Consider the following 56,918-nt stretch of genomic DNA (forward strand, 5'->3'; position numbering starts at 1 on the left):
GCGTCTCAACCGTCTTTCCAGTCCGTCAGGCCGTCTCTCCGACCCGTCAGCACCGCCTCAGCAGCGCCGGTGAAGGGGTATTTACGGATTAGGTCCGGGACCTGCAACCCCCATTTTGAAAAAACTTCGCAATTCTCGGCGGAATCTTTCCTGTGTTAATAAAAACAATAGGTTAGCTTAATAATTCCCACGATATTCCCTATTTATGCGGTTTGCGTCGGCCATTTTTCAGGGTCCCTCTACGCGGTGCGGATGGAATCGTGGCCGCGCGTCTTGGCAAGACCAAGACTCGGACACGACAAACGCCGCCACGGTTTCCCGTGGCGGCGCTGATCATGGGAGCTGGTCCGCCCTCAAGTCAGGTCGAAGCGGTCCGCGTTCATCACCTTGGTCCACGCCGAGACAAAGTCACCAACGAATTTGGCGTCGGCGTCTTTCTGGCCGTAAACCTCGGCCAGTGCCCGGAGTTGTGAGTTGGAACCGAATACCAGGTCCACCCGGGTTCCGGTCCACTTCACCTCACCCGAAGCCCGATCCCGGCCTTCATACACTCCATTGGCGTCTGCCGCCGGTTTCCATTCGGTGCCCATGTCCAGCAGGTTGACAAAGAAGTCATTGCTCAGAACCCCGACCCGGCCTGTCAGGACGCCATGCGCCGTACCACCGAAGTTCGCACCCAGAACGCGCATACCGCCGACCAGGACGGTCATCTCGGGTGCCGACAGGGTCAACAGTTGCGCCTTGTCCACCAGCAACTCTTCAGGAGAAACGCTGTACTCCTTGCGCTGGTAATTCCGGAACCCATCCGCGATCGGTTCAAGCGGGGCGAAGGATTCGGCATCGGTCTGGTCCTGCGTGGCATCCGTACGGCCGGGTGCAAAGGGAACATCGATGTCATGCCCGGCAGCCTTGGCGGCCTTTTCGATCGCCGCAACGCCGCCCAGCACGATTACATCCGCAAGCGAAACCTTCTTGTTGCCGGACTGCGCGGCATTGAACTCGGCTTGCACCGCCGCCATAGCATCCAGCGCCTTGGACAGTTTCTCGGGCTCGTTGACGTCCCAGTCCTTCTGGGGCGCAAGCCGGATGCGGGCACCGTTGGCACCACCGCGCTTGTCCGAGCCGCGGAAGGTCGAAGCCGAGGCCCATGCCGTCGCGACCAGTTCCGACACCGACAGGCCACAAGCCAGCAGCCGGGCTTTCAGGTCGGCCACGTCCGCGGCATCGATCAGATCATGGTCCACTGCCGGAACGTTGTCCTGCCAGATGAGCTCTTCGGCTGGCGCCTCGGGGCCGATGTAGCGCGCCTTTGGCCCCATATCGCGATGGGTCAGCTTGAACCACGCGCGAGCGAAGGCGTCGGCGAACTCATCGGGGTTGTCGTGGAACCGCTTCGAGATCGGCCCATAGATCGGATCCATGCGCATCGCCATGTCGGCGGTGGTCATCATCGTCTTGACCTTTTTCGACGGGTCATGCGCAGCTGGTGCCATGTCCTCTTCCTTGACGCCGACCGGCTCCCAGATCCAGGCTCCGGCCGGGCTTTTGGTCAGGTTCCAGTCATAACCGAACAGAAGGTCGAAATAGCCGTTGTCCCACTTGATCGGGTTCGCGGTCCAGGCGCCCTCGATTCCGCTGGTCGTAGTATCGTCACCCTTGCCTGTGCCGAACTTGTTGATCCAGCCAAAGCCCATCTCTTCGATCGGCGCGGCCTCGGGTTCGGGTCCGACCAGCGCCGGGTCCCCGGCACCATGCGCCTTGCCGAATGTGTGGCCACCGGCAACCAATGCGACGGTCTCTTCATCGTTCATTGCCATCCGGGCAAAGGTGTCGCGGATGTCGCGGCCCGAGGCCAGCACGTCTGGCTCTCCGTCCGGGCCTTCGGGGTTCACATAGATCAGGCCCATCTGCACGGCGGCCAGCGGATCTTCCAGATCGCGCTCGCCCGAGTAGCGGCTGTGCGGGTTTTCGGTCGGGGCCAGCCATTCGGTCTCAGCTCCCCAATAGATGTCTTCCTCGGGCGCCCAGATGTCTTCCCGGCCGCCGGCAAAGCCGAAGGTCTTGCCGCCCATCGATTCGATGGCGCAGTTGCCGGCCAGGATTATCAGGTCGGCCCACGAAATCTGGTTGCCGTATTTCTGCTTGATCGGCCACAGCAGACGACGGGCCTTGTCGAGGTTGCCGTTGTCCGGCCAGCTGTTGAGCGGCGCGAACCGCTGGTTCCCGGTCGAGGCGCCGCCCCGCCCGTCAGCCGTCCGGTAGGTGCCGGCGCTGTGCCAGGCCATGCGGATGAACAGACCGCCATAATGGCCGTAATCCGCCGGCCACCAGTCCTGCGAATCCGTCATCAGGTCATACAAGTCCTGTTTCAACGCGTCATAGTCGATCTTCTTGAACGCGTCGGCGTAGTTGAACTCGGCCCCCAGCGGATTGCCGGCCGGTTGGTTCTGGTGCAGTATCGCCAGGTTCAGCTGGTTGGGCCACCAGTCCCGGTTCGATCGGGTTCCGGCGCCGTGCATGATGGGGCATTTGCCCGTGTTGGGGTTGTCGCTTCCGTCCATCTCAATCTCCGATCCTGGCTGGTGTCAGTCTGTTTGCGAGGCAACCGTGCGTATGGCACGTCAAAAAGGGGCGGACCGCAGCCCGCTGGAATACCCAGAGTCATAGCAAATCCCAGTCATGAGAAAAAATTTTGTTTTCGGATTGATTTGATAGATATTGGTTATGGCTCAACCGGGTTCTTTCCAACCGATCCCTATCCACATGACGCCGCGTTCCCCAACGCCCAGATTGCCTTTTGCGGCCGGTGCTTCAAACTGCGGGCCGTGACGCGCGACACCGCGCGGGCCACAGGGGAGGATCGCCATGCAATTCGACTACGTCATCGTCGGCGGAGGGTCCGCGGGCTGTGTGCTGGCCAACCGTCTGAGCGCCAATCCGGGCACGCGGGTCTGCCTGCTTGAGGCGGGCGGAGGCGGGAACAGCATTCTGGTGCGGATGCCTGCCGCTGTGGTCGCCATGCTGCCGGGGCGACCCAAGATCAACAACTGGGCCTTCGAGACGGTGCCGCAACCGGGGTTGAACGGCCGCAACGGCTATCAGCCGCGCGGCCGGGCCCTGGGCGGGTCCAGCGCGATCAACGCAATGCTCTATGTGCGCGGGCAGCGGCAGGATTATGACGGCTGGGCCGATCTGGGCTGCGAGGGCTGGGACTGGGACAGCGTTCTGCCCTATTTTAAACGGTCCGAGAACAACGAACGCGGCGCGGATAACCTGCATGGTGCCGACGGCCCGCTTCAGGTGTCCGATCAGAAAGAAGAACGCCCGATCACGCGCGCCTTCGTCGAGGCCGCCGCCCAGTTGCAACACAAGGTGACCGACGATTTCAATCGCGGCGACAACGAAGGCGCGGGGCTGTACCAGGTCACCCAGTTCCATGACCCCGCCAAAAACGGCGAGCGGTGCTCGGCCGCCGCGGCCTATCTGTTTCCAGTCATGGACCGGCCCAACCTGACGGTCATCACCGGGGCGCAGGCGCGCGAGATCACCTTTGACGGCCACCGCGCCACGGGCGTGATCTATCGCCAGGGCGGCAAGGGCGCCGACCTCACCGTCACCGCCGCGCGCGAGGTTCTGGTTTGCTCGGGCGCACTGAAATCGCCGCAACTGCTGCAGCTGTCGGGCATCGGCGACCCCGAGGACCTGAGCCCACATGGAATCGCCGTCCGCCACACGCTGCCGGGCGTGGGCAAGAACCTGCAGGATCACCTGGATTTCATACTGGCCTACAAGACAAAGGACACCGACAATTTCGGCATCGGCGCCGCCGGTACGGTGGGGCTGATCAAACACCTTATGCGGTGGCGCAAGACCGGAGTGTCGATGGCTGCCACCCCCTTTGCGGAAGGCGCAGCCTTTCTGAAGACCTCTCCCGATCTGGACCGCCCCGACATCCAGCTGCATTTCACCATCGCGCTGGTGGACGACCACGCGCGCAAGCTGCATCTGGGTTATGGGTTCAGCTGCCATATCTGCAAACTGCGCCCCGAAAGCCGCGGCACCGTTTCGCTGCACAGCGCCGACCCCTTTGCCGCCCCGGCGATCGACCCGGCCTATCTGTCCGACCCGCGCGATCTGGACACGATGATCAAGGGCGCGCGGATGACGCGCGAAATCCTCGAGGCTCCGGCCCTCGCCAAATACCGCCACAAGGAGATGTTCGGCACCGACACCGCCCGGACCGACACGGATTGGGAAGGCCACATCCGCGCGCGGGCCGATACGATCTATCACCCCGTGGGCAGCTGCAAGATGGGGGTGGATGACATGGCGGTGGTCGATCCGCAGCTGCGAGTGCGCGGGCTGCAGGGCTTGCGGGTGGTCGATGCTTCGGTCATGCCGACGCTGGTCTCGGGCAACACCAACGCGCCCACGATCATGATCGCGGAAAAGGCCGCCGACATGATCCTGGCGGATGTGGTCTGATCAACTGCCCTTCAACGCCTGATCCGCGTGCAGCGCCTCAAGGCCCACGCGGTAGTTGGGGTACTTCAACGTCACGCCCAGATCGGTCTTGATCCGGTCGTTCCGAACGCGCTTGTTCTCGTTGTAGAAACTGCGGGCCATCGGCGTTAGGTCGGCCGTGTCGAAATCCACCGCAGGCGGCAGCGGCAGGCCCTGAAGCTGCGCGGCATAGCCGATCACATCCTGCGGCGGTACCGGTTCGTCATCGCAGACATTGTAGATCGCGCCCGGATCGGGACGGCGCATCGACGCCTCGAGCACCTGAGCGATGTCTTCGACATGAATGCGCGAAAACACCTGCCCCGGCTTGATGATCCGCCGCAGCCCGCCTTTCTTCAGCTTGGAAAACGGCCCCCGCCCCGGCCCGTAGATGCCCGCAAGGCGAAAGATGTGCAGCGGCAGGCCGGGGATCGCGGCCCAGTCCTGCTCGGCCTGCAACCGCCAGCGCCCGCGCTCGGCCGTCGGAGTCGCCGGCGTGGTTTCATCGACCCAGCCCCCCTGATGGTCGCCATAGACGGCGGTGGTCGACAGGTACCCGACCCAGTCGAACTGCCCGGCGCGGGCGGCGATCTCATCCCGCAGGGCGGCCAAAACCGGATCTCCCTTGGCCGTGGGCGCGGTCGAAATCAGCAGATGCGTGACCCCGTCCAGATCGGGGGCTTCGCCCGGCCAGACCAACGGTTCGGCCCCGGCGGCACGGATGGCGTCCTTCTCGGCGGCATCGCGGGTGGTTCCGACGATGCGCCAACCCTTGGGGGCCAGCCGGCGCGACAGGGCGCGGGCGGAATAGCCGTGCCCGAATGAAAAAAGCGTTCCAGTCATGGCCCCTTGATGATCGCGCCGCGGGCGGGATGCAAGCGCCGGATGGCCGCACTTGATTCGAATCCCCGCCTGCGCCTTCATGGTGTCATGAGTGATGACAAACCCAGCCTGCACGCGGCCTATGCGCTGAAAACTCCGGCAGACAACAAACGGCTCTATGCCGAATGGGCCGGAGATTACGATCGCGGATTCGCTGCGCGCGAGGATTACCAGCTGCATATCCACACCGCCCGCGCATTTGTCGGCGCCGGGGGCCAGGGTCCGGTGCTGGATGTGGGCGCGGGCACCGGCCTGTGCGGCGCGGTTCTGGCCGATCTGGGCGTGGGGCCGATCGATGCCACCGACATCAGTGCCGAAATGCTGGACAAGGCCATGCGCAAGGACATCTACCGCGACGCGATCGAGGCCGACCTGAACGAGGGCATCCCCGTTCCGCGCGACAGCTATTCGGGCATCGTGTCGTCGGGCACTTTCACCCACGGCCATCTTGGCCCCGAGGTTCTGCCCGCCCTGCTGCGGGCGGCCCGGCCCGGGGCGCAATTCGCCCTGTCGATCAACGCCAAACACTTCGAGGCGCTGGGATTTGCAACCGCCTTCGACAAGCTGCAGGCCGAGGGCCGGATCGAACATCTGACCCTAGCCCCGGTTCGTATCTACGGCGATCTGGCGGCCGGCCCCAACAAGGACGACACCGCGCTGATCGCCCTGTTCGAGAAATCCTGATCCGGCTCAGCGGCCCTTCCAGACCGGGTCACGCTTTTCGGCAAAGGCGCGGGCGCCTTCCAGATTGTCCTCGGAGCCATAGAGAACATCAACCGTCCGCAGCTGTCGTTTGGTGATGCGGTTCATGATGTCCTGAAACTTGGAATCCTCGGCCTCGCGCACGATCTCCTTGATCGCGGCGTAGACCAGCGGCGGGCCGCTCGCCAGCAGGCGCGCCAGCTCCCACGCGCGGTCCATCAGCTGATTGGCCGGGACGATCTCGTTCACCAAGCCCCAGCGATGCGCTTCTTCGGCGTCGAACCAGCGACCGGTCAGCAGAAGTTCCATCGCGATGTGATAGGGAATGCGCTTGGGCAACTTGACGCTGGCCGCGTCCGCCACCGTGCCCGAACGGATTTCCGGCAGGGCAAAGGTGGCGTGATCGGCGGCCAGGATCATGTCGGCGCTCAAAGCCAGCTCCAGCCCGCCGCCGCAGGCGATGCCGTTCACGGCCGCAATCACCGGCTTGTTCATATCCCGCAGCTCCTGCAGACCACCGAAACCGCCGACGCCGTAGTCTCCATCCACCGCATCGCCCTCGGCCGCGGCCTTCAGGTCCCAGCCGGGGCAGAAGAATTTTTCGCCGCCCCCCGTCAGGATCGCCACGCGCAGGTCGGGATCATCGCGGAAGTCGCGGAAGACCTCGCCCATGACGCGGCTGGTGGCCAGATCGATGGCATTCGCCTTGGGCCGGTCCAACGTGACCTGAAGGATTGCACCATCGCGGTGGGTTTTGATCGGGTTCATGGTCATGCCTTTCGGATCAGGGCATCAACGGCGACCACACCGTCGGCCGCGCAGATGAGAGGGTTGATTTCAACTTCGTCCACGACCGCCGCGTTGGCAATGACGTAGTTCTGCACCGCCATGACCACCCGCACGACAGCATCAATATCCACGCCGGGCTTGCCCCGATATCCGCTCAACACGGGCGCACAGGCCAGCTTGCCCAGCGCGCCACGGACTGCAAACGGCGTGGACGGGATCAGGATCGAGGTGGAGTCGCGCAGGATCTCGGTCAGAACCCCACCCGCCCCAAGGGTCAGGACGTAACCATGCGCCGGGTCGCGTGTGACGCCGATCAACAGCTCGACCACCCCGGCCGGGGCCATTTCCTCGATCAGGATCTCATCGGTGCCGATTGATCTCGCGATCTCGGCCAGCTCTTGTGCATAAACGCCCAGTCGCACCGCGCCATGTTCGGATTTGTGCGCCAAGCCAACGCCTTTCACCGCAAAGGGTCCGCTCAGACCGTCCACCGCCTTTTCAGCCCGATCCGCCTGCGCGACGACCGAGCAGGGAACCGGCACGTCGTGGGCGGCCAGTTCGGCCTTGGCCTGAGCCTCGGTAAGTATGGTTGTGGCCTCAACGGGGGCGGGCAGCAGAACCGGCTCCTGCGGCTCGGGACGCGGGCGGGCCGCAGCGCGTGTCGCCGCCAGCGCCTCGCGCAGCCCGGCAAAGGGCACGACACCGCCCGCCATCAACCGCTCGGCCACGTCCTCGGGCATCAGTTCCGGCAAGGTCGCGGCCACGGCAAAGGGACGGCCGGTTTCGCGGGCGCAAGTCAACGCCGCGCGGGTGGCGCAGTCCCAATCGGTGGCATCGGTGTGAGGGTAGTCAACGATCGAGATCGTCATCGCTACATGCGGCCCCGTCATCGCCGACCAAGCCCGCGCCATCGCGTCAGCGTCGCGCCAGATATATGTGTGGTAATCCAGCGGATTGGCCAGCGCCACCATCGGCCCCAGCGCCGCGCGCAGGCCCGAAACCTGATCCGCGGTCAGCGGCGGAAAGTGCAGGCCGGTTCCTTCGGCCATGTCGGCGGCCAGGCTGGCCTCGCCACCGGAACAGCTGATCGTTGCCACTCCGGTCCCGTCCAACGGCCCGGTGACATGCAACAGTTTCAGTGTTTCCAGAAACTCGGGCACGTCGTTCAGCCGCGCGATTCCCAGCCGGTCCAGAAACGCCTGCGCCCCGGCATCGCCCCCCGCCAGCGAGGCGGTGTGCGAAATGGTCGCCGCCTGCGCCTGTTCCGACCGGCCGACCTTGAGCGCCACGACTGGAATGCCGCGTTCTCGCGCCTTTGTCGCCAGCGCCTCCCATTTGCGCAGATCGCCGAAGCCTTCGACATGCACGCCAATCGCAGTGATCCGGTCATCATCCAACAGCGCCATGGCGATCTCGGCCTGATGGGTTTGCGCCTGATTCCCGCAGGTCAGCATGAAGGCCAGCGGCAGCGCCCGGCGCTGCATGGTCATGTTGATGGCGATGTTCGAGCTTTGCGTCAGGATCGCAACGCCCTTTTCCACCGGGCGCATCCCGTGCTGGTCGGGCCAGATCGCCACCCGGTCCAGACCGTTAACGAAGCCGTAACAGTTGGGGCCGAGGATCGGCATGTCCCCCGCCCCAGCGACCATTTGCGCCTGCAGATTGGCCCCATCGACGTCCTCGGCCCGCGCCTCGGTAAAGCCCGAGGCGAAACATACCGCCCCGCCCGCGCCAATGCGGGCCAGAACCTCGACCGCCTCGATGGTGGCGCGGCGGTTGATGCCGACAAAGGCTGCGTCGGGCGCTTGGGGCAGGTCTTCGATCGTGGCAAAGACGCGCTCGCCTGCCACCTCATCGGCCTTGGGATGCACCGGCCAGACAGGGCCGGAGAATCCCAGTTTTCGCACCTGGTGGATGACCTCGGCGCACCATGCCCCCCCGCCGATCACGGCGACCGAGGTCGGGTTCAACAACCGGTGCAACCGCGACGCGGCGCTCATGCGGTCACGCCCCCAACGCGCGCAGCAGGTCGCGGCTGATGATGTGGCGCTGAATTTCGCTGGTGCCGTCCCAGATCCTCTCCACCCGGGCATCGCGCCAGAACCGTTCCAGCGGATAGTCATCCATCAGACCCATCCCGCCATGCACCTGGATCGCCGCATCGGTCACCCGCGCCAGCATCTCCGAGGCATAGAGCTTGGCCGAGGCGATCTCGCGGTTGGCGGGCAGGCACTTGTCCAGCCGGTCGGCGGCGGCTAGCGTCAGCAGGTCGGCGGCGTCGATCTCGGTGATCATGTCGGCGATCTGAAAGCTGACGCCCTGGAACTTGCCGATCTTCTGGCCGAACTGTTCGCGCGTGGCGGCATAGTCCAGCGCATAGTCGAAAGCCCGCCGCGCGCGGCCCACGCACATGGCCGCCACAGTGATGCGGGTGGCATAGAGCCATGTGTTCATCACCTCGAACCCGCCATCGACCTCGCCCAGCACCTGCGCATCGGGCAGGCGGCAGTCGTCGAATTCCAGCACCATGTTCTTGTAGCCGCGATGACTGACCGACTTGTAGCCGTCGCGGATGGTGAAGCCCGGCGTGCCGCGATCGACCAGAAAGGCGGTGATGCGCTTTTTGGGGCCTTTCGGCGTCTGATCCTCGCCCGTGGCGATGAAGACGATGACGAAATCGGCATGTTCCGCGCCCGAGATGAAATGCTTGGTACCGTTCACCACCCAGTCGCCGCCATCACGTACGGCCGAACATTTCATGCCCCGCACATCCGAGCCCGCGCCCGGTTCGGTCATCGCCAGCGCATCCATCTTCTCGCCGCGCACGGCGGGCATCAGATAGCGTTCGATCTGATCGCCCTGACAGGCCATCAGGATGTTCTGCGGCCGCCCGAAGAAATGGTTCAGCGCCATCGAGCCGCGGCCCAGTTCCCGTTCGACCAGCGCGAATTCCAGATGGTTCAGCCCCGCGCAGCCGACGCTTTCAGGGAAGTTGCAGGCATAGAATCCCAGCTCGATCGTCTTGCGCTTGATCTCGTCGGCGATCTCTTTCGGCACCTCGCCGGTGCGTTCGACCAGCTCTTCGTGGGGATAGATCTCTTTTTCCACAAAGCTGCGGACGGTCGAGACGATCATCTCCTGCTCGTCGGTCAGGCCATATTGCATCGCGGGTCTCCGGTTTCTGGGCGTGCGATAATCCTGACGCAGCTTGAGGTATCAATAGTGCAGAACTAGACTTCAATCATGCAGAAATGGACCAAATCACCCGCCGCACTGCAGCGATTCGGGGTACTTCTGTTCGACGGGTTCTCGAACCATTGCCTGGCCAACACGGTCGAGCCGCTGCGCGCGGCCAACACGTTGTCGGGGCAGCGACTGTATGACTGGCAATTCCTGTCACTGGATCCGAGGCCGGTCACGTCATCCTCAGGGTTGCAGGTGGCACCCCATGCGGCACTTACGGATGCGGATGGGGATATGCTGCTGGTGATGCCCTCCTACGGGTTTCAGGCACATGGTGGTTGGCGCACCCAGGCGGGGTTGCGTGCGGCGACGCGGCGCTTTCGCACCTTTGTTGGGCTGGACACCGGCAGTTGGCTGTTGGCCCAGGCCGGATTGCTGAACGGCCACCGCGCCACGATCCATTGGGAGGAGTTGACTGCGTTCACCGAGCGATTCCCCGAAGTCGAGACCTGCCGCGAGCGCTATGTCATCGACGGTGACCGCATCACTTGCTCGGGCGCCATGGCTGCCTTTGATCTGGTGATGCACCTGATCGGCCAGGATCACGGTCAGGCGCTGGCACTGGAAGTCGCGCAGCTTTTCATGACGCGCGACTCCGCCCGGTCACATTCCGGCGGCGCAGGCTCGGCCAGCTCGCATGTCAACAAGGCGCTGGCGCTGATGCAGGAAAATCTCGAGACCCCTCTGACGATCCCCGAGATCGCCCGGCGCGTGGGACGGTCGCAAAAAGCGCTGGAATCCCGGATGCGGACGGACCTGGGGGCCGGGCCGGCCAAGGTCTATCGTCGGATGCGTCTGAACCTTGCGCGCAAGCTGGCCGCGGAAACCGACCTGAGTATCGCCGAAATCGCTCTGCGCGCGGGCTATGAGGACCCCAGCGCGCTGACCCGTGCCTTTCGGGCCGAGTTCGGTCTCAGTCCGCGTGCCCTGCGCAGCCGGGCCCGCTAGGTATACATTTGTTTCTTGTAGGCCCGCGTCCGCGTCGTCGCCTCGGCCGATCCGTCATGGTAGGTGCCGAACCACTTGTCGAAGGGGATCTCGGACGTGCCGTAGTTGCACTCGAAATACCGGTGGTGCAGCTGGTGAAAGAAATCGCCGGCCCGTGCGGCGTCCGTATCCCCCGCTTTCAGCTTCTCGAACCCCGAATGGGACAGGACCGGGCTGATCTGCTGGAAATAGACATGGAACAGCAGGTGCAGCGGGTTTGAGGGCACGATCAGGTGGATGAAATAGGTCGTGAAGTACAGCAGGTTCTCGTACCAGTGGTTCGAGATGCCCGACCACGGCCCAACATTGACGTTGCGGTGATGTACCGCGTGCACATGCTTGTACAGTTTCGGATGATGCTCCAGCCGATGCACCCAATAGAAATGCAGACCCGACCACATCGGGATGAACAGCATCCAGACCACGCACCAGACCGGCGCGCTGGCCCAAGTGACCGTTGGCGCATACCCGTTGGCCATCGCCCAGTAGATCACCCATTGATAGACCGTCGCCACCGTCATGGCGCTGCCCAGGGTCCACCAGATGTTGTCCCAAACCTGATTGCGGAAGGTGAAGGTTCCGTTGTCGCGGGTCAGGTCGCGGCGATCGAACTTTTTGTACATACCCTGCCCCTTGCGCATGTAGAGCCACCAATGCAGCCCACCTGCAACAAGGATCTGAGGCACCATGTTCAGCAGCCAGATGCGGAACATCCAGCCCAGTGCAAAGCTCTGCATCGCTTCGAGCGGCGGCAGGAACAGCACATAAGCCGTCAGCGCCAACCCCATGCACAGGGTCAGCGCTGTGATCTGCAACCACGCACCGCTGTACCATTTCACAACCGCCATTGGTCTGGGCGGCCAGCTGAACAAAGGGTTCAACGCCACAGGGTCAGACGGCCGGTAGTGCCAGCGGGCGGCTTCGGGATCATGCGAGGCATCGGTCATGGCAAAACCCTCTAGGTGGCGTAGTCCGAGCCTTCGGCATCCAAAACGGCCTTGATCTCGCGCAGATGGGCAGCGGCCTGATCGGGATAGTCATCCAGCTCCTGCGCGGTCTTTTCGGCGATCTCGTCTGACAGCACCCGCAATGGCTGGCCCGTCTGAAGAGCGCGGATATAGGTCTCGGCGGCGCGCTCGAAATAATAGAGTCTATTGAAGGCATCTGCCGCATCGCTGCCGATCACCAGCACACCGTGGTTGCCCATGATCATGACTTTCTTGGCCGGGTCCTGCAGCATTGTCGCGCAACGCTCGCCCTCGCTTTCAAAGGCCAAACCGCCGAATTCGTCATCAATGACATATCGGTTGTAAAAGGTCGCAGTGTTCTGGTCGATCGGCGGCAAGTTACTGTCGGCCAAGGAGGCCAGAACGGTGGCAAAGATCGAATGCACATGCATCACGCAACGCGCGTGCGGGCATTTCCGGTGAATCGAACCATGCAGACCCCATGCGGTGGGGTCCGGTGCGCCGGGCTTGTTCATCGTGTCGGGATCGTTGGCGTCCAGCAGCAGCAGGTCCGAGGCGCGGATGCGCGCGAAATGCATCTGGTTCGGATTCATCAGGAACTGCGTGCCATCCTCGTTCACGGCAAGGCTGAAGTGGTTGGCCACCCCTTCATGCATGTTCAACCGCTCGGTCCAACGGAAGGCGGCGGCCATGTCCACGCGCTCCTGCCAATGGTCGATATTCGGTTTCTGACTGGTGACGGTCATCCGGGGGCTCCATTCGGCTTGGGCAGGTGGCTGGTGAAAACCGTGCCGGGCCGCGGCGCAATTGACCAACGAAAAAATTGGCGGTTTGGCATAAGCCCAGCTTATGGCAGGGTTATGCGATGAGAAACCCGCTTCCCCCCCTCGGTTGGCTGCGCACGTTCGAGGCCGCGGCCCGCCACCTGTCGTTCACCGGCGCAGCGCGTGATCTGAACATGACGCAAAGCGCCGTCAGCCAGCAGATCAAATCGCTCGAAGGCTATCTGGGCCAACCTCTGTTTCACCGGCGCCCCCGCGCATTGGAGCTGACCGAGGCCGGAATCACCTATCTGCCCGTCGTACGCGAGGCGTTCCGGACGCTGGTGCGTGGCACCCAGGCCGTGACCGGGCAGCAGGAAAATACCGTTCAGGTGCAGTGCAACATCACCTTCTCGGTGAACTGGCTGGCCCCCCGCCTGCCCGCCTTCCGCGTACTGCACCCCGATGTCCGCCTGAACATCTTCACCGAGTTGTGGGAGCCGCGCGAGATGGCCGAAGGCGCGGCGGTGGAAATCCGTTATTCCCTGCGCCCGGCCGACACGGTCCGAACCGAGCTTTTGCGCAGCGATCACTATTACCCGGTCTGCGCCCCCGGTTTCCCGGTCACGCTGGAGACCCTTCAGCGGCAACCGCTCTACGATTGCTCAAACCTGCTGTCGAACTGGGCCAGTTGGGCCGAAGATCAGGGTCTAAACTGGGAGAATCCGCCGATTACCTATGCCACGACCTATATGGTCGGCCTGTCCGTCGCGATGGCCGGAGGCGGGCTGTGTCTGGCCCATGACACAATCGCCAGACGCCTTCTGGACGATGGCCGCCTGATCGCGCCGTTCGAGCATCGCGCACCGATGCCCGAGGCCTATTACCTGCTGCTGTCGCCCCAGGCCGAGGAGACCCCGGGTGCCGTGGCCATTGCCGAGTGGATCAGGGCGGAAATCGCGGCCGAGCAACACCGCGCCTGACTTTCAACCGTCCATGGGGCGGCTGGCGACCCAGGCATAGCCGTTCTCGCACAGGATATAGGTCTCGCGCAGACCATGGGGCTTGTCGGTCGGCTCCTGCAGGACGACTGCACCAGCGGACCTGGCGCGCTCCGCCGCCTCGTCCGGGTCGGTGTCGTACAGGTGGATCTCGATCCCGCCACCGCGTGGGGGCGTTTCGGGAACCAGCCCCAGCAGCGGGTTGGAATGATAGGTGCCGTCCGAATGCAACTGAAACACCTGATCGCCATAGGTGACGATGGCAAAATCCGCCGTCACCTGATGGGATTTCAGGCCAAAAACAGTCTCTAAAAACGCGCATTCCGCTGGAACGTCGCGCACCAGCAGGTTCAGCCCGATCCCGCGCAGGCTGCGGCCGAAACTGTCCGCATCTATGGTTTCATAATCCATGTCTCTACCAGACCCCGCATCGCGGCGCGGATCAAGCATTTGCTGCCCCGCAATCGGTCGGATGACGGTTTCATGAAGGTGGCACAGCAGGGGTTGCACCTTCCGGTGCATTCAGGAAAGTTGTGCCATGGAATACGCACCCTTCCCCTCTTGGCCCGACGTCGCCCCCCGCCTGATCGCCGTTGCCGCCGGCCGCGAAGCCGCCGACATGGTCATTCGCGGCGGGATCTGGATCAACGTGCACAGCCGCGAGGCGCTGCCCGATCACTCCATCGCCATCGCCGCCGGACGCGTGGCTTATGTCGGCCCCGATGCCACCCATTGCATCGGCCCCGACACCCAAATCATCGAGGCCGATGGCCGCTACATGATCCCCGGCCTGTGCGACGCGCATATGCACATCGAATCCGGCATGCTGACCCCGGCCGAGTTCGCCCGCGCGGTGATCCCGCATGGCACCACGTCGATGTTCACCGATCCGCATGAGATCGCCAACGTGCTGGGGCTGGACGGCGTGCGGATGATGCATGACGAGGCGCTGATGCAGCCGGTCAACATCTTCGCCCAGATGCCGTCCTGCGCGCCCTCCGCGCCGGGGCTGGAAACCACGGGCTACGAGATCACCGCCGAAGACGTGGCCGAGGCGATGACCTGGCCCGGCATCATCGGGCTGGGCGAGATGATGAACTTTCCCGGTGTGATCCATGCCGACCCCAAGATGCTGGCCGAAATCGCCGCCACCCAGCGCGCGGGCAAGACCGTGGGCGGGCACTATGCATCCCCTGATTTAGGGCCTGATTTTGCCGCCTATGTCGCCGGCGGCCCGGCGGATGACCACGAAGGCACCTGCGAGGCCGACGCCATTGCCCGCGTGCGGCAGGGGATGCGGTCGATGATGCGGCTGGGCTCGGCTTGGTACGACGTTGAAAGCCAGATCACCGCCGTCACCGAAAAGGGGCTGGACCCGCGCAATTTCATCCTGTGCACCGATGACTGCCACTCGGGCACGCTGGTGAACGAGGGTCACATGAACCGCGTCGTGCGCCATGCCATCGCCTGTGGCTGCGACCCGCTGATCGCCCTGCAGATGGCCACGATCAACACCGCCACCCATTTCGGGCTTGAGCGCGAGATCGGCTCGATCACGCCGGGCCGCCGGGCGGACGTGATCCTCAGTTCGGACCTGACCGAACTGCCGATCGAGATGGTCATCGCGCGCGGACAGGTGGTGGCCGAGAACGGCGCGATCAAGGTGGATTGCCCGCATTACGACTGGCCCGACCGGGCGCGCAACACGGTGCATCTGGGCCATGCCCTGACCGCCGCCGATTTCGAGATCCCCGCGCCCAACGGCGCCAACCGCGTGCGCGCCAACGTGATCGGCGTGGTCGAGAACCAGGCCCCCACCCAGGCGCTGAAGGCCGAGCTGCCGATCATCGGCGGGCTGGTCGAGGGCGAAGGCGATGTCTGCCAGATCGCGCTGGTCGAGCGGCACCGGGCCACGGGCGGCGTCACCAACGCTTTTGTCGCGGGCTTCGGCTATCAGGGCCGGATGGCCATGGCTTCGACTGTGGCACATGACAGCCACCACATGATCGTGGTCGGTACCGACCGCGATCAGATGGCGCTGGCCGCCAATCGTCTGGCCGAAGTAGGCGGCGGCATAACCATCTTCCGTGATGGCGAAGAGCTGGCGCTGGTCGAACTACCCATCGCCGGCCTGATGTCCGACAGCCCGGCCTCCGACGTCGCGGCCAAGGCGCAGAAGATGGTCGAGGCGATGCAGGCCTGCGGCTGTCAGTTGAACAACGCCTACATGCAGCACTCGCTGCTGGCCCTTGTCGTCATCCCCGAACTGCGGATATCCGATCTGGGACTGGTGGATGTCCGCACATTCGAAAAAATTGACCTTCTGGAACCCCTCGCATGACAAAAATAACAACGCCCGACCCACGGGACCCCGAGATTTTCACCGATGCCGCCGCGGCCGTTGCCCGGCTGGAAGAGCTGTACAATGAGGCCACCGCCTTTCTGTGCGACAGCTTTGCCGAGGCCATGGAAAGCGGCACGCCCAAGGTCCGTTACAGAGCCTATTACCCGGAAATTCGTATCCGTACGGCGTCTTACGCGCATGTGGACAGCCGCCTGAGCTTTGGTCACGTGTCCGAGCCGGGGGTACATGCCACTACCGTGACCCGGCCGGATCTGTTCCGGTCCTACCTCACGCAGCAGATCGCGCTGCTGATCAAGAACCACAACCAGCCGGTGACCATCGGCCCCTCGACCACGCCGATGCCGGTGCATTTCGCCGTGGCCGGCAACCCCGATCTGGTGGTCCCTCATCAGGGTGCTGCCGGGTTCACCCTGCGCGACGTGTTCGACGTGCCCGATCTGACCACAACCAATGACGACATTGTCAACGGTGTGCACGAACCGCAGGATGGCGTCGGCCCACTGGCCTTGTTCACCGCCCAGCGCATCGACTATTCTCTGGCCCGGCTGGCCCACTATACCGCCACCGACCCGGACCATTTTCAGAACCACGTTCTGTTCACCAACTACCAGTTCTACGTCTCGGAATTCGAGAACTATGCCCGCGCGCAACTGGCCGACTCCGACAGCGGCTATACCAGTTTCGTCTCGACCGGGAATGTCGAAATCACCGACCCCGACGCGCCGCTGCAACAACCGCTGAAACTGCCACAGATGCCGACCTATCACCTGAAACGCTCAGACGGGTCGGGGATCACGCTGGTCAATATCGGCGTCGGGCCATCCAACGCCAAAACCGCCACCGATCACATCGCGGTGCTGCGCCCACATGCCTGGCTGATGGTCGGCCACTGCGCGGGGCTGCGCAACACGCAGGCTCTGGGGGACTTCGTGCTGGCCCATGCCTATCTGCGCGAAGACAAGGTGCTGGACGACGATCTGCCCGTCTGGGTGCCGATCCCGCCGCTGGCCGAAGTTCAGGTTGCGCTGGAACGCGCCGTCGCCGAAGTGACCGAGCTGGAAGGCTATGAGCTGAAACGGATTATGCGCACCGGCACGGTGGCCTCGGTCGACAACCGCAACTGGGAACTGCGCGACCAATCCGGCCCGGTGCAGCGCCTCAGCCAGTCGCGCGCCATCGCGCTGGATATGGAAAGCGCCACGATCGCCGCCAACGGCTATCGGTTCCGCGTACCCTACGGCACCTTGCTGTGCGTATCCGACAAACCGCTGCATGGCGAATTGAAGTTGCCGGGCATGGCGTCCGAGTTCTATACGACCCAGGTCAGCCGCCATCTGGCGATCGGAATCCGGGCGATGGAACACCTGCGAGGGATGCCGCTGGAACGTTTGCACAGCCGGAAATTGCGCTCGTTCGACGAAACGGCCTTCCTCTGACGCAAAAAAGCAACGAAATCCCCATATTTTTTGGGGTTTCAGTGCTACTATTCGTTGTGTTCGCCCACAATATCCCGTTACAGTTACGCGGTGAGGCCCAATAGATCGGGCACGTTAAGGAGACCAAGAAATGGCAAAGCCTATGACGAAGACTCAGCTGGTTGCTGCTCTCGCTGAGGAAATGGGAACCGACAAGAAATCCGCGAACGCGGCGCTGGAGGCGATCACTGGCCTGATCACCCGCGAAGTTTCGGCCGGTGGCGCTGTGACCCTGCCGGGCGTCGGCAAGATCTACTGCCGCGAGCGCCCCGAGCGTCAGGTGCGCAACCCGGCCACTGGTGAGACCTTCACCAAAGAAGCCGACAAGGTTGTGAAGATGACCATCGCCAAGGCCCTGAAGGACAGCGTCAACAGCTGATCCGCGCCTTAGTGAAAACGATCAAGGGCCGCGATTTCGCGGCCCTTTTTCTATGGTATATGTTTACCGGGTCCGTTGGGCCGGACCCGGTTTTGTCGTTGGCCGAGGTCAGTGAACAGTCTCGACCTTGTGGAAATCCAGATCCCGACCTTCGGGCATGGAGTCGATGCTCATCACCTCTTTGCGCTTGGCGATCAGGATATAGACCACGCAGGCGAGGTAGAGGCCAACCACCACGGCGCCGATCCACTGAATCTGCAGCCACTGGCTTTGGAACAGAAGCGTCAGCACAAACAGAAGCCCCACGTTGCCGGCAACATAGGCCGTCTTGCCGAAGCGTTCGACCGTCATGTTCAGGTTGTCGGTATAGAGCCTGATCAACGAGTCCAGTGAGTTGATCACGAAGGTCACGCCGACGATCACCATCGCGATGTTGGTGATTCCTGCGGTGCTGATGCCGTTCAGGTGATAGTAGTAAAGCACGCTGAACCAGATCGCCAAGGGGATCGACGGAAAGATCAGCAGCGCCGCCAGCAATTGCCAGGTGGTCAGCCCTCCGACAAAGCGCGAGGTGAACTGACCGATCATGATCGACCAGGCAAACCACCAGAACAGGTAGAAGGCGTGATAGTCGGTTAGAGGCAGTATGAACTTGTGGATATTGGCGAAATACGCCCCGATATTGCTGCTGGTTTCCACGAAACCCGCAACGCCCATACCGGCCGCGGCCCACATGCCAAGGATCAGCGCCAGAAACAGAAACGTCGAGCCGACGGAAAGAATCCGCACGTATTTCAGGTCAGTCGAGGAATAGGCCGCGGCCAGAATGACGACAAATACGATGATGTAAAACGTGGTCACCACGGACTCGCCATCACCAACTTCGGGCAGGTATCCGGGCAGGTAGATCAGGAACAGGCTGGCGGTGAAAGCGCAGGTCCCGATGATCACCACGTTGTTGATCAGCTTGACCACCGGGATTTCAAAGAACTGCACTCGGGGCTCGATGACGCAGAAATAGAAGGCCGTCAGGAAATAGAAGGCCCAGATCAGGAATCCCCAGAACCCGAACTCGATCGCCAGCGGGTTTGCGAACGCATAGGCCGGATCTTCGGCATAGCCTCCGAATTCGGTGAGCGGGAACATGATCAGCCCGACATCCAGGCCGGATGTGAACAGGATCGCGATGAAAGTGAACAGATGTACAGGTGTCACGCCCACGCACCGCAGGTTCCACCATTTCACGACGAAGAACGCTACCAGCCCAAGAGCAAGCAAGACCCCGAATGACAGGATGTATTCCAATAGCACCGACAAACCTCCCTTTAGATTTCAGATTACCGAGCGGATATCTTTAATTGGCTGGTCAATCAATAAAACCGCCATCTAGGGAAAACTTGCGTGCACCATGTGTCTTTTTTGACGCTCGGGCGCTTGTGGCCTGCGGGAAAATCGGAAACAGTCGCCGCACATTCAAACAGGAGCGGTCATGGATCTGCGCGCCATCGCCATGGGGCTGGCCTTTGCCTTCATCTGGTCGTCGGCCTTTACCTCGGCGCGGATCATCGTCGCGGATGCTTCGCCGCTGTTTTCACTGGCGGTTCGCTTCCTGATTTCCGGCATCCTTGGTGTCGCAATCGCCCGGGCCATGGGCCAGAGCTGGCGCCTGACGCGGTCGCAATGGTACGCGACCATCCTGTTCGGAATCTGCCAGAATGCCCTGTATTTGGGTCTGAATTTCTATGCGATGCAAACGGTCGAGGCCTCGGTCGCGGCGATCATCGCCTCGACCATGCCGCTCTTGGTGGCGCTGGCCGGTTGGCTGCTGTTCGGGGAACGCTTACGCCCGCTGGGTGTTCTGGGTCTGCTGGCCGGGTTCGCCGGCGTGGCCCTGATCATGAGCAGCCGGATCAGCGCCGGGATCGACCTGTTCGGCGTTGCCCTCTGCGGGCTGGGCGCGCTGGCGCTGACCTTCGCCACGCTGGCCGTGCGCGGGGCGACCTCGGGCGGGAATTTCATGATGGTCGTCGGTTTGCAGATGTTCGTTGGCTCGGCAGTTCTGTTCGTCGCCGCCCCGTTGTTCGAGACGATCCATATCCGTCCAACCTGGCCGCTGGCGTTGGCCTTCACCTACACGACCCTGTTCCCCGGCCTGCTGGCCACGCTGATCTGGTTCCTGCTGCTCAACCGGATCGGTCCGATCCGCGCGGCGACCTTCCATTTCCTCAACCCGGTGTTCGGGGTCACGATCGCCGCGATTCTGCTGGGTGAGCGGTTGGGCGCAATGGATGCCGTCGGCGTTGCGGTCACCACGCTGGGCATTCTGGCCGTGCAGTTGTCACGCCAGCCGGTTCAGCGCAGCAGCGCCTCGACCTGACTGCGCAGCTTGCGGGAGTCAGGCCGGGTCGTCGACCCAAAGGTCGCCACGACCTCGCCTTCGGGGCTCAGCAGGATCTTGTTGAAATTCCAGTTGGGCACAAACCCAGTCTCGGCGGCGACCGCCTTGAAGAACGGGTGGGCCTGCGCGCCGGTGACCGGGGTGATGTCGGTCATGGGCAGAGTCAGGTCATAGTTCAACTCACAGAATTCCTTGACCTCACCGGCGGTTTCCAGTTCCTGGTTGAAGGAATCCGACGGGACTGCCAGAACCACCAAACCCTTGGGTCCATAGGTGTCCTGCAGCTTTTGCAGCCCGGAATACTGCCCGGTAAACCCGCATTGCGAGGCAGTGTTGACCACCAGAACCGGCTGGCCGCGCCAGTCCGACAACGACAGCGTGCCGCCATCGATCGATGGGAACTCTCCGGACACGGGCGCGGCCTGTACCGTTCGACCGATCAACAACAAGGCAGACAACAGCAACATTCTGAACATGGCGTGACCTCCTCTTTGATATTGATACGCGCGAAGCACGGCGGCAGATCACCCGCACGATCGCGCGAGCCGGGTGAAACAGGGCTTTGCTTTTGTCGCGGCGCACCCCAAATATCTCGGCAACGTATGAAACGCCGGAGGACCCATGCCCAAGTATACCAAAGATCCATCGGTTGTCGCGGCCCTGTCGCCCGAGGAATTCCACGTCACCCAGCGCAACGGGACCGAACGCCCCGGCACCGGAAAACATCTGAACAACAAGGAACCCGGCATCTATGTGGATATCGTATCGGGCGAGCCGCTATTCGCCTCGACCCACAAATACGAGTCGGGCTGCGGCTGGCCCAGTTTCACCAAACCCATCGTGCATGACCACGTCACCGAGCTTGAGGACCGCTCGCTGGGGATGATCCGGACCGAGGTCCGCTCGAAACACGGCGACAGCCACCTGGGCCATGTGTTTCCCGATGGTCCGCTGGACCAGGGTGGGCTACGCTATTGCATCAACTCCGCCGCGCTGCGGTTCATCCATCGTGACGACATGGAGGCCGAGGGCTATGGCGAATACCTCGATCAAGTGGAGGACCCGAAATGACCGAACACCGCGCCGTTCTGGCCGGAGGCTGCTTCTGGGGCATGCAGGACCTGATCCGCAAGCTGCCCGGCGTTCTGCGCACCCGCGTTGGATATACCGGCGGCGACGTGCCCAACGCGACCTATCGCAACCACGGCACCCATGCCGAAGGGATCGAGATCTGGTTCGACCCCACGCAGATCACATATCGCGATCTGCTCGAGTTCTTCTTCCAGATCCACGACCCGACCACCGTGAACCGCCAGGGCAATGACATCGGAATGAGCTATCGCTCGGCAATCTATTACTGCGACGAGACACAGAAACAGATCGCGCTGGATACGATCGCCGATGTGGATGCCAGCGGGCTGTGGCCCGGCAAGGTCGTCACCGAGGTCGAACCCGTCGGCGATTTCTGGGAGGCCGAGCCCGAGCATCAGGACTACCTTCAGCGTATCCCAAACGGCTATACCTGCCACTTCCCGCGCCCGGACTGGGTTCTGCCCAAACGCAGCAACGCCGCCGAATAACGCTCAGCCGACGGCCACCCGCGGGCGGCCGCTGGCTTCGACAGTCAGCATCGCCTCGACGAAGACATCCTTGCCCTCGATCCTGGCGGTGCGGATGTCACGGTTGACGACCACGCGGATATCCTCGGCCCCAGCCTCGCGCACGGCGCTTTCGGTCTCGCGCCGGAGTTCGGCCTCCAGCAGGTCCAGCGCGGGTTCGGGCGTGGGGAAATCCTGCGGCCCGTCGTTCAGATGCACTCGGTACCGGCCTTCGGACGGGGCGGTCACTGTGCCCGCCCGCCGCATGGTCAAGCGCCCCACGACGGCCCCGATCGCATTGGCCACCCCGGCATGGTCGGGCAGCACCATGGTACAGCGCAGCCGCTCACCGACCGCCGGGTAATAGCTTGGCGCCGAGGCCCCCAGCCCGACCACACCCACGTTCAGCTTCGTATCCAGCGCCAGCAGACCGCGATGCCCGCGCAAGCCCCGCCGCGTCAGCACATGGCGCGCCAGATCCTCGGGCGGCAGGCCGAACGCCTCGGCTTCTTCGGCAAAAGCAGTCTCTAACAAGGTCAAAACGGTCTGTTCGGTCAACTGATCCACGATCATGCCGGCCAGTTCATCGGCCGAGCCCGCCAGCCGGTCGCCCGACCCCACACGCCGGCGCGCAATCAGCTCCAGCGCCTTGCGCGCGGCACCCTCATCCCAATCGGACAGGCGTCCCAGAACGTGGCTGGCATCCGACGGCGTCACCCCCGAGACCTGAACCATCCCGCGATCCACCAGCCGGGTCAGAGCTCCGTTTTCCATCCGGGTGCGCAAAAGGGCGCTCAGGGGCAGAACCCTATCTCCCAGCCGCTCCAACAGCCCCGCCTCGCGCGGGCCCAGACCCTCGGCGTGGATGCCGGGCACGCGGCGGGCGAAACGGGTATCGTGCTCGCCCACCGTGGTCGCGCGCAACTGCTCGTCCAGCGCGGCATGGACCACTTCGGGCGCTTCGGCCGCGATCAGCGACACCGGCAGCACCCGGCGCGGGCCCAGGAACACGCCGCCGCGCAGGCCCTCGGTCACCACATGCACCTGGCTGTCACCGCCCAGACCATGAGTGCGCATCGCCACCGCCTCGACCATGGTGCGGAACCCGCCGACACGGGCGCCCGCCGGGTCGATCGCCGGTTTGCCATCGCGGATCAGCGCCACATCGGTCGTCGTCCCTCCGATATCCGAAACCAGCGCGTCCTGAACTCCGGTCAGCCAGCGCGCCCCCACGATCGAGGCCGCCGGACCGCTGAGAATGGTTTCGATCGGTCGCTCCCGCGCCTGCTCGGCGCTCATCAAGGCGCCATCCCCACGCACCACCATCATCGGCGCGTCGATGCCCAGCTCGAGCAACACATCCTGCGCCCGGCCGATCAGACGGTCGATCATTCCGATCAGGCGCGCGTTCAGCACCGCCGTCACCGCACGTTTCGGCCCGTTCAGCTTGGCCGACAACTGATGCGAGCAGGTCACCGGCGCGCCGGTCTTTTCGGTGATGATCCGCGCGACCTCAAGCTCGTGCGCGGGGTTGCGCGTGGCGAACTGGGCCGCTACCGCGAACCCGGAAATCCCGGACTGCTGGTCCAGAAATTCGCGCAACGCCCCTGTATCCAACGGCGCGGCCTCAGCCCCGGCATGGCTGTGCCCGCCCGCAATCGCCAGCGCCGGGTCACCCTTCAGCGCATCGCGCAGCCCATGCCTGTCCAGATCGCCATCCCGAAACCCGACATAGATCAGCGCAACGCGCCCGCCCTGCCCCTCGACCAGCGCGTTCGTGGCCAGCGTCGTCGACAGCGACGCCATCGAGATCTGGTCGGGTGCGACCTGCGCCTGGTCCAGCACCGCCCGGATCGCCCGCCCGACGCCGATCGCCAGATCCTCGCGCGTGGTCAGGGACTTGGCCGAGGCGATCACCTCTTCCTCGTCCCGGATCAGCACCGCATCGGTGTAGGTTCCACCGGTATCCACGCCCAAAGCCAACGCCATCGGGGTCTCCATCCTGTTCGCAGTCACGGGTGTAGCGGTTTGAACCGACGCGTCCAGCCTGTTTGCGGCATTCACGACAGTTGTTCGACCGCCCAGCGCGCCGCGTCCGCCACCGTGGGGTCGGGATCCTCGGTCAGCGCCTGCGCGACCAGAATCAACTCCGACAACCCGGAATTGCCGATGGCATACAGAACGTTGCGCACGAAGCGGTCGCGCCCGATCCGCTTGATCGGAGAACCCGAGAATCTGGCCCGGAACGCCGCATCGTCCAACCCGGCCAGTTCCGCCAGCGGCGGCGCCATCAGGTCTTGGCGCGCGACATAGCGGATGTCGCTGGCCGCCACCGCGAACTTGTTCCACGGGCAGGCGGCCAGACAATCATCACAACCATAGATGCGGTTGCCCAGCTTGCCGCGCAACTCCTGATCCACCGGCCCCTTGTGCTCGATGGTCAGATAGGAAATGCAACGCCGCGCATCCAGCTGATAGGGCGCCGGGAAGGCATCCGTAGGGCAGGCATCCAGACAGGCCCGACACGACCCGCAATGATCCACTTCCGGAGGATCCGCTGGCAGGTTCAGAGTAGTGAAAACAGACCCTAAAAAGGCCCAATTGCCCCAATCCCGGCTGACCAGATTGGTATGTTTGCCCTGCCACCCCAACCCGGCTGCGTGGCCCAAGGCCTTCTCGGGCACCGGCGCGGTATCGACGAACACCTTCACCTCGCCCCCGGCCTCGGCAATCAGCCACCGGGCCAGCCGCTTCAGCCGCTTCTTGACCAGATCGTGGTAATCCCTGTTCTGCGCATAGACCGAGATCGCCCCGCGATCGGGTCGCCCCAGAACCTCGGTCGGATCATGATCCGGCGTGTAACTCTCGGCCAGCATGATGACCGAGCGCGCCTCGGGCCACAGCTGCGCCGGATCCCCCCGCCAATGGGTCCGTTCGGCCATCCAGCCCATCTGCCCGTGATAGCCCGCCGCCAGAAAGGCCTCCAACCGCGTAGGCACTTCCGGCACGTCCCAGGGTCGGCAGATCCGGCACGCCACGAACCCTTCGGCCCGGGCCTGCGCCACCAACCTGTCCTTCAATGCCGTCGCGCTGTTCATCTGGCCCAAAATATCCTCGGGGGTGAATTGGCCGAACGGGCCAAGAGGGGGCGGACAGCCCCCTGCCCCAACCTATCAGAAATCCAGGTCGGCGTAATGGGCGGGCGGGCGGAAGCCTGGCACCTGATCCGCCAGGATCGACCGGAAGGCCGGGCGTGACTTGATCTTGGCGTACCAGTCCTTGACCACCTGGCTGCGATTCCAGTCCACGTCCGAAATGTAATCCAGCGACGACAAGTGCGCGGCAGCGGCAAAATCGGCCAATGTCATCTGATCTCCGGCCAGCCAGCGCCGCTGATCCAGCAGCCAAGCCATGTAGTCCAGATGGAATTTGATCGCCCGCGCACCTTCCTTGACGTTCTTGCTGTCGGGATATCCCTGACCGGTCACTTTCTTGTTTACCCGCTCGTACAGCAGCTTGGATGTCACCTCGTGGTGGAATTTGTCATCAAACCAACTGACCAGACGGCGCACCTCGAACCGCGCTTCCGGAGTTTTCGGCATCAATGCGGGTTCCGGCCGCGTTTCTTCGATGTATTCGCAGATCGCCGCGCTTTCTGACATCACCCGGCCATCCAGCCGCAGAACCGGGACCTTGGCCGCAGGGTTTCTGCGCAAGAAGTCCGGGGATTTTTCCCAGTACTTTTCCTCGACCAATTCGACTTCGATCTTCTTTTCCGCCAAGGACAGGCGGACTTTTCGACAAAAGGGGGACAGGGGAACGTGAAACAAACGCGCCATGTGGATCCATTCGAACCAATTGAGTACCGCTCAGCAATAGCCGCTGACGGGCAGAAGTTTCAATCCTCGAAGCAATCTGCGCGACCATCTGCGCGGATGGTGGCCGCTCCATCGCGGATCGCGGCGGCTCGTCTGCGGGTGTAAACCGACGGGTCCGTGACCGAACGGTTGCGCGGTGACGGAAGGATTGCCGCCAGACGCGCCGCCTGCACCGGGCTGAGTTGGGCGGAACTGACACCAAAATTCTTCCGGGCGGCCGCCTCGATCCCGAACAGGCCCTCACCGGTCTCAGCCACGTTCAGATACACCTCGAGTATGCGCTTCTTGCTCCAGAAGATTTCGACGACCGGGGTCATGGAGGTCTCAAGCGCCTTGCGCACCCAACTGCGCCCCTGCCACAGAAAGACATTCTTGACCACCTGCTGAGAAATGGTCGACGCCCCGCGGTTGCCACCATCTTCAAGCGCTTCGCGGATCGCGTTCACGTCAAAACCCCAATGCAGGCAGAAATTCGCATCCTCGGCCGCAACGACCGACCGGGCCATGTGCGGAGACATATCCTCGATCGCGACCCATTCCCGGTCCACCTTGCCCAGGCGGCGCCACTCGGACCAGATCGTATGGGTGATCGGCGGGTTGACCACGGTGTAAAGCAATACAAGCGCCACGAACGCCGCGGCCAGGGCACCGATGACAAGCAGTACCCACCGCCGAATCCGAACGATGAGCGTTTCCGTTTTCCGAGACCGGGTTGCCTTTTTGGACTTACCGCGGGATTTGCGCGCTGCTTTCTTCGCCATGTTCCTGCTATACGCCGCAGCACCGGTATTTGGAACGGAATTATGACGCGATCAGCCGTCCTTCGCGCGGGCGCACCACCGGACGGGCGGTTTTCGGACCACCATCTTCCACCACTCCCAATTGCGGGAACAGACGCAACAGCTCGGCCTGGGTTTGCCGGTCAGATCGCGTAACGGCGTGGCCGGGATAGTAGCTTTCGCTTTTGGCGCCGTTGGCGATGACGATCTCGTGCTGGTCGAACAACAGGTGGAAATACTCGACCTCGCCGCCTTCGACCCTGGTCACCGTCGTGCCGTTGACCAGGGAATGTGCGGCAATCAAAACCTCGGGGTGGCCGTAGAAATAAGCCGCGCGCCAATCGTCGATCAGCATCCGGTGTTGCGGCGAGAACAGAGTGTCGCGGTCCAGCCCCAGAACCCCTGCGGCAAAGCGGATGGGTGCGGCGTTGCCCTCGGCCGCAACGGTGGTTCTCCCGACCCAGATCAAAGCCCGCGCGCCATTGTCGACGGTCGTGACCAGGTCACCGGCCTGCAGATCCTCGACGCGGCGCAATCCATCGGGTGTCTTTATCATCGTTCCGGCGGTAAAACACGGCGGCCCAAGCTCATCCGGAACCACCAGGGGACCCTCGGTATTGACGAAAGTCGTCGAGACAAGCGTTCCCTCTTGCAGCACCTGACCGTCCGTCGGGGTGAATACCCGACTGCCATCAGCCAGATAGAATGTGATTCCCGTGTAGGTGACGTTGCCCACACCGGACACGTTGATCGTCACCGTATCGCCCGGCCAGGATCGGGTGACATCGATGCCGTTGACCGAGTCATTGTCGAAACTGTCAATATCGCCATCGTCGTTCTGGTCGACCAGATTGTACTTCTCAACCGTCAGAAGGGTCCCCGTTGCCGGCGGGCTGGCCGGATCCATGGCAAAGAACTGGTCAAGATAGGTCGTGGGCATGCGACGACTCCCAGGCGTAATTGGTGGCAAGCGGAAGCATTGGCGAAATTTCCAAACTTTCCGTGTACAGGCCTAGCGACACGCAATGTTTTTTCAAGAAATCCGGAAACGGGGGGACACAAAACGAAAACCCCGCGTGTCTTTTCAAACACGCGGGGCAGGTTTCACAGGCAGTCTTACTCGGCCGGAACCGCCGCTGCCTCGTGGCTCAGCGGGTGGCTGAGCTTGTTCAGCATTTCCTTCGGACAGACCTGCAGGAAGTTCGACAGCTCGACATCCCAGTGCTGCAGGATGTCGGCGGCCTTGCGGCTGCCGGTTTCCGCTGCGTGACGTTCTATCAGCGATTTCAGCTGGGTCTCCCAATGCTCGACCGTTACGGGGCAGGTCACCAGGGTTTCCATGTTCATCAGCAGCTGCGCCTTGCCTTCGGGGTCGTACAGATAGGCCATGCCGCCCGTCATCCCCGCGCCAAAGTTCGCGCCGATGTCACCCAGGATCACCGCAACGCCGCCGGTCATGTACTCACACCCGTTCGAGCCGCAGCCTTCGACCACCACGGTGGCACCCGAGTTGCGCACGGCGAACCGCTCACCCGCACGGCCGGCCGCGAACAGGTACCCGTCGGTCGCGCCGTACAGGACCGTGTTGCCGATGATTGTATTCCGGTCGGCCTGCAGCGGGCTGACCTGCGGCGGGCGTACGACGATGGTGCCGCCCGACAGGCCCTTGCCCACATAGTCGTTGGCGTCACCCGACACTTCCAGTTTGAGCCCCGGCGCGGCGAAGGCGCCCAGCGACTGACCGGCCGAGCCCTGCAGTTTCACATGCAGGTGGTCCGGCTGGAACGTGTTGCGCATGCCAAAGTTCTGCACGATGTGGCTGGACACGCGGGTGCCCACCGTCCGGTGCGTGTTCTGCACGGCATAAGACAACTGCATCTTCTCGCCATCTTTCAGGAACCGCGCCGCGTCGCGCACGATTTCAGAGTCCAGCGTATCGGGCACCGCGTTGCGCGGCTTGTCACGGTCATAGACAATGTTCTGTGCGCCATCGACGGTGATCAGCAGCGGATTCAGGTCCAGATCGTCCAGATGCGCCGACCCGCGGCTGACCTGCGCCAGCAGATCGGCCCGGCCGATGATCTCGTCCAGCGACCGCGCGCCGATGCTGGCCAGAATCTCGCGCACTTCCTGCGCATAGAAAGTGATCAGGTTCACCACCTTGTCGGCATTGCCGGTGAACTTGGCGCGCAGGCTCTCGTCCTGCGTACACACGCCCACCGGGCAGGTGTTCGATTGGCACTGGCGCACCATGATGCAGCCCATCGCGATCAGGGCGGCGGTGCCGATGCCGTATTCCTCGGCCCCCATCATCGCCGCCATGACGATATCGCGCCCGGTGCGTAAACCGCCATCGGTGCGCAGGGTCACCCGCTCGCGCAGGTTGTTCATCGCCAGAACCTGGTGCGCCTCGGTCAGGCCCATCTCCCACGGCAGGCCGGCATATTTGATGCTGGTCGCGGGGGATGCCCCGGTGCCGCCATTGTGGCCCGAGATCAGGATGATGTCGGCCTTGGCCTTGGCCACCCCGGCGGCGATCGTGCCGACGCCCGAGGACGCCACCAGTTTCACCGTCACCTTGGCGCGCGGGTTGATCTGTTTCAGGTCATAGATCAGCTGCGCCAGATCCTCGATCGAGTAGATGTCGTGGTGCGGCGGCGGCGAGATCAGCGTCACGCCCTTGGTCGAGTGACGCAGGCGCGCGATCAGATCGGTGACCTTCATGCCGGGCAGCTGGCCGCCCTCGCCGGGCTTGGCGCCCTGGGCCACCTTGATTTCCAGCTCTTCGCACTGGTTGAGGTATTCGGCGGTCACACCGAACCGGCCCGAGGCCACCTGCTTGATCTTGGCCGAGGGGTTGTCGCCATTCGGCTCGGGCACGAAGTGAGCGGGATCTTCCCCACCTTCACCCGAGTCGGATTTGGCGCCGATCCGGTTCATCGCTACGTTCAGCGTCTTGTGCGCCTCGGGGCTGAGCGCGCCCAGCGACATGCCCGGCGTGACGAACCGTTTGCGGATCGAGGTGATCGACTCGACCTCCTCGATCGGGATCGGCTTGCCCAGCGGTTTGAAATCCATCAGGTCGCGCAGATGAATCGGCGGGTTGGCCTGCATCTTGGCCGAATACTGCTTCCACAGCTCGTAAGAGGCGCGGTTGCAGGCCATCTGCATCATGTGCATCGAGGTCGCTTCCCACGCATGGGTCTCACCCGATTTGCGGGCCTTGTAGAAGCCACCGATGGGCAGAACGTCCAGGCCACTCTCCCAGCCTTTGGCATGGATTCCTTCGGCTTTGGACTGAATGCCGGTGACGCCGATGCCCGAGATCCGGCTGGTCATGCCGGGGAAATATTCGGCCACCATGGCGCGGCTCAGGCCCACGGCCTCGAAATTCAGGCCGCCGCGATAGGACGAGATCACCGAAATGCCCATCTTGGCCATGATCTTCAGCAGGCCCTGGTCGATCGCCTCGCGGTAGCGCGCGACGTTTTCGGTCAGGCTGCCTTCGAGCAAGCTGCGTTCGATCCGGTCGGCCAGCGAATCCTCGGCCAGATAGGCGTTGACCACGGTCGCGCCACAGCCGATCAGCACCGCGAAATAATGCGGGTCGATGCATTCCGCCGAACGCACGTTGAGCGAGCAGAAGGTCCGCAGACCCTGACGGATCAGGTGCGAATGCACCGCGCTGGTGGCCAGGATCATCGGCATCGCCACTTTGCCGGGGCCGGAATACTGGTCGGTCAACACCAGGTGACCCGCGCCAGAACGCACGGCCTCCTCCGCCTCCGAGCGGATGCGCGCCAGCGCGGCGCTCAGCGCGCCGGTGCCGGGTTCGAAGGTACAGTCGATCTCGGCCAGCGGCGCATCGAAATTCGCCACCAGTTCTTCCCACTGGGCGTTGCCGACAAAGGGGCTTTCCAGCACAACGATCTCGGTCTGGCTGCTGTCCTCGTCAAGCACGTTCTTGAGGTTGCCGAACCGCGTCTTCAGCGACATCACGCGGTATTCGCGCAGGCTGTCGATGGGCGGGTTGGTCACCTGGCTGAAGTTCTGGCGGAAGAAATGGCTGAGCGGCCGGTACTGTTTGGACAGAACCGCCGAAGGCGTGTCGTCGCCCATCGAAGCGATCGCCTCTTTGCCATCCTCGGCCATCGGTGCAAGGATCTGCTCCAGCTCTTCGACCGTGTAGCCCGCCGCGATCTGGCGCTTGCGCAGCTCTTCACCCGAGAACAGCGGCTTTTCAGTCACCTTGGCCAGCTTTTCGTCCAGATCGTTGATCTTGCTGACCCAGTCCCCGAACGGCAGCGTCGCGGCCAGCTTGTCCTTGATCTGCTTGTCGCGATACAGCTTGCCCTTCTTCATGTCGACGGCCAGCATCTGGCCGGGGCCCAGCGCGCCTTTCTCGACAACGCTGGCCTCGTCGATCGGAACCATGCCCGCCTCGGACCCGGCGATCACCAGTCCGTCGCCGGTGACCACATAGCGCATCGGACGCAGGCCGTTGCGGTCCAGCCCGGCGCAGACCCAGCGCCCATCCGTCATGGCCAGCGCGGCAGGGCCGTCCCACGGCTCCATCACCGAGTTGCAGTAGGAATACATGTCGCGCCAGGCTTGCGGCAGTTCCACCGCCTGTTTCGACCAGCTTTCCGGCACCAGCATCGTCTTGGCCATCGGGGCCGAGCGGCCCGCGCGCACCAGAACCTCGAACACCGAATCCAGCGCCGCCGAATCCGACGATCCGCCCGCGATGATCGGTTTGATGTCTTCGGCATAGTCGCCAAAGGTCGCCGAGGCCATGCGGATCTCGTGGCTTTTCATCCAGTTGATGTTGCCCTTCAGCGTGTTGATCTCGCCATTATGGGCCAGCATGCGGAACGGCTGCGCCAGCCACCATTGCGGGAAGGTGTTGGTGGAATAGCGCTGGTGATAGATCGCAAAGGCCGACTCAAAACGGTCGTCCATCAGGTCGGGGTAGAACACGGCGACCTGCTCGGCCAGCATCATGCCCTTGTAGATGATCGACCGGCAGCTGAGCGAGGCCAGGTACAGCCCCGAAATCCCTGCGGCGGCGGCGGCTTTCTCGATCCGGCGGCGGATGACGTACAGCTCGCGCTCGAACGTGTCCTCGTCGACGCCCTTGGAATTCGAGATCAGGATCTGCTCGATCTCGGGCCGGGTCGCGTTGGCCTTTTCGCCCAGGCAGGTGACATCCACCGGCACATGGCGCCAGCCATAGATATAGTAACCCATCCGCAGAACTTCGGTTTCCACGATGGTCCGGCAGCGCTCCTGCGCGCCGAAATCGGTGCGCGGCAGGAACACCTGCCCCACGGCGATCAGCTGGTCCATCTTGGGTTCGTGCCCGGTGCGGCGGATCTGGTCATAGAAGAACGGGGCCGGGATCTGCACATGGATGCCCGCGCCGTCGCCGGTCTTGCCGTCGGCATCCACCGCACCGCGGTGCCAGATCGCCTTGAGCGCATTGATCCCGGCCTCGACCACCTTGCGGCTTTTCTTGCCGTCAACCGAAACCACCAGGCCGACCCCGCACGAGGAATGCTCTTCCTGCTCGGAATACAGGCCATTTTCGGCCATCCACTTGCGCTTGGCTTCCTCGGCCCGGACCCAATCGGCATCATATTTCGTCATTGGTTGTCTCCTTCTTCCGACGGGGCGTACATGGCCATGACCTCGGCTTCGGTCATCTGGCGCCGTTCACCTGCGAACGCGTAACCCTCGGGCTTCTTGTCGATGTAAAGTTCAAGTTTCAGCGTGTTGCCGGCCGCGTTGTCGAACAGGCCTGCCGCGATCTGTGTCTGGCCGTGCATCTCGCCCGGCAGGGTGATCCGGTACCACAGTGCCGAGCCGCATTCTTCGCAGAAGGCACGTTCGGCCCAGTCGGACGAGGTGAAGGTCTTGACCGGCCCCAGCGCCGCATAGCCCGGCTGGGCCGGAAAGGTGACCGGCGCGCTGCTGGTCCAGCGGCGGCACATGTCGCAATGGCAGGCGCCCAGCGCGTCGCGGGCGGGGGTCGCGGTCACGGTGACCGCGCCGCACATGCATTGGCCTTGCAATTCGGGCATCCTGTCCCTCCTGTCGCTGGGCTGCGGGGTCACTCGGCCGCAAGCGCGGCCTTGCTGTTGAACCGGTCGATGATGGCCTGCGCGCAGTCACGCCCGTCGCGAATCGCCCAGACCACCAGCGAAGCACCGCGCACGATGTCACCGATGGCATAGACGCCGTCCATCTCGGTCTCGCCGGTTTCGAACGCGGCCTTGATGGTGCCCCAGCGGGTCACGGGCAGGTCGGGCTGGCCGAACAGGGTGGGCAGGTCCTCGGGCTCGAAGCCCAGCGCTTTGATGACCAGATCGGCCTCTTCGACGTAATCCGCGCCTTCAATCACTTCGGGGGCCTGGCGGCCGGTGGCATCGGGCTGGCCCAGGCGCATCTTCTGCACCATCACGCCGGTGACCCGCTCATCGCCCACGAACCCCTTGGGCGCGCTGAGCCATTCAAAGATCACGCCCTCTTCTTCGGCGTTCTGGGTTTCGCGCTGTGAACCTGGCATGTTCGCCCGGTCGCGGCGATACAGACATTTGACCGAAGTCGCACCCTGACGAATCGAGGTTCGTACGCAATCCATCGCAGTATCGCCGCCACCGATCACGACCACTTTCTTGCCCTTGGCGTTCAGACGGCCATCGTCGAACTCGGGAACCTCGTCACCAAAGCTTTTGCGGTTCGAAGCAGTCAGGAAATCGATTGCCTTTTCGATGCCGGGCAGGCCGCTGCCAGGCATGGACAGATCCCGCGACTTGTAGACTCCCGTCGCAATGATCACGGCGTCATGTTTTGCGTGGATTTCGGCGAACTTGGCCGCGTCGACGTTGCAGTTCAGTTCAAAAGCGACGCCGCCCTCGGCCAACAGGTCGTTGCGGCGTTGAACCACGTCCTTTTCCAGCTTGAAGCCCGGAATGCCGTACATCAGAAGCCCGCCCGCGCGGTCATAGCGGTCATAGACCGTGACCTGAATCCCGGCCCGGCGCAGCATGTCCGCCGCCGCCAGGCCACCAGGCCCGCCCCCGATGATGCCCACGCTTTCGGGGCGCTCGGCGGTTGGAGCGACAGGTTTGACCCAGCCTTCCTCCCACGCGGTGTCGGTGATGTATTTCTCGACGGCACCGATGGTGACAGTGCCATGGCCCGATTGCTCGATCACGCAGTTGCCTTCGCACAAGCGGTCCTGCGGGCAGATACGGCCGCAGATCTCGGGGAAGGTATTGGTGGCCTGGCTGGTCTGATAGGCTTCTTCCAGCCGTCCGGTAGCGGTCAGGCGCAGCCAGTCCGGGATGTTGTTGTGCAGCGGACAGTGCGACTGACAGTACGGCACACCACACTGGCTGCAACGGCTGGCCTGCTCGGCGGCTTTTTCGGCAGCGTATTCGGCATAGATTTCATGAAAGTCCGCTCTGCGATCGGTTGCGGCGCGCTTTTCAGGCATGTCACGATCGATCTGCACAAATTTCAGCATCGGTTGCTTGGCCACGGTCAGACTCCATGAATTGGCTTGGTCGGATTTCTTTATGCGAAGCCAATTCGGATGAAAAGTCAATTGTACTGACCTAAATTGGAAAAAATCGGAAAGATCGATCTCTTTCGGCGACTTTCTGTTCGTTTTTAGGGCCGCTTCGGACCTAAATCCTGACTTTCCTTTTGCTGATCGCGCTTATACGCCTTGAATGCAAAGAACACGGGCGCAGACACGGGCGGGCAGATGAGTCTTTTTCAGCTGATTCTGGTGGCGATCATCCAGGGGATCACCGAGTTTCTACCGATTTCGTCATCAGGCCACCTGATCCTGCTGCCCAGCCTCACCGGAATGGATGACCAGGGCCTCGCCATCGACGTCGCGGTGCATGTGGGCACATTGGGCGCGGTGGTTCTTTATTTCTGGAGCGACGTGAAACTGGCCCTTGCGGGCCTGCCAAGTGCGTTGCGCGGGCGCATCGACACCCCACAGTCCCGACTGGCCCTGGCGTTGATCGTGGCCACCATCCCGACCGTCATCGTCGGCGCGATCCTGCACCTGACCGGCCTCAGCAGCGCGATGCGGTCCGTGGCAGTGATCGGGTGGACGATGCTGGGCTTCGGATTGCTGCTGTATTGGATGGACCAGAAAGGCCCCCAGACCAAAGAGGCCGCCGATTGGGGGCTGCGCGACGCGGCTATTTTGGGTCTGTGGCAGGTCCTGGCGCTGATTCCCGGCACCTCGCGGTCGGGGATCTGCATAACTGGCGCGCGGCACTTGGGATATACCCGCGAGGACGGCGCGCGCATTGCGATGTTGATGTCGATCCCCACAATCATCGCCTCGGGTGCGTTGCTGTCGCTGGACGTGATCGGGCAGGCCAACGCTCAGCTGGCCAAGGACAGCGCCATTGCGGCCGTGTTCGCCTTTGTTTCGGCCCTGTTGGCACTGAGCCTGATGATGCGTCTGCTGCGTAGCATCAGCTTCACGCCATATGTGATCTATCGCGTGATCCTGGGTACGATCCTGCTGATTGTCGCTTACAGCTGATCAGATGCGCAGGTTCCGGGCCGAGTTCTGGATGTCGTCGTACTGACCCGACGGGCGGAATTTCCACAGGTATTCCGGCAGAACCGATTCCAGCGAGGCAGGTTCAATTCCCAGATCGGCGAAACCTTTCGCTCCTTCGGACACCACATTGTCTCGGCGCAGGTTCTTCAACTGGTCGCGGGTCAGGATGTTGTTCGGAAACAGCTGAAAGCTGACGAATTTCAGCATGTCCAGAACCCCGGCCATGATCCGCCCAACCCAGAACGGCAGACCGATGATGATGCGGCGGCGGTAGATCACCTCGAGCATCTGCTGCATCAGTTCGCGGAAGGTCTTGGCCTCGGGTCCACCCAATTCGTAGACGCCCGTTGCGGCCTGGCCCAACACACCCTTGACCGCGGCCTGCGCCACGTCATCCACAAACACCGGCTGGAACCGGGTGTCGGCGCCAAAGATCGGAAGGAAGGGCGAGATACGGGTCATGCCGGCGAAACGGTTGAAGAACTGATCCTCGGTCCCGAAGATCACCGAGGGCCTCAGGATCACGGCATCGGGCATATGGGTCAGTACAGCAGCTTCGCCCGCAGCCTTGGTGCGTGCGTATTCGCTGTCGGAATTCGCGTCAGCACCGATGGCCGAAATATGGACCATACGGGAAATGCCTTGCTCGGCCGCCAGACGGGCGATGCGGCCCGCGCCTTCGGCTTGCACGGCGCCAAATCCATTCTTGCCCAGTTCGTTCAGAACGCCCACGCAGTTGACGACCGCATCGGCACCATGCATCGCACTGGCCACCGAGGCATCGTCGCGGATATTGCACAGAATTGGCTCGACCTGGCCGACGACGCCATAGGTCTTGACGAAGATCGCCTCGTTCGGACGGCGGACCGCCACCCGTACACGCCACCCTTCGTTGGCCATGCGTCGCGCGATATAGCGGCCGACGAATCCCGATCCACCGTAAATCGTGACCAGTTTGGACATGGTTGGGCTCCTGCTGTGTAGGTCTTGTTCCGATCTACCGCTCCAAAGCCCGGCAAACAAGGCGCAATAACGCCGCGCATCAGGCAAAAAACACTGCCGGAACCTGCGGGATCGCGCCGCGGGAAGATGGCTGAAAAAAAACTTTCGAAACTCCGTTCGAATCCTGTTGACGCCCTCGGCGAGTAGGCTTAAATGCCCCTCCACGACACCTGCCCAGGTGGCGGAATTGGTAGACGCGCTAGCTTCAGGTGCTAGTGTCCGTATGGACGTGGAGGTTCGAGTCCTCTCCTGGGCACCATATCTTAGGTCTAATCCTTTGATATCTTTGATATTTCCAATTTTACTGTCGACCTTATCCACCCCGCAAACCACCCTTTTGTGTTCGCCGCGTGTGCGGTTTGCCGCTTATTGAGGAACAGTAAGGTTGGTAAATGTTGGTGTTGCAAATGTTGAATTGGGGGAAAACGCATAAGCCGACCCGTTCGGTTGCCAACCAACGGTAGCCCGAACTTTTGCCTACCCCCACCAAAGATAGCGGTATCTGTTTTTAGGCTATCGGCAGTACCCTGCGCGTATTAGTCGTGACTTGGCTGCTGGAGTCTCCAAGTGTCCGTACCTGCCGCCCGAGTAACGCGCGCAATCCAGGGCGTGACCTGCGGCGATTACTGCAGCACCTATGTCTTGTCCATTAGCAAAACACACACCAACCCAACGGTCATATGTTCGTTCCCCGTTTAGGTCACATCTAACGGACTTCCCGCGCAGGAAGTTGACCATCCAGCGCTTTGCGTCTTGCCCCGATCTGGAACCAAGTTCCGGATCGTCAACTCCGTTTAGGCGCACAGGGGTACCGTCAACCACAATCGTATCAGCGTCCCGAACATAGATTGACCCAGCAAGAACCTGATGGCCAGAAATTAGGGTTAGAGCGAGAAAGAGACTGAAAATCCAAAGGTGCTTCAGTTCACCTTCTGCAGCGGTCTTTTGATTCACATTGCACCCCGTGCGATGGCAATAACCTCGTTGATTCCGTGAAGAATGTCCTTGATCCATTTTCGCTTCACACGCCGTTCAATCTGTTCCTTAAGCGAGTTGACTGCTGTTGTGGTGCCTTCGGTATCGGCCTCAGCGTCCTGACCTGTTCCACTGGATTCGTCTGTGGCTTGCTGAAGCAATACCATTTCTTCTGCAATCGCCCCCCGCCTGACGCCCTCAATAAAGTCATGCACGGCTTCCAAGTCACCTTGTTCCAGTTTTTCGAATAGAAAATCCGCTAGTTCTTGGAGTAATGCTTGGACCCGATGGTCATAAATATTCAAAAAAACGAGATACCTACTGCCGGATTTTGATTGCTCCAAACGACTGAGCGAAATCAATCGAAGAAGTTCAAATAGTGCTGTAGCTGCCATAAGGTAGAGCTCTACCGCTTGACTTAGGACTTGCCGATCCTGGGGCAGGCCTTCAGGTTCTGGGTAGTCCCTGAGAAATCCATCGAAGCTCCGAAATGCGTCCGTTTGAAATCCATATGCCATAAAAGTAACTCCCGAAAATATGGAGTCATTATCCACGACCGTGCAGCCCGAAACAACCGTTCTGAAGTCTGGCGTTCGTCGCCCAGCTTTCGCTAGTTGAGCCAAGCAAGAGGTAAGTCGCTACCGACCCATTTGCCTATGGCTAGATATATATGTGTCCGGGTTTCGTTGACGCCATTTGGGCCAATTTTCAGTCTGGCGTCACAGAATTTATGACGGCTCGAAGAAAAAAGGCTCCAATCTCGCTCCAGTGTCACAATCACAGTGACGTGTTGTCCAGAATTATGTGCGGGGGTTTTGCTTTCCGTTGTGCATTCGAAGCAAACTCGAATGTCCAAAGAGCTCACTACTCTTCGAGTACCAACAAGTGGTTCGCACACAGTGTTGTGGGCCCAGGGCGACTGACAGGAATGAGTCCGTCAACTCGCCCTGAAAACTCTTTCTAGGCTGTAAACCTTAGTGTTCGTTCATGATGCTTCGATCCAAATGCAGATCTGAACCAAAGCCTTGAAAGATAGCGGCTTATGCCTGCTCGATAAGCGACTCGGTTACAGTCTTCAGGGGAATATGGCCACAATCCCACTGAAATCTGGTCGCGACCTGTTCCTTCCGATCCAAGTACAATTGGTGAGGATCCGATAAGGCGATAGATCCGAATCATGCGTGCGTCGAATACGCCAGCTATATGGGTCAAACCAAAGCCTTCCATTACTTCACCCCCGCTTAGCATGATAGCGCCCGCGACGTGCGGCGTGGAGTTTCGTGCAAGGCAAAAGCGCGTAACCTCCCAAATTAGCGGGCTTTGGATCAATCGCCCATCAGTGAGGTGTCCAAACGCGTCGTTGACCATTACTGGACCTGTGGTCGGCAAAATGCGCATAGAGCCACCGTGACTGCCATCCGCTTCTTCCCAGATGACATAGAGCGGGTTTAGTTCATCATACTGGTCTCGCTCTTCCCCGTTCTCGTCAACAGTGACATCCCATCCCAGACGGGTCTTGAACTGATCGGCCCGGTCCCGAAACATCCCCTCTGCTAGCTGTGGAAACCTGTGAAGTTCATCTGCAAATACATATCTCAGCACATCCATTCCCCTCAGACTTAGTGCGGATGGGCAGAGTGTGAGATTGTGGTTAATTGTCTGTTGTTCAGGCTAGAGAGCAGTAACTAGTTGTTAGTTTTTCCTGGCAGCTTGTTGAGAGAATGAAGCGGCGCTTCGGCCAGCAGAGTTCTTTAGGTTAAGTAATTGTTTAGTTGAAACACCTTATCATAGAACAACCTTAAGTGGAGTTTTGAAATGATCTGCACGACAACTACACCGTTTCAACTTGAAGACATTACGTCGGTCGTCTGTAAGTCAACGGAGCTAGTTGCGAAGTCTTGGCAAATACTTAGGCCCCACTTTGGCGTGCAGATCGCCTATGGATGCGGGAGGTTGGAAGCCCTAGCAAATTTTTTCGACGTCGTAGCGATTAGCGTACTTGCCACCCTTCTGGAAGCAGATTTCGAAGCTCAACAGGCTGTAGAATTGGCAATCGGGGTTGCGGAGGAAATTTCGCTTAGCGTAGAAGAATTGAATGTGGACGACATATCCGATTTGGGTTGCCAGCATATAATTCTTAACGACGTGATTCAGTTCCTAAAATTTGAAGAAAAGTGTTTTAATTCAAAGAGGTTGCGACAAGTGCAGGAAAAAGTATCTTTGTCGATATTTCTGACTATGGCTAGAATATTCGAAACCACGAAGGTTCGCTCAATAAAACAACAACAAGCATGAAATGCTGCGTATTTATGGGGAAATACTCAAACAAAATCGAAAGTATTCCCGAGAAGAATGGAAGTCATATCCAATTCAAATGTATTATCGTGCACTTGAACGGTGCTACTAGTTTCGTAGGTGACATTGTTTCTATCCACGCCGGAGAAGTCTTGACCCGCCCTGATAAACAGCCATTCGAAATCCTTGTCTTCTGGAGGCGCAACGGCCAGATTCAGAATCTGTAGTGCATCATTAGCAGTAATTGCGCCATCTCTGTCGATATCAGCGGCAAAATAGAACTCAAGATCTGGCTCGCCCCATGTCGGGTCTAGGCCGACCGCAACACGCAGAACTTCCAGGGCATCTCGCGCGTCAATTCTGTTGCTATCCGTCTTGTAGGAAAGGCTAATTTCCAGATCAATACTCTCGTTCTGATCGGTCGGCTGCAATTCAAATCTTCCATCCTTGTCAGCTTGAATTGTATATTGATCTCCGTTCTCCCGCGTAACGTCGATGGTAGCATAGCTCAAACCAGGATTCTCCGAGCTAGGGGATATGGTAAAATCCCCTTTCACCCCAGGAAGGCTGGTGCCAACATTTGACAGCGGTTGAATCACTATTTCAGCGACTTCGTAAGGGTCAAACTCCAGCTGGACATCGGACAAGTATTCGAAAAAGTATTGCGTTACTTCAACCACAACATCAACTTCGGTTGCAAAGTAGTAATCGTCGAGGCTCGTGGCGGTCTCGGGCGTCTTCCCTGGTTTCAGCAAGATAGTCGAAGGATCGGGGATATATGTGCGGTAGGTCCCATCTCCGTTGTCTCCGATGTAAAATCGATCGAAAAGCCCGTTTTCAAGAATATTGCTAAACTTTTCCTCAATGGCCAACTTCTCAGCTTCATCAATTTTTCTCAGGGCGTTACGGGAGCCGGTGACAAAGGTACCGTCCTCCAAGAAGGCGGCGCGGTCACTCAACCCATCAGCAGATCCTTCAAGGATTCCCATCTTCCTAACTGAGATGTGAGCAGGGTAATTGACCAAGCCCGATAGGTCGAAGTTAGCTTGTACGTCAAAATCGTTGGTGCGTGTAGAAACGTAAAGTACGGTTTTATCATCCCCAGAAAAAGCATTCACCTCGACAGGTCGATTTTCGGCAGGAAGCCCTTCCAGACCCATCAAGCACAAACCTCTTCCATCCTCCCCGACAAGGCTTTCGCGCATCCAAATGAAGGCTTGACCCGCCGGAGAAGGATGAATGGGATTCTCTTCCATTATTCCTCCGGCCAGTGAGTTGTAGTTCTTGTTTCTTACCGACCAAACGTCTGCCGCATCGACCCCCGCTATCAGCATATTCTCGAACTGCTCCAAGACGACCGATGCCGCTTTCAGGCCCTGCTGATCGAACCGGCTATTTTGCACGTTCCACTCAGTTATGTTGTAGTCGAGTTCTTGCACAAAATACTCGTTCCACATCTCCGCTCTAGGCCCAATCTGCCGAAGCTCATGGTATCCATGGGAGAATGTATTGTCGTCGCCGTGGTCGTTATTGTAGTAGTAGTGCGATACGATGCCATCCAACGCCTCACTTGCAACCGTTGCCTGAAGGCCGTCCGATAGATCGTTATTCGCGTCAAAATGCTGAATTATCTCTTTGTTCTTCTCGTCCATTGTGCTGGACCCCACATGCCAAGGGGGTGCCGTCTGAACCAAGAACTTCGGATCAACTTGAACGCCGACGTGAGTTTCGTTGAACTCGTCGATGGCATGTTTGAGATATGTCACGGCCTTGGACGCATCTTCACCGTAGCTGTCCGCGCTTTGGAAAGACCAGTATTCGTTTCCTACTTCAAAAGAGGTGAGAAGATGACTGTTGGGACCCAGTGCGTCATATACCGCTCTCACAAACTCGTTCATTTGCGGTTGCGTCGCGAGAGATTCCCCGACCGGGATGCTTAGTGAAAAAGGCCTCTCATGTTTCACAGCCCAGTCCAAGAATTCGGCCAGCTTTGAGTTAAGCCCACCATTCACCATTTGGGTGATGTTTTCTTGCTGCGCCTGACCAGCCGGATAACGCAGATGCGTAACACCCAGCATATCAAATGCTGCATCAATCTTTGGAAACATCTCGCGGAAGTTTGCGCCAAAGTGTGCTTCATTGACAGAGTTGGAGGTCTCGCCGGGCGTCAATTGGTAGGTATATGTGGGCATATTTCACACCAGGATTTCAACGAGTATCCCAGCATTGCGGCGACTGTACCCTCTGGTCAAAACTATTGTGCGTCTAGTTTTTTTATAACGAAAATAAATATTTATCGGTTTTCGCGTGTCGCGTTAATGTATCGGATACGAATGAATTGGCTGCACACATGGTAGCGGGGTTCCAAAAGTGTTTTTACTGTTGCTGTCGGCTGAAATTGCATGAGGCCTGGGAAATGAATCGGGGTCATATCGACTATCGTTCCGACCTAGACTTCTTGTATCTTGGATTTGCCCGCCAAGACATGAACTGCTTCGTTGCAGGTTTGCCGTTGCGAGTTGGCAGTTCATCCAAAGCCCAGACAGACGCTTTGCCGATGCCAGACGGGCCGAGGTGCGGGGGTTGGGTCATCGTGATAAAGCCGCGCTCCTGAAGCTCCCGAAACCACGGGCCAACCGTGTTGCGATGGACGTTCAATGCCGCTGCCGCGTTACGATGGCTTAGATAGATATCGCCGTTGTTCGATCCGTTGTAGCGGCGTTTGATTTCGATGTAGAGCGCTCTTGGCCCAGGTGGCAGGGTTGCCCACGCTTCGGACGCTTGCAGCCATTCAGGAAGCTGGACATGCCGCCCAGCCCCCCTTTTGTATCGCTTGTAGGGCTTCGCCATCACTTGCGCCCTTTCTGTACCAGCAGGGCCAGCCAGACGCGCACTGCTACAACCTGATCGGAGCAACCGCCTAGGGATATCCAAGCGGCTTCTGTGGCAGCTCCTGCGCTCTTGCGGGCCATGATTTGCCATGTCTTGCCTTTACGGGTCAGCTTGAAATTATCCGACATCACCGTGCCTCCCCGTAGGCAAGAGCTGCTACCAAACGTGCTTGGGCTTCAGACAGACCGAAACGGCGGCGAAGGTGAATGATGCGCAACCGGTCCATCATGCGGCCTCTCCATTGCCGAGACTGCGCGCGGATCTGGGAAAGCGCAGGGCCGTCCTGTCAAAGCCCGGTTTCATCGAGTAGTAGGCGACGTTCTCCGGCCCCCGGTATTCGGCTTGGATCGGCCAGTCATATTCGGACTTCAGGCTGTGGACGATTGCGCCCAGCCGCCAACCGCGCACTTCGCGGATTTCGGTTTTGTGTGAGATTGTGCGCCCGTCTAGAAGTGCCTTGCACGTCCAGAAAACTTGGCTCCGATTTGAAAACCATTGATTATTGCTCATGGCCTTTGCTCCTTTTCACAGTTGAGCAAACAAGGCGCTGGGCGTATGGTGCAGACGTTCCCGCAAAGAACATTCCCGCCCCACGCCCAGACGCCAAGTCTGGGTGGGGTGGGTCTTATTGCCCATGTGCCGCGATTGCGGCGTCGATCTCGGCTTCGGCCCAATACAGGCGCGAACCGATTTTCACGGGCTTGGGCAAGCGGCCCAATTCCACGTCACGTTAGATGGTGGTGCGGCCTCGGCCACCGAGTTTTTCTTGTAGGTCGCGGAAGGTGAGATAGCGCATATTGGCTCCATAGTTACCTGTGGAGCCAATATGCTGCGTTTTTCGCCTTTGGTCATGTTGACTAAGGGTGTGACTTTTTCGTTGTTTTTTTTCAACGTGTTCCGTGGATTTTAGTCAAGATTTCGCGCAAGCCTCTTGTAGGGGAAGGAGTACTTATCAGTACGGCTTGGTCACCGTTCTCAAAACGCAGAAACGTTTCGACCTCGTCTCGTAGATTCTTTTTCTTTGGATGCACACAAAAGTCCTTTAGTTGGGTGTAGGTTACTCTTTCACCACAATTTTTCATTGCCTCGGCCACAGCATCGCAGGCACTGCCCCCGTCCGTGGCATCGTTCCGGGTCAAAGGTAGTCCGTGTAAAACTGCCGCTGTCACCAGCATCTGATAGGTCACAACGCTCTTATCAAAATCGGAACGTCGTTCGCGATGTGCTGGGGTCGGTCGTTTTATCTCGCCATCCAGAACTCGTGTGCTGAAAAAGCGTAGCGCCAAGGGTAGAGGTGCGCCATTGATGATATTTGCCGTGCAGATGTGAATGCAGTAGTCAAAAAGGATGGGTCGTCTTTGCGCATATACGACAAAGGCCTCTGCTTCCGGTTCTGGAATATCGTATACGATGCAATTTCTATCTTGTAGGCAAATTTCGGTCATCGAAATCTTGAAAACCTTTTCCGCCATAACTCTATCAAATGTATTGAAGAACGATCCTCTTTGGAAATCGATATCAAGTGATTTTGAGTAGTACTCTGTAAGCTCTTGAACGATTTCTGAGCAGTCTTTCAGGTCGTATTCTTTAAAATAGTCGGTCATCAGCTTTGGTCGCCCAGAGTTTTTCCTACCATAATTCACTTCCGAGATGCGGCAAATACAGCCCACTGTTGTAACAAGTGCCTGCGTCCCTCAAGAAAATCAGTCCGCCGATAGCTTCGCTCCACAGCGCCGCCAACGGTATGACCCAGCGCCGTCTCTGCCACATCGTGTGGGGTATTGGTCGCCTCGGCAACCCAATCGCGGAAGCTGGACCGAAACCCGTGCGGACGCTCCACCAAGCCGCGCCGCTCCATAAGCTTGCTCATGGTCATGTCGGATATCACGCCCTTTCGGACGCCCGGAAACAGATAGCCGTCTCTCGCAAACGGAGTGGCCTCAGCAATCACTCTTTGGGCTTCTTGCGACAAACGGCACCCGGAAATCACTTGTCGCGCCCTTACGGCCTTTCATGGCCTCTGCGGGGATTGTCCAGATATCGCCGTCGATCTGGTCCAGGTGTAGGTGGCGCAAGGGATAGCTGCGTACAGCCGTCAATATCAGAAGGCGCAGCGCCAGTTCAGCGGTCGTGCCGCCATCCAAGGATTGATAGAACGCAGGCACATCCTGCCACGGCATGGCCGGGATGTTGGTCGCCTTGTGCCGCTGCTTGCCCAATAGGGCTTTGGCCTTTTCCGTCGCCTGTAGATCCACATCCAGGCCCAGCGCCGCCGCATGGCGCATACAGATGGACAGACGGTTCATGGCTTTGCGCGCCGTATCGGCCTTGGTGTGCCAGATCGGAGCAAGGGTGTCGCGTATGTCGCGCTGGTCAATCTGCGATACAGGCATTTTGCCCAGCTTCGGCAAGACGTGCAGTTCCAAGGGGCTGAACCACCGCCCAGCCTTCCCGTCGCCTTTCAGCTCGGCCTTGCGGCTTTCAAAGGCGTCCTTGGCGATATCCGCCAGAATGTTCAAGTTGCGTTCCGCTTCACGGCCCTGGCGTTCCCGCTCCTTGATGGCGTCTTTGCCATCCCGAACCACCGCCTGCCATTTCTCGGCTTCTTGCCGCGCCGCTTTCAACGAAACCGCCGGGAAGCTGCCAAGCCCCATTTCATGCCGCCGCCCGAACAGGGTGTAGCGTAGAAACCATTGCGCGCCGCCATCGTGCCGCTTGTGAAACCATAGACCGCCACCGTCCGAATACTTGCCTGGGGCTTTGGCCTTGAGTTCGGCGCTAGAAAGCTTGTGCTTGGGCCGTGCCATTTCCTGTCCACCTCTCTATCCACCCCTAGATATGGGGTATGGTGGTACAAAATGGAATAGATTGAAACAGTCGGACTTATATTTTTCAGTAGCTTAATGAAAATAAAATATCGTTTGGTATGCCTTGAAACAGCTATTGGATGCCTCTCCTGGGCACCATATCCCCGAACAGATATGACGACCGCGCAAACCATCCTCGAACGGGTGGTCGGCTCTCATTCCGTCTTCTGCAATTCCTCCATCTCGCGGCGACGGATCTTTGCTTGAGACCGCACCCGCTTGGTGAATTGCTGGGGAAGGTCCGGTCCGCGCAGCGCCGCGTAGGCCTTGCTGGTCGGGTCGCCGATCAGCTCGGCGTATTTGACCCATGTGCAGAAGGCAAAGACATCGCGCAGGCTGACATGCTCACGGGTGTTGCTGTCCCGGGCTTGTGCCGGAAGCTTGATCGACCTGAAATAGGCCTTTTCGATAGCAGGCCATTGCGGATCGGGAACGAACTCGGGCGCGTCATCGGTTTCCGGAAATTTGAATGCCGGATACTTCTGCCCGTATTCCGAACATCCGTGCGAGATCTTGCTGCTGATTCCTTCAATCCCATGCTTGGCCTGAAGATCGCGGAACGCCTGCAGGCAGGCGCGCACGTCATCAACGGTGTCGCAATAGATATAGGCCTTGTACGGGAATTTGATCCCGTCGCGCAGCTCGATCATGCATTTGCGGGCATTGTCATTGGGTAGATCCAGCTTAAGCAGCAGGGCATAGGTCTGGAACATTGCACGCAGGTCATGCGGCAAAATCTGCACCTTGTAGCAGTCATTGCATAGCGCCGGGATGGCGCCGGTCTCTTTGAAGAAGTCCAGAAAAACGCCGCAATAGGCGTTCTGCCCGCGTACCTTGAGGACGCGCCCGGAAAAGACCTGCCCGATCGGCACCGCTTGCGAAACGCCGCGGCTTCGCAATGCGGCCAGCCATGCGCGGTACTGTTCGACCATGTGCTCGGGCTCAAAAAGATCCGCCTGCCAATCGGCGCCCAGCGAGGTAACGATGTCCGCTTGCGCGGCAGAAAAACGCCCAGCCGAACCCGGAGCCTTGGGCGCATGTTCCAGCCGTGTGACCAGCTGACGAATCGACTTGAGGTCACCGGGCTTCATCACCAGCCAATTCTCAAGTTCGGCAATTTTCGAGGTGGGGGGCACCACTGTCTCCTGCTGCATCAGCGCCAAACGCTATGCAGGTGCATACCCCGCTCACGCAATTCGTCAACTGGAACGGCGCCGGGCGTCTGCCTCAGGCAGCGGTTTGCGCGGCAACGACCTCGCCGAACCGGGTGAAGAACTTGCCCGAGAGTTTCTTGGCCGTCCCGGCAATCAGACGACTGCCCAACTGGGCGATCTTGCCCCCGACATCAACCTTGGCGGTATAGGTCAGAACGGTCTCGTCACCATCCTCGGTCAGCGTTACGTCCGCACCACCCTTGGCAAAGCCTGCGGCTCCGCCCTTGCCCTCGCCCACCAGCGAAAACCCGTCGGGGGCGTTGGTCTGGTCCAGTGTCACCTCGCCAGCGAACCGCGCCTTCACCGGACCGATTTTCAGCACCACCTTGGCCTCAAGCTCGTTGGGGGCGGTCTGGGTCAGCTCTTCGCAACCGGGGATGCATTCACGCAGAACCTCGGGATCGTTCAGCGCGCGATAAACCGCGTCCCGGGGGGCCGCAATGCGAATTTCGTCAGTCAGTTCCATTGGGTATTCCTCTGCTCAGCAACATCTGGGAAAGACGCGCAGCGCCTGTTCCGCGGCATCCTCGGGGGTTTGGGCGGGTCGGGGCGGCCATAGCCGCGCAACCCAGCTACGCAAGTTTTTCATCATGAGTTGTCTCCTCGGCGGTGTCCGCATTTCGCCAGCGCACGATCTCGGCCAGAATCGACAAGGCGATTTCGTGCGGATCAATAGCCCCGATATCCAGCCCGGCAGGCGACTTCAGGCGCGCAACCTTCTCGGTGTCCATACCCTGCAATACCAACCTGTCCGTCAGAACCTTCGCCTTGCGCTGGCTGGCCACCATCGACACCCGCCTTGCCGGCGTACCGAGCGCCGAGGCCAACGCTGCCCGGTCGTTCTGGCCTTGCGAGGCGACGACCACAAAATCGCGGGGCTCAACCCCCAACGCATCCACGCCGTCTGGGTCGAAACATGATTGCGCAGCCGCGTCGCTGGTCTCAAACGAAGCGAATACGCGCAACCCGGCCAGTGCGGCATGTGCCGCAAGGGCTTGGGCTATCGGGGTGTCGCCAAAGATCACCAGGCGCGGCGCGTGTTGATAGGGTTCGACCAGCAGGTCGACCGTACCGCCGGATGGGCAGCCACTCTTGAAGGTCTGAACGCCATCCGGATCGGTCATTGCCACCACCTTGTCCGAGGGTTTCACGCGGATCATCCGCGACGCACCGCTGGCCAGCGCTTCCTGTGCCGAGGCGCGCACCGCCCGCTGGACACAGGCTCCACCCAGATGGCCAAGGATCCTCCCGTCCCGGGTGATCGCCGCCTTGGCGCCCGCCTTGGCCGAGGTCGCATCTGCCGTCCGCACCACCGTTGCGACGCAGAACGCTTCGCCGCTGCTGCGCAACTGGTCAATCGTGTCGAAAATGTCGAAACCAGGCATGGTCGGTTCCTCTCACAACTTTTGAAACTCGGGCTCCAACGCGGACAGCGCGTCGAGCGTATTTGCCGGAAGGTGCGCATCCAGATGGGGCAAGGCGGCCTGCATGGCGGCGGCGACGGGCTGATAGTTCTCCCAACCTTTCAGAGGGTTCAGCCAGACGATCCGGCGCGCCTTGCGTCGGATCCTCGCCAAAGCCGCACCCAGCGCCTGCGGGTCAGAGCTGCAATAGCCATCCGAAAGGATCAGCACGATGGTGCGCCCATTCAGCGCTCGCGCGCCGTATCCGTCCAGAAATCTTTCGAGACTGCCGGAGATGTCCGTGCCGCCACCAAAACCTTCGGCCATCAGCGACAACCGCCCAGCGGCGCGCAGTGTGTCGTGGTCCCGCAACGCATCGGTGACCCGCATCAACCGCGTGTGAAACAGATAGGCATCCGCATCCGTTCCGCTGGCCACAAGGCCCTTGAGAAAGGCCAGAAATACACGCGAATAGACGGTCATGGACCCGCTGACATCGCACAGCGCGACGATCCGCATCGGGCGTGGCGGTCGGGCACGGCGAAACAGCTCCAAAGGCTCGCCCCCGCGCGCAAGGCTCGCCCGCTGAATGCGACGCATGTCCAGCGCCGGACCCCGCCGGGCCTGTTTGCGCCTGCGCGAACGTCGATCCCGGATCGCCCGCGCCAGGGCGAGCGCCGCGGCTTCGGCCCGGCGCAGAGACTGCTCATCCATCAACTCGCGCAGATCCCGGCGTGACAGGTTGTCGGTCCGGGTTGCGATCAGCTTGCCGTCCGTTCCTTCGGCCTGTCCATCCCCGGAATCCGGGGTGCTGGCATCCTGCGCATCGGGGGAAGCGTCCGCGGAATCTCCGCGATCTTCGGGCTGCCAGATCATCGGCTTGGCCGACTGGACCCTGACATGGGTGTTCTGTGCCACGCCGCTCCGCTGCTTGCCCGCGTTGAACCAATAGGCATCGAACAAATCGTCAAAGCGCCGCCAAGCCTCGGCATCCCCGGACATCACGGCACACAAGGCATTCCGCGCCTGCCCGACATCGGTGGCCTCGACCGAGGTCAGTGCGGCCAGCGCATCTCCGGTCTCCCGCGGTCCGACCCGCAAACCGTTCCCGCGCAGATGCGCAACGAATCCCGCCATCCGATCGGCCAATCCATGCGCCCGCGATGGAAACCGTGTCACCTGCATCACGCGACCTTTCCGATCAGGCGATCCATCACCTCGGGTGGAACGGCATCGTAATCCGCGGCGGTCTTCAGCAGACAAACCAGTGTGGCCTGTACGGCCTCGGGTGATTGGGACAGATCGTTGACGCCAAGACCCGAGAGGGCCGCGGCCCAATCCAGCATTTCGGCAATGCCGGGTGTCTTTTCCAGATCTTCCTTGCGCAGGTTCTGAACCACTCCGATGATCTGGCGCGCCAACAGCCCTTCGACTTCGGGCATCCGTGCCCGCAGGATGGCCATTTCGGTCTCGCCAGACGGATAGTTCAAAAAGCTGTACAGACACCGCCGCCGCAGCGCATCCGAAAGATCGCGCGTGCCGTTTGCAGTTAGAATGACGATGGGTCGCGTTTTGGCGGAAATCGTGCCCAGTTCCGGGATCGTGATCTGAAAGTCCGACAGGATTTCAAGCAGATAGGCCTCAAATTCTTCATCCGCCCGGTCAATCTCATCGATCAGAAGAACGGGCGGATCATCGGCGCTGATCGCCTCCAACAACGGCCGCTTCAGCAGATAGTCATCGGAAAACAGCTGGGCCTCGCTGGTTCCGCCACGCGCCTCGGAGGCTCGGATGGCCAGCAGCTGCCGCTGGTAGTTCCACTCATAGATCGCGTGGCTGGCGTCCAGCCCTTCGTAACACTGCAAGCGGATCAAACGGGCGTCGCGCCACGCCGCCAGCGCCTTGGCCACTTCGGTCTTGCCGACACCGGCCGGACCCTCCAGCAGCAGAGGTCGTCCCAGAGTCTGGGCCAAATGCAACGCCATCGCCAATCGGTCGTCGGCAACATAGCCCTGCTGGGCCAAACCGTTCTGAACGTCACTCAGTGTCACACCAGGGTCCAATCTTCGTTTGACCAAAATATCCCGAGGGGGTCGGAGGGGGTCAGCACTCCCTCCGTTCGGTCGGACCGGGCCCAGCCGGTCCGAAACCGATTACCCGTGCATCCCCAAGCCGTTGGCGATCTTCCAGATCCGCCAATGGTCATGCGGCATGTGGCTCTGAACCAGGCCAAACGGCCGGAACGCATCGTGCACCGCATTCGAGAACGCCGGCACGCCGCCCACATTCGGGCTTTCGCCGACACCCTTTGCGCCGATCGGATGATGCGGCGAGGGGGTCACCGTGTGATCCGTCGTATAGTTGGGCGTTTCCCACGCGGTCGGCAGGAAGAAGTCCATCAGCGTGCCGGTCTTGACGTTGCCCATCTCATCATAGGCAATCTCTTGACCCATCGCGATGGCCAGCGCCTCGGTCACACCGCCATGAACCTGACCTTCGATGATCATCGGATTGATCCGGGTTCCGCAATCGTCCAGCGCATAGAACTGCCGGACTTCCCATTCACCGGTATCCACATCGATCTCCATGACACAGATATAGGCGCCGAACGGATAGGTCATGTTGGGCGGGTCATAGTAGCTGACGGCTTCCAGACCCGGCTCCAACCCCGGGATGGCCTGGTTGTAGGCGGCAAAGGCGATCTCTTTCATCGTCTTGAACCGCTCGGGCGCGCCTTTGACCGCGAACCGGTCCACGTCCCATTCGACATCGTCGTCGTGAACCTCAAGCAGATAGGCCGCGATCATCTGCGCCTTGGCGCGGATCTTGCGTGCAGCCATGGCTGTTGCAGCCCCCGCAACCGGCGTGGACCGAGAGCCATAGGTGCCCAAGCCATAGGGCGCAGTGTCGGTGTCCCCTTCCTCCAGCGTGATGTCGTCGGCTGGAAGACCGATCTCGCTGGCGATGATCTGGGCAAAGGTCGTGGCGTGACCCTGACCCTGAGAGATCGTGCCCAACCGCGCGATGGCTGACCCGGTCGGGTGGATGCGGATTTCGCAGCTGTCGAACATCCCCAAACCCAGAATATCGCAGTTCTTCACAGGCCCTGCCCCGACGATTTCGGTGAAATGCGTCAGACCAATCCCCAGAAGCTTGCGCGTCTTGCCGGCTTTGAAATCCTCGATCCGCTGGGCCTGCTCGGCGCGCAGGCCGTCGTAGTCGACCGCTTTCAGCGCCTTGTCCCAGGCGGTGTGGTAATCGCCCGAGTCATATTCCCATCCCAGCGCCGACTGATAGGGGAACTGATCGGCCTTGATGAAGTTGATCCGGCGCAGCTCGGCCGCGTCCATGTTCAACTTGATGGCCAGGACCTCTATCATCCGCTCGATGAAATAGGCGGCTTCGGTCACGCGGAAGGAACAGCGATAGGCCACGCCACCCGGCGCCTTGTTGGTATAGACGCCGTCCACGGCCAGATAGGCGGTCGGGATGTCGTAAGACCCGGTGCAGATGTTCATGAACCCGGCCGGGAACTTGGTCGGGTCGGCGCAGGCGTCGAACCCCCCGTGGTCCGCGGTTGTATGACACCACAGGCCCGTGATCTTGCCGTCTTTGGTGGCGGCGATTTTGCCCTGCATCCAGTAGTCGCGGGCAAAGGCGGTGGACATCAGGTTTTCCATCCGGTTCTCGACCCATTTCACCGGCTTGCCAGTGACGATCGAGGCCACGACCGAACAGACATAGCCTGCATATGCGCCCACCTTGTTGCCGAAGCCGCCGCCGATATCGGGGCTGATGACCCGGATGTTGTGCTCGGCGAGGCCCGAAATCAGGGACACGACAGTGCGGATCGCATGCGGCGCCTGGAAGGTGCCGTACAGCGTCAGCTTGCCGGTCACCTTGTCCATGCTGGCCACGCAGCCGCAGGTCTCAAGCGGACAGGGGTGGGTGCGGTGGTAGTAGACCATTTCCTCGGCCACCACATAGGCTTCGGCCAGAACCGCTTCGGTCGCGTCCTTGTCGCCCTGTTCCCAGGTGAAGATGTGGTTGTGATGCTTGCGCGGCCCGTGGGCGCCTTCTGTCTGACCCTCGAGATCCTCACGCAGCACTACGTCGGACTTCAGCGCCTCGAACGGGTCGGTCAGAACCGGCAGTTCCTCGTATTCGACTTCGACCAGTTCGACAGCATCCGCGGCGACATAGCGGTCTTCGGCAACCACATAGGCCACCTCCTGGCCCTGGAACAGGACCTTTCCATCGGCCAGCACCATCTGCTTGTCGCCAGCAAGCGTGGGCATCCAGTGCAGACCCAGCGGCGCCAAGTCCTCGGCCGTCAGAACGGCCACGACACCTGGCACGGCCAGAGCGGCCTCTTTGTTGACGCTGACAACCCGGGCATGGGCATAGGGTGAACGGACAAAGGCGCCGAACAGCATTCCGTCCAGCTTGATGTCATCGACGTAGTTTCCCTTGCCTTGGGTAAAGCGCACGTCCTCGACGCGTTTGCGCGAGCTGCCCATCCCCTTGAGGTTGGCGGCGCGTTCTTCGGGGGTCATGGTCTGGTCGTTCATTCCGCGGCCTCCTTCTGCGCGTTCAGCATGTCAGCCGAGGCCGAGATCGCCTTGACGATGTTCTGGTACCCGGTGCAGCGGCAGAGATTGCCGGCCATGCCAAAGCGGATTTCTTCTTCGGTCGGGTTGGGGTTTTCCTGCAGCAGGCGATGCGCACGGGTGATCATGCCCGGCGTGCAGAAGCCGCACTGAAGCCCGTGATGCTCGCGGAACATTTCCTGCAACACGCCAAGGCTGCCATCGTCATTGGTCAGCCCTTCAACGGTGGTGATATCGGCCCCGTTCACCTGCGCCACGAAGGTCGTGCAGGATTTGACGGATTTGCCATCGATATCCACGGTACAGGCTCCGCAATGGCTGGTTTCGCAACCGATATGCGGGCCGGTGATTTTCAGATCCTCCCGCAGGAAGTGGATCAGCAACGTACGCGGCTCGGCCAGGCCCTCGACCTGCTTGCCGTTCACGGTGAGTTTGACATGCATCTTCGACATCTGTGTTCCTCCCCTCAGCCCGCGCGGCTCTGCGCACGGTCGATGGCGCGGCGCAGCATCACGGCGGCCACGTGTTTCTTGAATTCGACGGGGCCGCGGTTGTCGGCCACCGGGTCGATCGCCTCGAGCATCGCGGCCACGCAGCCGTCGACATCGCCCGAAGCCAGTGCCGCGCTGGCCGCGTCAGACCAGACGGGCGTGTCGGACAGGTTTGTCATCGCCACCGATGCCTGACCGTTGCCGACCATCACTGCGGCGGCCGCGGTTGCGTAATCGCCGATCTTGCGTTTCTGCTTTTCATAGGCCTGCCCGACACCGGGGCCGGGAACAGGGATGGAAATCCGTGTCAGGATCTCCTCGTCCTCGCGGGCGGTAAAATAGGCCGCCTCGTAGAAATCACGGGCCGGGACGCTGCGGCTGCCGTCAGGGCCGGACAGTTCGAACGACGCGTTCAGGCACTGCATCAGACCCGGCATGTCATTGCCCGGATCCCCGTTGGCCACGTTCCCGCCGACCGTTCCCATGTAACGCACCTGCGGATCCGCGATCTGCAGCGCCGCCTCGCGGATCAGCGGGATCGCGTCGGCCAGACCGTCGTGGGTGATCAATTCGTGCTGCGTGACCATCGCGCCCAAGGTCACGGTATCAGACCCGACTTCGATGCCTTTGAGTTCCTCGATGGCCTGCAGGTCGACCAGATGGCCCATCTCGGCCATGCGCAGTTTCATCATCGGGATCAGACTGTGCCCGCCTGCGATCACGCGCGCTTCATCCCCGTGTTCCTGCAGAATGCCGATGGCCGAAGCGACGTCGCCTGGCCGGTGATACTCGAAACCGGCTGGTATCATGTTTTCCTCCCTTGGCCCGTTCACGTCGGGGCCTTGGGAATAAGGAAAGTCCTGAGGGCGTGCGCAGGCTATCGCTCAGGAACGGGGGGCGCGGGTTGTTTCACGAAATGCGAATGGGCTGCACGAGTTGCGATCAGAGGCCCAGCGCCTCGCGGATGTCCGTCAGGCGGGATCGGCTGACCGGCACCTTGCTGAGCGCATCGACCTGGTCGAAATAACAGGTGCCGTTGTCCTTGTGCCGCTCAAACCGGGAAACGTGTCTGGGGTTCACGAGGTAACTTCGGTGGGCCCGCAAAAAGCCGTCTGGTTTCAGGCGGGTTTCGGCCTCGGTGATCGACCATGGGCAGAACAGTTTCTCGGCGCCCATGTACAAAACGGTGTAGTGCCCCTCGGCCCGAATGGCGGCGATGCGCGCCGGTTCGGTGAAAAAGGTCTGGCCCTCGCGCTCAAACGGGACGCCGGCGCGCAGAGCCGGCTGCGGCGCTTCGGCCGCTGGCTCGGGCCCGATAAAGGTAATCCCGGTCAGCAGGAATGCCCCGCAAATCAGGAACACCGCAACGGTCACGCCCATCGCAAGAATCTGGTTGTTCAAAGCCGGGCCCGCGCCACCTGCATTGTCACTGGCGGTAAAATCGGTCAGGCCCGTGGCGACGAAGTGCATGGTGAACACAGCCAGGCCGAAACAGACGGTGCCCAGCAGGATATTGCGCTGGGTGCGATTGTCGTAGGCAACCCAGATCGCCAGCACTGACAGCACCACCGAAGCCACGGTCGCGATCGCAACGTCTGATGCGGTGTAGACGGGGCGGCACAGCTCCATCCCGGCCATGCCGATATAGTGCATCACCACGATACCAAGACCCACGATCACACCCGCGCCGACAATCGTGCCCGGGCTACGCGCGCGGAAGTGCAACAGCAGCAACGCCAGCCCGACCATCAGAATGGCGACCAGGGCCGAGATCAGGGTGATCAACGCGTCATAATAAAAAAGGATCGGCAGTTGCAGGCCCAGCATGGCCACGAAATGCATCGACCAGATGCCCCCGCCCAAAATGACTGCGGCCAAGGCGACAACGAACTTCCGCTTCTGGTCATCCAGCTTTGAGGCGCCATGCGTCAGATACAGGCCCGTGAACCCGGCCATGAGTGCAACGGCCAACGAGGCCGCCACGAGCCAAGCGTTATGCGAGTAATCCAGCATTTCGGTTTGCACGCCCTCCCCGACGCGAGAGTGACGTTAGCAAAGCGACGTGTCTGGGACAATCGGCAGGCGGACCCTGCGGGTCACGGGCTGGCAAAAGATCCGCCGCCCGACCATTTCGGCGGGCGGCGGGCAGGCAGATCAATCGCTGATCGCGCCTTCTTCGTCACGACGCTGGTGCATCTTGGCCTTGACCCGGGCGCCCACGATCAGGGGCAGGACAAAGCCGATGATCGCGATTGTCCACAACCCGATGGACAGCGGGCTGTCGATCAGCGTCCACCAGTTGCCATTGTCGATGGTCACGGCGCGACGCAGGTTGTTCTCCATCGCGTTGCCCAGCAGGGTACCCAGAATGATCGGCACCAGCGGCACGTCCAGCTTGCGCAGGACCCAGCCCATCACGCCGAACCCGATCATCACCAGTAGGTCAAAGCTGGACCCGGAAATGCCGTAGATGCCGACAAAGCTGACCATGGCCACGATCGGCATCAGGATGCGCGACGGGATCATCAGCACGCGGGTGAACAGGCCCACCATGGGGATGTTCATGGCCAGCAGCATGAAGTTGGCGATGAACAGCGCCGCGATCAGGCCCCAGACCACATCCGGGTTCTGCGTGAACAGCAGCGGCCCGGGCGTGATGTTCAGCGCCAGCAGCACCGCCAGCAGCACCGCCGTGGTACCGGATCCCGGAACGCCCAGCGCCAGCATCGGTACCAATGCGCCTCCGGCGGCGGCGTTGTTGCCAGCCTCGGGCGCGGCCACGCCGCGCGGATCACCGGTGCCAAAGGTGTTTTTCTTGTCCACCAGCCGCTTTTCCATCGAGTACGAAATGAACGACCCCAGTGATGCCCCGGCCCCGGGAAGAACCCCGGCGATGAAGCCCAGGAACGAGGTGCGCAGCATCGTCGGCGTGCAGCTCTTGATCATCGACATCGGAGGGTAGAGCTTGCCGATTTTCAGCTTGCTGCCCTCGGCGTCAGACCCGCCATGCCGGTGTTCGAGGAAAATGAACACCTCGGACAGGGCAAACAGGCCGACGATGGCCACCAGGAAATCGATCCCGTCGTACAGATGCACTTCGCCATAGGTAAAGCGCGGCACGCCCGTTTGGGTATCGACGCCGATGGTCGCCAGCCCAAGCCCCAGCGCGGCGGCAAAAGCCGATTTGGCCTGGTTGGTCGACGACACACCGCCCAGCGTCATGAACGCTAGCGCGAAAAGGGCAAAATATTCGGCCGGGCCGAACAGCAATGCCACTTTGACCAGCTGAGGCGCCAGCAGGATCAGGCCCCAGGTCGCCAGGAACGCGCCGACGAACGAGGCGATACCGGACAGCGAAAGAGCCTCACCCGCCAGGCCTTTCTTGGCCATGGGATGCCCATCCAGACAGGTCATCATCGCAGGCTCGTCGCCGGGGATGTTCAGCAGGATCGACGAGATCCGCCCCCCGTACATCGCCCCGTAATAGACACTGGTCAGCAGGATCAGCGACGGTGTCGCGCCCAGCCCCAACGTGAAGGCCAGCGGGATCAGGATGGCCACGCCGTTCGACGGGCCCAGCCCCGGCAGCGCGCCCATGACCGTGCCCAGAAAGCAGCCCAACAGGGCCAGCATCAGGTTCTGCCAAGTCAGCGCGATGGCGAACCCATCGGCCAAGGATGCAAAAGTTTCCATGATCGCCCCCTAGAAACCCAGCGGCCCTTTGGCCAGCGACAGGCCCAGAACCAGATGGAAAATGACGTAGATGCCAACCGAGGTGCCCACGCCGACCAGAACGCTTTCGACCGGGCCGGACCCCAATCGCCAGGCCAGGTAGGCCGCGGCAAAGGCCGTTGCGATGACG

50 protein-coding genes, 1 tRNA gene and 1 pseudogene (1 of these 52 running past the window's edge) are annotated in these 56,918 nt (G+C 61.1%); 13 read left to right on the plus strand and 39 right to left on the minus strand.

Annotation, left to right across the window (positions count from 1 at the left end):
• Positions 1-353: 353 nt before the first annotated feature.
• Positions 354-2,561: a catalase/peroxidase HPI gene (katG, locus tag AC2FNZ_RS11800; protein WP_496840761.1), complete on the minus strand. Its 2,208-nt coding sequence runs from the start codon at positions 2,559-2,561 to the stop codon at positions 354-356.
• 304 nt (positions 2,562-2,865) lie between these two features.
• On the opposite strand from katG, the gene AC2FNZ_RS11805 reads away from it, so the two are divergent.
• A complete protein-coding gene (locus AC2FNZ_RS11805; protein WP_496840762.1) occupies positions 2,866-4,485 on the plus strand; it encodes a GMC family oxidoreductase in 1,620 nt (539 codons plus the stop codon).
• On the opposite strand, the gene AC2FNZ_RS11810 is transcribed toward AC2FNZ_RS11805, so the two are convergent.
• Positions 4,486-5,346 carry an SDR family oxidoreductase gene (locus AC2FNZ_RS11810; RefSeq protein ID WP_496840763.1) on the minus strand — a complete coding sequence of 287 codons (861 nt, stop codon included), beginning with the start codon at positions 5,344-5,346 and terminating at the stop codon, positions 4,486-4,488.
• A gap of 42 nt (positions 5,347-5,388) precedes the next feature.
• Here AC2FNZ_RS11810 and AC2FNZ_RS11815 point away from each other — a divergent pair, with 42 nt between their 5' ends.
• Positions 5,389-6,069 (plus strand): class I SAM-dependent DNA methyltransferase, encoded by a 681-nt coding sequence (locus AC2FNZ_RS11815; protein ID WP_496840764.1) that lies wholly within the window; start codon positions 5,389-5,391, stop codon positions 6,067-6,069.
• 6 nt (positions 6,070-6,075) lie between these two features.
• Here the strand turns inward: AC2FNZ_RS11815 and AC2FNZ_RS11820 are convergent, their stop codons facing one another.
• The 3 genes from AC2FNZ_RS11820 to AC2FNZ_RS11830 are packed head-to-tail and all read right to left on the minus strand — an operon-like array spanning position 6,076 to position 10,041.
• Positions 6,076-6,855 (minus strand): carnitinyl-CoA dehydratase, encoded by a 780-nt coding sequence (locus tag AC2FNZ_RS11820; RefSeq protein ID WP_496840765.1) that lies wholly within the window; start codon positions 6,853-6,855, stop codon positions 6,076-6,078.
• A 2-nt stretch (positions 6,856-6,857) separates the two neighbouring features.
• Positions 6,858-8,876 carry an acetate--CoA ligase family protein gene (locus tag AC2FNZ_RS11825; RefSeq protein WP_496840766.1) on the minus strand — a complete coding sequence of 673 codons (2,019 nt, stop codon included), beginning with the start codon at positions 8,874-8,876 and terminating at the stop codon, positions 6,858-6,860.
• A 4-nt stretch (positions 8,877-8,880) separates the two neighbouring features.
• The gene (locus AC2FNZ_RS11830; protein WP_496840767.1) at positions 8,881-10,041 is read right to left on the minus strand and encodes an acyl-CoA dehydrogenase family protein; all 1,161 of its coding nucleotides are present in this window, start codon (positions 10,039-10,041) and stop codon (positions 8,881-8,883) included.
• Between the two features lie 78 nt (positions 10,042-10,119).
• On the opposite strand from AC2FNZ_RS11830, the gene AC2FNZ_RS11835 reads away from it, so the two are divergent.
• Complete coding sequence (locus AC2FNZ_RS11835) at positions 10,120-11,067, plus strand: GlxA family transcriptional regulator (protein ID WP_496840768.1); 948 nt, start codon at positions 10,120-10,122, stop codon at positions 11,065-11,067.
• Here the strand turns inward: AC2FNZ_RS11835 and AC2FNZ_RS11840 are convergent.
• The gene (locus AC2FNZ_RS11840) at positions 11,064-12,053 is read right to left on the minus strand and encodes a sterol desaturase family protein (protein WP_496840769.1); all 990 of its coding nucleotides are present in this window, start codon (positions 12,051-12,053) and stop codon (positions 11,064-11,066) included. The two genes, AC2FNZ_RS11835 and AC2FNZ_RS11840, sit on opposite strands and share 4 nt — an antisense overlap.
• Positions 12,054-12,064: 11 nt before the next feature.
• Positions 12,065-12,820 carry a class II aldolase and adducin N-terminal domain-containing protein gene (locus tag AC2FNZ_RS11845; protein ID WP_496840770.1) on the minus strand — a complete coding sequence of 252 codons (756 nt, stop codon included), beginning with the start codon at positions 12,818-12,820 and terminating at the stop codon, positions 12,065-12,067.
• A 119-nt stretch (positions 12,821-12,939) separates the two neighbouring features.
• Between AC2FNZ_RS11845 and AC2FNZ_RS11850 the strand changes: the two genes are divergently transcribed.
• Positions 12,940-13,818 (plus strand): LysR family transcriptional regulator, encoded by an 879-nt coding sequence (locus AC2FNZ_RS11850; protein WP_496840771.1) that lies wholly within the window; start codon positions 12,940-12,942, stop codon positions 13,816-13,818.
• 3 nt (positions 13,819-13,821) lie between these two features.
• Here the strand turns inward: AC2FNZ_RS11850 and AC2FNZ_RS11855 are convergent, their stop codons facing one another.
• Complete coding sequence (locus tag AC2FNZ_RS11855) at positions 13,822-14,247, minus strand: VOC family protein (protein WP_496840772.1); 426 nt, start codon at positions 14,245-14,247, stop codon at positions 13,822-13,824.
• Between the two features lie 127 nt (positions 14,248-14,374).
• On the opposite strand from AC2FNZ_RS11855, the gene ade reads away from it, so the two are divergent.
• From ade to AC2FNZ_RS11870, 3 genes are all read left to right on the plus strand, one after another.
• Positions 14,375-16,177 carry an adenine deaminase gene (gene ade, locus AC2FNZ_RS11860; RefSeq protein WP_496840773.1) on the plus strand — a complete coding sequence of 601 codons (1,803 nt, stop codon included), beginning with the start codon at positions 14,375-14,377 and terminating at the stop codon, positions 16,175-16,177.
• Positions 16,174-17,637: an AMP nucleosidase gene (locus AC2FNZ_RS11865; RefSeq protein ID WP_496840774.1), complete on the plus strand. Its 1,464-nt coding sequence runs from the start codon at positions 16,174-16,176 to the stop codon at positions 17,635-17,637. The genes ade and AC2FNZ_RS11865 overlap by 4 nt, the downstream gene beginning before the upstream one ends.
• Before the next feature lie 130 nt (positions 17,638-17,767).
• On the plus strand, positions 17,768-18,055 hold the full coding sequence (locus tag AC2FNZ_RS11870; RefSeq protein ID WP_170340577.1) for an HU family DNA-binding protein: 288 nt from the start codon (positions 17,768-17,770) through the stop codon (positions 18,053-18,055).
• Between the two features lie 108 nt (positions 18,056-18,163).
• Here the strand turns inward: AC2FNZ_RS11870 and AC2FNZ_RS11875 are convergent, their stop codons facing one another.
• A complete protein-coding gene (locus AC2FNZ_RS11875; RefSeq protein ID WP_170588713.1) occupies positions 18,164-19,360 on the minus strand; it encodes a BCCT family transporter in 1,197 nt (398 codons plus the stop codon).
• A gap of 184 nt (positions 19,361-19,544) precedes the next feature.
• Between AC2FNZ_RS11875 and AC2FNZ_RS11880 the strand changes: the two genes are divergently transcribed.
• Complete coding sequence (locus tag AC2FNZ_RS11880) at positions 19,545-20,432, plus strand: DMT family transporter (protein WP_496840775.1); 888 nt, start codon at positions 19,545-19,547, stop codon at positions 20,430-20,432.
• On the opposite strand, the gene AC2FNZ_RS11885 is transcribed toward AC2FNZ_RS11880, so the two are convergent.
• Positions 20,408-20,929, minus strand: coding sequence for a glutathione peroxidase (locus tag AC2FNZ_RS11885; RefSeq protein WP_496840776.1), 522 nt, complete (start codon positions 20,927-20,929; stop codon positions 20,408-20,410). The genes AC2FNZ_RS11880 and AC2FNZ_RS11885 overlap by 25 nt on opposite strands.
• Before the next feature lie 145 nt (positions 20,930-21,074).
• On the opposite strand from AC2FNZ_RS11885, the gene msrB reads away from it, so the two are divergent.
• Positions 21,075-21,524: a peptide-methionine (R)-S-oxide reductase MsrB gene (gene msrB, locus AC2FNZ_RS11890; protein ID WP_005979690.1), complete on the plus strand. Its 450-nt coding sequence runs from the start codon at positions 21,075-21,077 to the stop codon at positions 21,522-21,524.
• Positions 21,521-22,033, plus strand: coding sequence for a peptide-methionine (S)-S-oxide reductase MsrA (gene msrA, locus AC2FNZ_RS11895; protein WP_496840777.1), 513 nt, complete (start codon positions 21,521-21,523; stop codon positions 22,031-22,033). The genes msrB and msrA overlap by 4 nt, the downstream gene beginning before the upstream one ends.
• 3 nt (positions 22,034-22,036) lie before the next feature.
• On the opposite strand, the gene AC2FNZ_RS11900 is transcribed toward msrA, so the two are convergent.
• From AC2FNZ_RS11900 to AC2FNZ_RS11935, 8 genes are all read right to left on the minus strand, one after another.
• Entirely contained in the window at positions 22,037-24,040 is a 2,004-nt protein-coding gene (locus AC2FNZ_RS11900) for a hydantoinase/oxoprolinase N-terminal domain-containing protein (RefSeq protein ID WP_496840778.1), read from the minus strand.
• Between the two features lie 71 nt (positions 24,041-24,111).
• On the minus strand, positions 24,112-25,149 hold the full coding sequence (gene queG, locus AC2FNZ_RS11905; protein WP_496840779.1) for a tRNA epoxyqueuosine(34) reductase QueG: 1,038 nt from the start codon (positions 25,147-25,149) through the stop codon (positions 24,112-24,114).
• Between the two features lie 75 nt (positions 25,150-25,224).
• Entirely contained in the window at positions 25,225-25,890 is a 666-nt protein-coding gene (gene fzlA / locus AC2FNZ_RS11910) for an FtsZ-binding protein FzlA (RefSeq protein WP_093963811.1), read from the minus strand.
• A gap of 59 nt (positions 25,891-25,949) precedes the next feature.
• Entirely contained in the window at positions 25,950-26,690 is a 741-nt protein-coding gene (gene mtgA / locus AC2FNZ_RS11915) for a monofunctional biosynthetic peptidoglycan transglycosylase (protein ID WP_496840780.1), read from the minus strand.
• A 40-nt stretch (positions 26,691-26,730) separates the two neighbouring features.
• The gene (locus AC2FNZ_RS11920) at positions 26,731-27,648 is read right to left on the minus strand and encodes a Hint domain-containing protein (protein WP_496840781.1); all 918 of its coding nucleotides are present in this window, start codon (positions 27,646-27,648) and stop codon (positions 26,731-26,733) included.
• A gap of 176 nt (positions 27,649-27,824) precedes the next feature.
• Positions 27,825-32,357 (minus strand): glutamate synthase large subunit, encoded by a 4,533-nt coding sequence (gene gltB / locus AC2FNZ_RS11925; protein ID WP_496840782.1) that lies wholly within the window; start codon positions 32,355-32,357, stop codon positions 27,825-27,827.
• Positions 32,354-32,791 carry a GFA family protein gene (locus tag AC2FNZ_RS11930; RefSeq protein ID WP_496840783.1) on the minus strand — a complete coding sequence of 146 codons (438 nt, stop codon included), beginning with the start codon at positions 32,789-32,791 and terminating at the stop codon, positions 32,354-32,356. Before AC2FNZ_RS11930 ends, gltB begins: the two co-directional genes overlap by 4 nt.
• Positions 32,792-32,820: 29 nt before the next feature.
• Positions 32,821-34,254: an NAD(P)-dependent oxidoreductase gene (locus AC2FNZ_RS11935; protein ID WP_496840784.1), complete on the minus strand. Its 1,434-nt coding sequence runs from the start codon at positions 34,252-34,254 to the stop codon at positions 32,821-32,823.
• Positions 34,255-34,482: 228 nt separating this feature from the next.
• On the opposite strand from AC2FNZ_RS11935, the gene AC2FNZ_RS11940 reads away from it, so the two are divergent.
• A complete protein-coding gene (locus AC2FNZ_RS11940; protein WP_496840785.1) occupies positions 34,483-35,286 on the plus strand; it encodes an undecaprenyl-diphosphate phosphatase in 804 nt (267 codons plus the stop codon).
• On the opposite strand, the gene AC2FNZ_RS11945 is transcribed toward AC2FNZ_RS11940, so the two are convergent.
• Entirely contained in the window at positions 35,287-36,270 is a 984-nt protein-coding gene (locus tag AC2FNZ_RS11945) for a complex I NDUFA9 subunit family protein (RefSeq protein WP_496840786.1), read from the minus strand. It abuts the gene before it with no gap.
• Between the two features lie 211 nt (positions 36,271-36,481).
• Here AC2FNZ_RS11945 and AC2FNZ_RS11950 point away from each other — a divergent pair.
• Positions 36,482-36,568: transfer RNA gene (locus AC2FNZ_RS11950), tRNA-Leu, on the plus strand.
• A gap of 254 nt (positions 36,569-36,822) precedes the next feature.
• Here AC2FNZ_RS11950 and AC2FNZ_RS11955 read toward each other — a convergent pair.
• The 3 genes from AC2FNZ_RS11955 to AC2FNZ_RS11965 form a co-directional block, all read right to left on the minus strand.
• Positions 36,823-37,323 (minus strand): thermonuclease family protein, encoded by a 501-nt coding sequence (locus AC2FNZ_RS11955; RefSeq protein WP_093963838.1) that lies wholly within the window; start codon positions 37,321-37,323, stop codon positions 36,823-36,825.
• Positions 37,260-37,802: a hypothetical protein gene (locus tag AC2FNZ_RS11960; protein ID WP_093963839.1), complete on the minus strand. Its 543-nt coding sequence runs from the start codon at positions 37,800-37,802 to the stop codon at positions 37,260-37,262. The genes AC2FNZ_RS11955 and AC2FNZ_RS11960 overlap by 64 nt, the downstream gene beginning before the upstream one ends.
• 442 nt (positions 37,803-38,244) lie before the next feature.
• On the minus strand, positions 38,245-38,886 hold the full coding sequence (locus AC2FNZ_RS11965) for an acyl-homoserine-lactone synthase (RefSeq protein WP_496840798.1): 642 nt from the start codon (positions 38,884-38,886) through the stop codon (positions 38,245-38,247).
• Between the two features lie 213 nt (positions 38,887-39,099).
• Between AC2FNZ_RS11965 and AC2FNZ_RS11970 the strand changes: the two genes are divergently transcribed.
• Complete coding sequence (locus AC2FNZ_RS11970) at positions 39,100-39,579, plus strand: hypothetical protein (RefSeq protein WP_093963840.1); 480 nt, start codon at positions 39,100-39,102, stop codon at positions 39,577-39,579.
• Between the two features lie 26 nt (positions 39,580-39,605).
• Here AC2FNZ_RS11970 and AC2FNZ_RS11975 read toward each other — a convergent pair whose 3' ends face one another.
• From AC2FNZ_RS11975 to AC2FNZ_RS12055, 17 genes and pseudogenes are all read right to left on the minus strand, one after another.
• Positions 39,606-41,771, minus strand: coding sequence for a calcium-binding protein (locus AC2FNZ_RS11975; RefSeq protein WP_496840787.1), 2,166 nt, complete (start codon positions 41,769-41,771; stop codon positions 39,606-39,608).
• A gap of 244 nt (positions 41,772-42,015) precedes the next feature.
• On the minus strand, positions 42,016-42,429 hold the full coding sequence (locus AC2FNZ_RS11980) for a helix-turn-helix domain-containing protein (protein ID WP_254920190.1): 414 nt from the start codon (positions 42,427-42,429) through the stop codon (positions 42,016-42,018).
• On the minus strand, positions 42,429-42,599 hold the full coding sequence (locus AC2FNZ_RS11985) for a hypothetical protein (protein ID WP_176432479.1): 171 nt from the start codon (positions 42,597-42,599) through the stop codon (positions 42,429-42,431). The genes AC2FNZ_RS11980 and AC2FNZ_RS11985 overlap by 1 nt, the downstream gene beginning before the upstream one ends.
• Positions 42,600-42,696: 97 nt before the next feature.
• Positions 42,697-42,981, minus strand: coding sequence for a hypothetical protein (locus tag AC2FNZ_RS11990; RefSeq protein WP_496840788.1), 285 nt, complete (start codon positions 42,979-42,981; stop codon positions 42,697-42,699).
• A gap of 377 nt (positions 42,982-43,358) precedes the next feature.
• Positions 43,359-44,075 carry a hypothetical protein gene (locus AC2FNZ_RS11995; RefSeq protein WP_496840789.1) on the minus strand — a complete coding sequence of 239 codons (717 nt, stop codon included), beginning with the start codon at positions 44,073-44,075 and terminating at the stop codon, positions 43,359-43,361.
• Between the two features lie 35 nt (positions 44,076-44,110).
• Positions 44,111-45,278: pseudogene (locus AC2FNZ_RS12000) on the minus strand (tyrosine-type recombinase/integrase).
• Between the two features lie 215 nt (positions 45,279-45,493).
• Positions 45,494-46,474, minus strand: coding sequence for a hypothetical protein (locus AC2FNZ_RS12005; protein ID WP_496840790.1), 981 nt, complete (start codon positions 46,472-46,474; stop codon positions 45,494-45,496).
• Positions 46,475-46,565: 91 nt separating this feature from the next.
• The gene (locus AC2FNZ_RS12010; RefSeq protein WP_093963846.1) at positions 46,566-47,018 is read right to left on the minus strand and encodes an SRPBCC family protein; all 453 of its coding nucleotides are present in this window, start codon (positions 47,016-47,018) and stop codon (positions 46,566-46,568) included.
• Between the two features lie 106 nt (positions 47,019-47,124).
• The gene (locus AC2FNZ_RS12015) at positions 47,125-47,937 is read right to left on the minus strand and encodes an XdhC family protein (protein ID WP_496840791.1); all 813 of its coding nucleotides are present in this window, start codon (positions 47,935-47,937) and stop codon (positions 47,125-47,127) included.
• 12 nt (positions 47,938-47,949) lie between these two features.
• Positions 47,950-49,140 (minus strand): vWA domain-containing protein, encoded by a 1,191-nt coding sequence (locus tag AC2FNZ_RS12020; RefSeq protein WP_496840799.1) that lies wholly within the window; start codon positions 49,138-49,140, stop codon positions 47,950-47,952.
• Positions 49,140-49,940: an AAA family ATPase gene (locus AC2FNZ_RS12025; protein ID WP_254434022.1), complete on the minus strand. Its 801-nt coding sequence runs from the start codon at positions 49,938-49,940 to the stop codon at positions 49,140-49,142. Before AC2FNZ_RS12025 ends, AC2FNZ_RS12020 begins: the two co-directional genes overlap by 1 nt.
• Positions 49,941-50,108: 168 nt before the next feature.
• Positions 50,109-52,526 carry an aerobic carbon-monoxide dehydrogenase large subunit gene (locus AC2FNZ_RS12030; RefSeq protein WP_496840792.1) on the minus strand — a complete coding sequence of 806 codons (2,418 nt, stop codon included), beginning with the start codon at positions 52,524-52,526 and terminating at the stop codon, positions 50,109-50,111.
• Positions 52,523-53,017 (minus strand): (2Fe-2S)-binding protein, encoded by a 495-nt coding sequence (locus AC2FNZ_RS12035; protein ID WP_093963851.1) that lies wholly within the window; start codon positions 53,015-53,017, stop codon positions 52,523-52,525. Before AC2FNZ_RS12035 ends, AC2FNZ_RS12030 begins: the two co-directional genes overlap by 4 nt.
• Positions 53,018-53,031: 14 nt before the next feature.
• Positions 53,032-53,865, minus strand: coding sequence for an FAD binding domain-containing protein (locus AC2FNZ_RS12040; RefSeq protein WP_093964359.1), 834 nt, complete (start codon positions 53,863-53,865; stop codon positions 53,032-53,034).
• Positions 53,866-53,998: 133 nt separating this feature from the next.
• Complete coding sequence (locus AC2FNZ_RS12045; protein ID WP_496840800.1) at positions 53,999-55,069, minus strand: MHYT domain-containing protein; 1,071 nt, start codon at positions 55,067-55,069, stop codon at positions 53,999-54,001.
• 141 nt (positions 55,070-55,210) lie between these two features.
• Positions 55,211-56,749: a tripartite tricarboxylate transporter permease gene (locus AC2FNZ_RS12050; protein WP_093963852.1), complete on the minus strand. Its 1,539-nt coding sequence runs from the start codon at positions 56,747-56,749 to the stop codon at positions 55,211-55,213.
• 9 nt (positions 56,750-56,758) lie between these two features.
• Positions 56,759-56,918 carry the end of a tripartite tricarboxylate transporter TctB family protein gene (locus AC2FNZ_RS12055; RefSeq protein ID WP_496840793.1) on the minus strand. It continues 272 nt past the right edge of the window, so the window shows 160 of its 432 coding nt (coding positions 273-432); its start codon lies beyond the right edge, outside the window; it ends in the stop codon at positions 56,759-56,761.

This window comes from Ruegeria sp. SAZA006 (genome assembly GCF_059613465.1).

Excerpts from the sequence above, each read along its gene's own strand:
- msrB (WP_005979690.1), top strand. The coding sequence starts at position 21,075 with ATGCCCAAGTATACCAAAGATCCATCGGTTGTCGCGGCCCTGTCGCCC.
- ade (WP_496840773.1), top strand. The coding sequence starts at position 14,375 with ATGGAATACGCACCCTTCCCCTCTTGGCCCGACGTCGCCCCCCGCCTG.
- AC2FNZ_RS11850 (WP_496840771.1), top strand. The coding sequence starts at position 12,940 with ATGAGAAACCCGCTTCCCCCCCTCGGTTGGCTGCGCACGTTCGAGGCC.
- AC2FNZ_RS11880 (WP_496840775.1), top strand. The coding sequence starts at position 19,545 with ATGGATCTGCGCGCCATCGCCATGGGGCTGGCCTTTGCCTTCATCTGG.
- AC2FNZ_RS12010 (WP_093963846.1), bottom strand. The coding sequence starts at position 47,018 with ATGGAACTGACTGACGAAATTCGCATTGCGGCCCCCCGGGACGCGGTT.
- AC2FNZ_RS11975 (WP_496840787.1), bottom strand. The coding sequence starts at position 41,771 with ATGCCCACATATACCTACCAATTGACGCCCGGCGAGACCTCCAACTCT.
- msrA (WP_496840777.1), top strand. The coding sequence starts at position 21,521 with ATGACCGAACACCGCGCCGTTCTGGCCGGAGGCTGCTTCTGGGGCATG.
- gltB (WP_496840782.1), bottom strand. The coding sequence starts at position 32,357 with ATGACGAAATATGATGCCGATTGGGTCCGGGCCGAGGAAGCCAAGCGC.
- AC2FNZ_RS11810 (WP_496840763.1), bottom strand. The coding sequence starts at position 5,346 with ATGACTGGAACGCTTTTTTCATTCGGGCACGGCTATTCCGCCCGCGCC.
- AC2FNZ_RS11865 (WP_496840774.1), top strand. The coding sequence starts at position 16,174 with ATGACAAAAATAACAACGCCCGACCCACGGGACCCCGAGATTTTCACC.
- AC2FNZ_RS11930 (WP_496840783.1), bottom strand. The coding sequence starts at position 32,791 with ATGCCCGAATTGCAAGGCCAATGCATGTGCGGCGCGGTCACCGTGACC.
- AC2FNZ_RS12040 (WP_093964359.1), bottom strand. The coding sequence starts at position 53,865 with ATGATACCAGCCGGTTTCGAGTATCACCGGCCAGGCGACGTCGCTTCG.
- AC2FNZ_RS11985 (WP_176432479.1), bottom strand. The coding sequence starts at position 42,599 with ATGTCGGATAATTTCAAGCTGACCCGTAAAGGCAAGACATGGCAAATC.
- AC2FNZ_RS11990 (WP_496840788.1), bottom strand. The coding sequence starts at position 42,981 with ATGAGCAATAATCAATGGTTTTCAAATCGGAGCCAAGTTTTCTGGACG.
- AC2FNZ_RS11830 (WP_496840767.1), bottom strand. The coding sequence starts at position 10,041 with ATGCAATATGGCCTGACCGACGAGCAGGAGATGATCGTCTCGACCGTC.
- mtgA (WP_496840780.1), bottom strand. The coding sequence starts at position 26,690 with ATGGCGAAGAAAGCAGCGCGCAAATCCCGCGGTAAGTCCAAAAAGGCA.
- AC2FNZ_RS12030 (WP_496840792.1), bottom strand. The coding sequence starts at position 52,526 with ATGAACGACCAGACCATGACCCCCGAAGAACGCGCCGCCAACCTCAAG.
- AC2FNZ_RS11840 (WP_496840769.1), bottom strand. The coding sequence starts at position 12,053 with ATGACCGATGCCTCGCATGATCCCGAAGCCGCCCGCTGGCACTACCGG.
- AC2FNZ_RS11820 (WP_496840765.1), bottom strand. The coding sequence starts at position 6,855 with ATGAACCCGATCAAAACCCACCGCGATGGTGCAATCCTTCAGGTCACG.
- AC2FNZ_RS12035 (WP_093963851.1), bottom strand. The coding sequence starts at position 53,017 with ATGTCGAAGATGCATGTCAAACTCACCGTGAACGGCAAGCAGGTCGAG.
- fzlA (WP_093963811.1), bottom strand. The coding sequence starts at position 25,890 with ATGGCGCGTTTGTTTCACGTTCCCCTGTCCCCCTTTTGTCGAAAAGTC.
- AC2FNZ_RS11825 (WP_496840766.1), bottom strand. The coding sequence starts at position 8,876 with ATGAGCGCCGCGTCGCGGTTGCACCGGTTGTTGAACCCGACCTCGGTC.
- AC2FNZ_RS11945 (WP_496840786.1), bottom strand. The coding sequence starts at position 36,270 with ATGTCCAAACTGGTCACGATTTACGGTGGATCGGGATTCGTCGGCCGC.
- AC2FNZ_RS11845 (WP_496840770.1), bottom strand. The coding sequence starts at position 12,820 with ATGACCGTCACCAGTCAGAAACCGAATATCGACCATTGGCAGGAGCGC.
- AC2FNZ_RS11970 (WP_093963840.1), top strand. The coding sequence starts at position 39,100 with ATGATCTGCACGACAACTACACCGTTTCAACTTGAAGACATTACGTCG.
- queG (WP_496840779.1), bottom strand. The coding sequence starts at position 25,149 with ATGAACAGCGCGACGGCATTGAAGGACAGGTTGGTGGCGCAGGCCCGG.
- AC2FNZ_RS11870 (WP_170340577.1), top strand. The coding sequence starts at position 17,768 with ATGGCAAAGCCTATGACGAAGACTCAGCTGGTTGCTGCTCTCGCTGAG.
- AC2FNZ_RS11835 (WP_496840768.1), top strand. The coding sequence starts at position 10,120 with ATGCAGAAATGGACCAAATCACCCGCCGCACTGCAGCGATTCGGGGTA.
- AC2FNZ_RS11920 (WP_496840781.1), bottom strand. The coding sequence starts at position 27,648 with ATGCCCACGACCTATCTTGACCAGTTCTTTGCCATGGATCCGGCCAGC.
- AC2FNZ_RS11960 (WP_093963839.1), bottom strand. The coding sequence starts at position 37,802 with ATGGCATATGGATTTCAAACGGACGCATTTCGGAGCTTCGATGGATTT.
- AC2FNZ_RS11805 (WP_496840762.1), top strand. The coding sequence starts at position 2,866 with ATGCAATTCGACTACGTCATCGTCGGCGGAGGGTCCGCGGGCTGTGTG.
- AC2FNZ_RS12015 (WP_496840791.1), bottom strand. The coding sequence starts at position 47,937 with ATGCCTGGTTTCGACATTTTCGACACGATTGACCAGTTGCGCAGCAGC.
- AC2FNZ_RS12025 (WP_254434022.1), bottom strand. The coding sequence starts at position 49,940 with ATGGCGTTGCATTTGGCCCAGACTCTGGGACGACCTCTGCTGCTGGAG.
- AC2FNZ_RS11855 (WP_496840772.1), bottom strand. The coding sequence starts at position 14,247 with ATGGATTATGAAACCATAGATGCGGACAGTTTCGGCCGCAGCCTGCGC.
- AC2FNZ_RS11955 (WP_093963838.1), bottom strand. The coding sequence starts at position 37,323 with ATGGATCAAGGACATTCTTCACGGAATCAACGAGGTTATTGCCATCGC.
- AC2FNZ_RS12050 (WP_093963852.1), bottom strand. The coding sequence starts at position 56,749 with ATGGAAACTTTTGCATCCTTGGCCGATGGGTTCGCCATCGCGCTGACT.
- AC2FNZ_RS12045 (WP_496840800.1), bottom strand. The coding sequence starts at position 55,069 with ATGCTGGATTACTCGCATAACGCTTGGCTCGTGGCGGCCTCGTTGGCC.
- AC2FNZ_RS11900 (WP_496840778.1), bottom strand. The coding sequence starts at position 24,040 with ATGGCGTTGGCTTTGGGCGTGGATACCGGTGGAACCTACACCGATGCG.
- katG (WP_496840761.1), bottom strand. The coding sequence starts at position 2,561 with ATGGACGGAAGCGACAACCCCAACACGGGCAAATGCCCCATCATGCAC.
- AC2FNZ_RS11980 (WP_254920190.1), bottom strand. The coding sequence starts at position 42,429 with ATGGCGAAGCCCTACAAGCGATACAAAAGGGGGGCTGGGCGGCATGTC.
- AC2FNZ_RS11940 (WP_496840785.1), top strand. The coding sequence starts at position 34,483 with ATGAGTCTTTTTCAGCTGATTCTGGTGGCGATCATCCAGGGGATCACC.
- AC2FNZ_RS11995 (WP_496840789.1), bottom strand. The coding sequence starts at position 44,075 with ATGACCGACTATTTTAAAGAATACGACCTGAAAGACTGCTCAGAAATC.
- AC2FNZ_RS12020 (WP_496840799.1), bottom strand. The coding sequence starts at position 49,140 with ATGCAGGTGACACGGTTTCCATCGCGGGCGCATGGATTGGCCGATCGG.
- AC2FNZ_RS11815 (WP_496840764.1), top strand. The coding sequence starts at position 5,389 with ATGGCCGCACTTGATTCGAATCCCCGCCTGCGCCTTCATGGTGTCATG.
- AC2FNZ_RS11885 (WP_496840776.1), bottom strand. The coding sequence starts at position 20,929 with ATGTTCAGAATGTTGCTGTTGTCTGCCTTGTTGTTGATCGGTCGAACG.